General features: G+C 70.0%; 48 protein-coding genes and 2 pseudogenes (1 of these 50 running past the window's edge). 22 read left to right on the top strand and 28 right to left on the bottom strand.

Going from position 1 to position 57,671, the window contains the following annotated elements; genetic code table 11:
- Both ABZ664_RS20455 and ABZ664_RS20450 read right to left on the bottom strand, forming a co-directional pair.
- Positions 1-1,132 carry the 5' end (the start) of an AAA family ATPase gene (locus tag ABZ664_RS20455; protein ID WP_362511817.1) on the bottom strand. Its footprint begins 3,095 nt before the window's first position, so only the first 1,132 of its 4,227 coding nucleotides appear in the window; it begins with the start codon at positions 1,130-1,132; its stop codon lies off the left edge, out of view.
- On the bottom strand, positions 1,133-2,260 hold the full coding sequence (locus tag ABZ664_RS20450) for an exonuclease SbcCD subunit D (RefSeq protein ID WP_362511815.1): 1,128 nt from the start codon (positions 2,258-2,260) through the stop codon (positions 1,133-1,135). It lies immediately after the preceding gene.
- Positions 2,261-2,343: 83 nt separating this feature from the next.
- Here ABZ664_RS20450 and ABZ664_RS20445 point away from each other — a divergent pair, with 83 nt between their 5' ends.
- Positions 2,344-3,921, top strand: a complete 1,578-nt coding sequence (locus tag ABZ664_RS20445) for a prolyl oligopeptidase family serine peptidase (protein ID WP_362511812.1) — start codon at positions 2,344-2,346, stop codon at positions 3,919-3,921.
- 146 nt (positions 3,922-4,067) lie between these two features.
- Here ABZ664_RS20445 and ABZ664_RS20440 read toward each other — a convergent pair whose 3' ends face one another.
- The 3 genes from ABZ664_RS20440 to ABZ664_RS20430 form a co-directional block, all read right to left on the bottom strand.
- Entirely contained in the window at positions 4,068-5,018 is a 951-nt protein-coding gene (locus ABZ664_RS20440) for a hypothetical protein (RefSeq protein ID WP_362511809.1), read from the bottom strand.
- The gene (locus ABZ664_RS20435; protein ID WP_362511806.1) at positions 5,011-5,631 is read right to left on the bottom strand and encodes an RNA polymerase sigma factor; all 621 of its coding nucleotides are present in this window, start codon (positions 5,629-5,631) and stop codon (positions 5,011-5,013) included. Before ABZ664_RS20435 ends, ABZ664_RS20440 begins: the two co-directional genes overlap by 8 nt.
- A 64-nt stretch (positions 5,632-5,695) precedes the next feature.
- Positions 5,696-6,634, bottom strand: coding sequence for an alpha/beta hydrolase (locus ABZ664_RS20430; RefSeq protein ID WP_362511803.1), 939 nt, complete (start codon positions 6,632-6,634; stop codon positions 5,696-5,698).
- 369 nt (positions 6,635-7,003) lie between these two features.
- Between ABZ664_RS20430 and ABZ664_RS20425 the strand changes: the two genes are divergently transcribed.
- Positions 7,004-8,512, top strand: a complete 1,509-nt coding sequence (locus ABZ664_RS20425) for an LCP family protein (RefSeq protein ID WP_362511800.1) — start codon at positions 7,004-7,006, stop codon at positions 8,510-8,512.
- Between the two features lie 181 nt (positions 8,513-8,693).
- Here the strand turns inward: ABZ664_RS20425 and ABZ664_RS20420 are convergent, their stop codons facing one another.
- Positions 8,694-9,707 carry an enolase C-terminal domain-like protein gene (locus ABZ664_RS20420; protein WP_362511797.1) on the bottom strand — a complete coding sequence of 338 codons (1,014 nt, stop codon included), beginning with the start codon at positions 9,705-9,707 and terminating at the stop codon, positions 8,694-8,696.
- 267 nt (positions 9,708-9,974) lie between these two features.
- Entirely contained in the window at positions 9,975-11,522 is a 1,548-nt protein-coding gene (locus ABZ664_RS20415) for an MFS transporter (protein WP_362511795.1), read from the bottom strand.
- Positions 11,523-11,777: 255 nt separating this feature from the next.
- On the opposite strand from ABZ664_RS20415, the gene ABZ664_RS20410 reads away from it, so the two are divergent.
- Together ABZ664_RS20410 and ABZ664_RS20405 are read left to right on the top strand one after the other, a co-directional pair.
- Positions 11,778-12,407: a TetR/AcrR family transcriptional regulator gene (locus ABZ664_RS20410; protein WP_362511792.1), complete on the top strand. Its 630-nt coding sequence runs from the start codon at positions 11,778-11,780 to the stop codon at positions 12,405-12,407.
- Positions 12,408-12,848, top strand: coding sequence for a thioesterase family protein (locus ABZ664_RS20405; RefSeq protein WP_362511789.1), 441 nt, complete (start codon positions 12,408-12,410; stop codon positions 12,846-12,848). It abuts the gene before it with no gap.
- Positions 12,849-13,046: 198 nt separating this feature from the next.
- Here ABZ664_RS20405 and ABZ664_RS20400 read toward each other — a convergent pair whose 3' ends face one another.
- The 5 genes from ABZ664_RS20400 to ABZ664_RS20380 all read right to left on the bottom strand — a co-directional run bounded on the left by ABZ664_RS20400 (position 13,047) and on the right by ABZ664_RS20380 (position 20,839).
- Positions 13,047-14,198, bottom strand: coding sequence for a VWA domain-containing protein (locus tag ABZ664_RS20400; RefSeq protein WP_350944177.1), 1,152 nt, complete (start codon positions 14,196-14,198; stop codon positions 13,047-13,049).
- The gene (locus tag ABZ664_RS20395) at positions 14,191-16,743 is read right to left on the bottom strand and encodes a DUF5682 family protein (RefSeq protein WP_362511785.1); all 2,553 of its coding nucleotides are present in this window, start codon (positions 16,741-16,743) and stop codon (positions 14,191-14,193) included. The genes ABZ664_RS20400 and ABZ664_RS20395 overlap by 8 nt, the downstream gene beginning before the upstream one ends.
- Before the next feature lie 87 nt (positions 16,744-16,830).
- On the bottom strand, positions 16,831-17,898 hold the full coding sequence (locus ABZ664_RS20390; RefSeq protein WP_362511782.1) for an AAA family ATPase: 1,068 nt from the start codon (positions 17,896-17,898) through the stop codon (positions 16,831-16,833).
- A complete protein-coding gene (locus tag ABZ664_RS20385; protein WP_362511779.1) occupies positions 17,898-19,310 on the bottom strand; it encodes a DUF5691 domain-containing protein in 1,413 nt (470 codons plus the stop codon). The genes ABZ664_RS20390 and ABZ664_RS20385 overlap by 1 nt, the downstream gene beginning before the upstream one ends.
- Positions 19,307-20,839, bottom strand: a complete 1,533-nt coding sequence (locus ABZ664_RS20380) for an SWIM zinc finger family protein (protein ID WP_362511776.1) — start codon at positions 20,837-20,839, stop codon at positions 19,307-19,309. The genes ABZ664_RS20385 and ABZ664_RS20380 overlap by 4 nt, the downstream gene beginning before the upstream one ends.
- A gap of 164 nt (positions 20,840-21,003) precedes the next feature.
- On the opposite strand from ABZ664_RS20380, the gene ABZ664_RS20375 reads away from it, so the two are divergent.
- Together ABZ664_RS20375 and ABZ664_RS20370 are read left to right on the top strand one after the other, a co-directional pair.
- Positions 21,004-21,435, top strand: a complete 432-nt coding sequence (locus tag ABZ664_RS20375; RefSeq protein ID WP_362511773.1) for a cupin domain-containing protein — start codon at positions 21,004-21,006, stop codon at positions 21,433-21,435.
- Between the two features lie 225 nt (positions 21,436-21,660).
- Positions 21,661-23,202: an aldehyde dehydrogenase family protein gene (locus ABZ664_RS20370; RefSeq protein ID WP_362511770.1), complete on the top strand. Its 1,542-nt coding sequence runs from the start codon at positions 21,661-21,663 to the stop codon at positions 23,200-23,202.
- 5 nt (positions 23,203-23,207) lie between these two features.
- On the opposite strand, the gene ABZ664_RS20365 is transcribed toward ABZ664_RS20370, so the two are convergent.
- Positions 23,208-23,642, bottom strand: coding sequence for a hypothetical protein (locus tag ABZ664_RS20365; RefSeq protein WP_362511767.1), 435 nt, complete (start codon positions 23,640-23,642; stop codon positions 23,208-23,210).
- Between the two features lie 175 nt (positions 23,643-23,817).
- On the opposite strand from ABZ664_RS20365, the gene ABZ664_RS20360 reads away from it, so the two are divergent.
- Positions 23,818-24,627, top strand: coding sequence for a methyltransferase domain-containing protein (locus ABZ664_RS20360; RefSeq protein ID WP_362511764.1), 810 nt, complete (start codon positions 23,818-23,820; stop codon positions 24,625-24,627).
- Positions 24,628-24,785: 158 nt separating this feature from the next.
- Here the strand turns inward: ABZ664_RS20360 and ABZ664_RS20355 are convergent, their stop codons facing one another.
- The gene (locus ABZ664_RS20355; RefSeq protein WP_362511761.1) at positions 24,786-26,621 is read right to left on the bottom strand and encodes a M14 family zinc carboxypeptidase; all 1,836 of its coding nucleotides are present in this window, start codon (positions 26,619-26,621) and stop codon (positions 24,786-24,788) included.
- A gap of 158 nt (positions 26,622-26,779) precedes the next feature.
- Positions 26,780-27,148, bottom strand: coding sequence for an ATP-binding protein (locus tag ABZ664_RS20350; protein WP_362511758.1), 369 nt, complete (start codon positions 27,146-27,148; stop codon positions 26,780-26,782).
- 231 nt (positions 27,149-27,379) lie between these two features.
- On the opposite strand from ABZ664_RS20350, the gene ABZ664_RS20345 reads away from it, so the two are divergent.
- Entirely contained in the window at positions 27,380-28,204 is an 825-nt protein-coding gene (locus ABZ664_RS20345; protein WP_362511755.1) for a helix-turn-helix transcriptional regulator, read from the top strand.
- 33 nt (positions 28,205-28,237) lie between these two features.
- Positions 28,238-28,468 (top strand): DUF397 domain-containing protein, encoded by a 231-nt coding sequence (locus ABZ664_RS20340; protein WP_362512316.1) that lies wholly within the window; start codon positions 28,238-28,240, stop codon positions 28,466-28,468.
- A gap of 217 nt (positions 28,469-28,685) precedes the next feature.
- Here ABZ664_RS20340 and ABZ664_RS20335 read toward each other — a convergent pair whose 3' ends face one another.
- Positions 28,686-31,652, bottom strand: a complete 2,967-nt coding sequence (locus ABZ664_RS20335; protein WP_362511752.1) for an AAA family ATPase — start codon at positions 31,650-31,652, stop codon at positions 28,686-28,688.
- A gap of 14 nt (positions 31,653-31,666) precedes the next feature.
- A complete protein-coding gene (locus tag ABZ664_RS20330) occupies positions 31,667-32,359 on the bottom strand; it encodes a hypothetical protein (protein ID WP_362511750.1) in 693 nt (230 codons plus the stop codon).
- A 458-nt stretch (positions 32,360-32,817) separates the two neighbouring features.
- On the opposite strand from ABZ664_RS20330, the gene ABZ664_RS20325 reads away from it, so the two are divergent.
- Genes ABZ664_RS20325 through ABZ664_RS20280 form a run of 10 tightly spaced genes read left to right on the top strand, consistent with a single transcriptional unit; the run spans position 32,818 to position 38,793 of the window.
- Complete coding sequence (locus ABZ664_RS20325) at positions 32,818-33,516, top strand: hypothetical protein (RefSeq protein WP_362511747.1); 699 nt, start codon at positions 32,818-32,820, stop codon at positions 33,514-33,516.
- Positions 33,517-33,521: 5 nt separating this feature from the next.
- Positions 33,522-34,721, top strand: coding sequence for an SRPBCC family protein (locus tag ABZ664_RS20320; RefSeq protein ID WP_362511744.1), 1,200 nt, complete (start codon positions 33,522-33,524; stop codon positions 34,719-34,721).
- 36 nt (positions 34,722-34,757) lie between these two features.
- Positions 34,758-35,189 (top strand): gas vesicle protein GvpJ, encoded by a 432-nt coding sequence (gene gvpJ, locus ABZ664_RS20315; protein WP_362511742.1) that lies wholly within the window; start codon positions 34,758-34,760, stop codon positions 35,187-35,189.
- 1 nt (position 35,190) lies between these two features.
- On the top strand, positions 35,191-36,081 hold the full coding sequence (locus tag ABZ664_RS20310) for a GvpL/GvpF family gas vesicle protein (RefSeq protein ID WP_362511739.1): 891 nt from the start codon (positions 35,191-35,193) through the stop codon (positions 36,079-36,081).
- 31 nt (positions 36,082-36,112) lie between these two features.
- Positions 36,113-36,334: a gas vesicle protein GvpG gene (locus ABZ664_RS20305; RefSeq protein WP_362511736.1), complete on the top strand. Its 222-nt coding sequence runs from the start codon at positions 36,113-36,115 to the stop codon at positions 36,332-36,334.
- A gap of 45 nt (positions 36,335-36,379) precedes the next feature.
- A complete protein-coding gene (gvpO, locus tag ABZ664_RS20300) occupies positions 36,380-36,850 on the top strand; it encodes a gas vesicle protein GvpO (protein ID WP_362511733.1) in 471 nt (156 codons plus the stop codon).
- 13 nt (positions 36,851-36,863) lie between these two features.
- A complete protein-coding gene (locus tag ABZ664_RS20295; protein WP_362512314.1) occupies positions 36,864-37,268 on the top strand; it encodes a gas vesicle protein in 405 nt (134 codons plus the stop codon).
- A complete protein-coding gene (locus ABZ664_RS20290; protein WP_362511730.1) occupies positions 37,261-38,055 on the top strand; it encodes a GvpL/GvpF family gas vesicle protein in 795 nt (264 codons plus the stop codon). The genes ABZ664_RS20295 and ABZ664_RS20290 overlap by 8 nt, the downstream gene beginning before the upstream one ends.
- Positions 38,045-38,320, top strand: a complete 276-nt coding sequence (locus ABZ664_RS20285; RefSeq protein ID WP_362511727.1) for a gas vesicle protein — start codon at positions 38,045-38,047, stop codon at positions 38,318-38,320. Before ABZ664_RS20290 ends, ABZ664_RS20285 begins: the two co-directional genes overlap by 11 nt.
- On the top strand, positions 38,317-38,793 hold the full coding sequence (locus tag ABZ664_RS20280; protein ID WP_362511724.1) for a gas vesicle protein K: 477 nt from the start codon (positions 38,317-38,319) through the stop codon (positions 38,791-38,793). Before ABZ664_RS20285 ends, ABZ664_RS20280 begins: the two co-directional genes overlap by 4 nt.
- Positions 38,794-38,920: 127 nt before the next feature.
- Here the strand turns inward: ABZ664_RS20280 and ABZ664_RS20275 are convergent, their stop codons facing one another.
- The 4 genes and pseudogenes from ABZ664_RS20275 to ABZ664_RS20260 all read right to left on the bottom strand — a co-directional run.
- Entirely contained in the window at positions 38,921-41,584 is a 2,664-nt protein-coding gene (locus tag ABZ664_RS20275; RefSeq protein WP_362511721.1) for an exo 1,3/1,4-beta-D-glucan glucohydrolase, read from the bottom strand.
- Positions 41,585-41,935: 351 nt separating this feature from the next.
- The gene (locus tag ABZ664_RS20270; RefSeq protein ID WP_362511718.1) at positions 41,936-42,889 is read right to left on the bottom strand and encodes an MFS transporter; all 954 of its coding nucleotides are present in this window, start codon (positions 42,887-42,889) and stop codon (positions 41,936-41,938) included.
- Between the two features lie 178 nt (positions 42,890-43,067).
- On the bottom strand, positions 43,068-44,309 hold the full coding sequence (locus ABZ664_RS20265) for a transposase (protein ID WP_362511715.1): 1,242 nt from the start codon (positions 44,307-44,309) through the stop codon (positions 43,068-43,070).
- Between the two features lie 595 nt (positions 44,310-44,904).
- Positions 44,905-45,570, bottom strand: a pseudogene (locus ABZ664_RS20260) (BTAD domain-containing putative transcriptional regulator); the annotation flags it as partial.
- 238 nt (positions 45,571-45,808) lie between these two features.
- On the opposite strand from ABZ664_RS20260, the gene ABZ664_RS20255 reads away from it, so the two are divergent.
- On the top strand, positions 45,809-46,135 hold the full coding sequence (locus ABZ664_RS20255) for a carboxymuconolactone decarboxylase family protein (RefSeq protein ID WP_362511712.1): 327 nt from the start codon (positions 45,809-45,811) through the stop codon (positions 46,133-46,135).
- Between the two features lie 189 nt (positions 46,136-46,324).
- Here ABZ664_RS20255 and ABZ664_RS20250 read toward each other — a convergent pair whose 3' ends face one another.
- Positions 46,325-47,584, bottom strand: coding sequence for a nucleotide sugar dehydrogenase (locus ABZ664_RS20250; protein WP_362511709.1), 1,260 nt, complete (start codon positions 47,582-47,584; stop codon positions 46,325-46,327).
- Between the two features lie 645 nt (positions 47,585-48,229).
- On the opposite strand from ABZ664_RS20250, the gene ABZ664_RS20245 reads away from it, so the two are divergent.
- Entirely contained in the window at positions 48,230-50,335 is a 2,106-nt protein-coding gene (locus ABZ664_RS20245) for a DUF4082 domain-containing protein (RefSeq protein ID WP_362511706.1), read from the top strand.
- 44 nt (positions 50,336-50,379) lie between these two features.
- Here the strand turns inward: ABZ664_RS20245 and rfbB are convergent, their stop codons facing one another.
- The 3 genes from rfbB to ABZ664_RS20230 all read right to left on the bottom strand — a co-directional run bounded on the left by rfbB (position 50,380) and on the right by ABZ664_RS20230 (position 53,019).
- Positions 50,380-51,357 carry a dTDP-glucose 4,6-dehydratase gene (rfbB, locus tag ABZ664_RS20240; RefSeq protein ID WP_362511703.1) on the bottom strand — a complete coding sequence of 326 codons (978 nt, stop codon included), beginning with the start codon at positions 51,355-51,357 and terminating at the stop codon, positions 50,380-50,382.
- Positions 51,354-52,421 carry a glucose-1-phosphate thymidylyltransferase gene (locus ABZ664_RS20235; RefSeq protein ID WP_362511700.1) on the bottom strand — a complete coding sequence of 356 codons (1,068 nt, stop codon included), beginning with the start codon at positions 52,419-52,421 and terminating at the stop codon, positions 51,354-51,356. Before ABZ664_RS20235 ends, rfbB begins: the two co-directional genes overlap by 4 nt.
- A gap of 133 nt (positions 52,422-52,554) precedes the next feature.
- Complete coding sequence (locus tag ABZ664_RS20230) at positions 52,555-53,019, bottom strand: GtrA family protein (RefSeq protein WP_362511697.1); 465 nt, start codon at positions 53,017-53,019, stop codon at positions 52,555-52,557.
- Positions 53,020-53,054: 35 nt separating this feature from the next.
- Here ABZ664_RS20230 and ABZ664_RS20225 point away from each other — a divergent pair, with 35 nt between their 5' ends.
- Positions 53,055-54,104 (top strand): glycosyltransferase family 2 protein, encoded by a 1,050-nt coding sequence (locus ABZ664_RS20225; protein WP_362511694.1) that lies wholly within the window; start codon positions 53,055-53,057, stop codon positions 54,102-54,104.
- A 31-nt stretch (positions 54,105-54,135) separates the two neighbouring features.
- Here ABZ664_RS20225 and ABZ664_RS20220 read toward each other — a convergent pair.
- The 3 genes and pseudogenes from ABZ664_RS20220 to ABZ664_RS20210 form a co-directional block, all read right to left on the bottom strand.
- A pseudogene (locus ABZ664_RS20220) lies at positions 54,136-54,846 on the bottom strand (GNAT family N-acetyltransferase); the annotation flags it as partial.
- Positions 54,846-56,000, bottom strand: coding sequence for a dTDP-4-amino-4,6-dideoxygalactose transaminase (gene rffA, locus ABZ664_RS20215; protein ID WP_362511691.1), 1,155 nt, complete (start codon positions 55,998-56,000; stop codon positions 54,846-54,848). The pseudogene ABZ664_RS20220 and the gene rffA, both read right to left, overlap by 1 nt.
- A gap of 79 nt (positions 56,001-56,079) precedes the next feature.
- The coding region (locus ABZ664_RS20210) for a hypothetical protein (protein ID WP_362511688.1) at positions 56,080-57,671 on the bottom strand (1,592 nt) is incomplete at its 5' end.

Raw genomic sequence — 57,671 nt, 5'->3', positions numbered from 1 at the left:
GGTGGGCCTTGGACGCGGCCTCGGCGCGCTGCTCGGCGCTCTGGATCAGCGGCAGCACCCGGTCGGCGGCCGCCGCCTCCTCCAGGATGATCTCCAGGTCCGCGCGTTCCTCGGCCGTCTCCTCCAGCGCCCGGCTCCGGGTCAGCGCCTCGGTGTGACGCCGTCGCCGGTCGGCCAGCGCGGCACCGCGCTCCAGGCTCTCGCGCGCCCGCCGTACGGCGGCCTCACCCTCGGCTCCCTGCCCGTCCAGCCGCGCGGCCTCCAGGCGCGCGAGGTCCTCAAGCGCGCGGGCCCACCCCAGCGGGTCGTCCTCCACGGACTTCGCAGGGATCGCGGAGTCCACGGGGTTCCCGGAGTCCACGAGGTTCGCGGAGTCCGTGAACCCCACCGATCCCGCCGGCTCCATCGACTCCGCGGGGAGCTCCGAGTCGGGGAGGGCGTCCAGCGCGGCCAGCAGGGCGGGACCCGCGGCCTCCTCCAGTCGCTTGACGGCGAAGTCGACCTCCTTGCGGAGGGCCTGCTGCTCGCGGTACGCCTCGGTGCGCTGCTCGGCGAGCCAGGACTCGGCGGTGGCGTAGACCTTCACCGAGAACAGGCGCTCCAGGACCCTGCGGCGTTCCTCACCGTCGGCGCGCAGGAACTTGGCGAAGTCTCCCTGGGGCAGCATCGCGACCTGGAGAAACTGCTCGGCGTTCATGCCGAGCAGGGTGCCGACGAACTCCCCGGCCTCGTCGACCCTGGTCGTGAGCCCCACCCACTCCCCGGATGGCGCGAGCTCCTGGAGCAGTGCCTTCTCGTTCTCCCTGGTCGTGCCGGTGCCCCTGAGCTTGGGGCGCTGCCAGGCCGGTGACCGGGTGATCTTCAGCCTGCGGCCCCGCACCGTGACCTCCAGTGCCACGCTGGGCCCACGCCCGGGGGGCGCGTGGTCGCAGCGCAGGCTCTTGGCGCTGTCGCGCCTGCCGGGCACCCTGCCGTACAGGGCGTAGCAGAGCGCGTCCAGCACGGTGGTCTTACCCGCGCCGGTGGGGCCGTGGATCAGGAACAGCCCCGCCTCGGCGAGAGCGTCGAAGTCGACCTGCTCCTCACCGGGAAAGGAGCCGAAAGCGGTGATCCACAGACGGTGCGGGCGCATCTACGCCTTCGCCTCCTTCATACGGGAGAACTCCACGGCCTCCCGCAGCAGCCGGGTCTCAGCGGGGTCGGCGGCCTCACCGCGCACCTCGCGGACGAAGTCGAGGGCGACGTCGATCTCGGGGCGCCCGGCCGCCCTGACACGGGTCACGATCTCCTCGCCACCGCCCTCGGGCTCGAAGGACAGGGCGAGCGTGTGCGGGAAGCGGGCCCTGAGCCGCTCCATCGCGCCCTTGGGCCTGATCCGGTCGACGAGCGTCACCTGAAGCCAGTGCTCCTCGTGACGGGCGTGCTCGGGAGCGGTCAGCAGGTCGTCGATGCGGCCGGTGAGGCGGCTGACCGGCCGGGGCACCGGGGCCTCGACGAACTCGGCGCCCTCGTACCCGCCGGGGCCGATGTCGACCACCCAGGAGCCCTTCGTCTGACCGGCCTCGGAGAAGGAGTAGGCGATCGGGGAACCGGAGTATCGGGCGGTCTCGCTCATCCGCTGGCGGCCGTGCAGGTGGCCGAGCGCGACATAGTCGACGCCGTCGAAGGCGCGCACCGGGACGTGCGCGACGCCTCCCACGCTGATGTCGCGCTCGCTGTCGCTGCCCCGCCCCCCGGTCACGAACGCGTGGGCGAGGACCACCGACCGGGGACCGCGCCGGGCGAGGTCGGCACGGACCAGGGACATAGCGTGCTCGATCGCGGCGGTGTGGGTGCGCTCGGACAGCTCCCAGGGGGCGCGTACCAGCTCGGGCTCCAGGTAGGGGATGCCGTAGAAGGCGACGTCATCGACGACCACCGGCTCGCCGACCCGCCCCGGGTCGGTGCGCAGGTGAACGCCCGCCGCGTCGATGAGGTCGGCGCCGAAGCCGAGGCGGCGGGCCGAGTCGTGGTTGCCGCTGATCAGCACGGTGCGCACGCGGGCGTCGACCAGCCGTCGCAGCGCCTGGTTGCACAGGTCGACCGCGTCGACCGAGGGCAGGGCCCGGTCGTAGACGTCACCGGAGACCGCGACCACGTCGATCCGCTCCGACCTGACCGTCTCGATCAGGTGGTCGACGAAGACGCCCTGGGCCGCCAGGAGGCTCTCCCGGTGGAACGATCGGCCCAGGTGCCAGTCCGATGTGTGCAACACCCGCATGTCGCACGAAGCTAACAGGACTCAGCGACAAATGTGGCCACTCACGTCACGCCGATCCCCCGCTCTGTTCGAGGCTCCCGGCGATGAGTACGCTTGAAGATCGGAAGGAACGATACCGGAGCCAACGACGAGCACGGAGGCGGATCGCCATCGGGGATCGCGGTGACATCCAGGTGGGCCGCGGCGTCCTGAGCGTCGCATCCGGCCTGATCCTGGTGATTCTCGCGACGGTGGGCTACACGCTGCCGCCGCCGTTCGACCCGACCCCTCTGCACGCCGATCCGGTCTTCCAGACCCTTCCCCCCCAGCCGCCGTCCGAGCTCCGGCCGGTCGCCGCGAACAGGCAGATCACCACGCAGGACATCACCGTCACGGCCGAGGACGGTACGCCGCTGGGGGCGACGATCCGCGCGCCGGTCGCCCCGGGGCGGCACCCTGCGCTGGTCTTCGTACAGGGGGCGGGCCCCGGGGTCAGGGGCGAGTTCACCACCCAGGCCGAGTGGCTGGCCAGGTCCGGGATCGTCACCCTCGTCTACGACAAGCGGACCGTGGGCTACGACTTCCTCAAGCGCGACTTCGGCCTCCTCGCCCGCGATGCCCTGCGCGTGCTGAAGGAGCTGCGCTCGCGCGAGGACGTCGACCCGGCCAGGGTGGGACTCTGGGGGGTGAGCGAGGGCAGCTGGGTGGTGCCCATCGCGGCCAACGAGAGCACCGCCGTCGGGTTCACCGTGCTGGTGTCGTCCCCCAACGTCTCCCCCATGCGACAGGTGACGTGGGCGCTGGGCGAGCAACTCCAGCGGCTGTACGCGCCCAGCGGGGTGCGCGAACTGCTCATCCGCGCGATCGGCGCCGTCGACGCGGACTTCCTGCGCTACGACGGCCTGCCCGCGCTGCGCGAGATGCGGCAGCCGGTCCTGGCCCTGTACGGCACGCGAGATCCCTCGATCCCGTTCGTGGAGAGCAGCAAGGCGCTGACCGACGCCCTCACCGAGGGCGGCAACGACGACTACACGATCCGCTACCTCGACCGCGCCGACCACGGCATGCGTTTCCACGGCGGTCCCCTCGTCCCCGACTACCTGCGGACGCTGTCCAACTGGGTGACGGGCCTGCCGGACACGGCCCAGCCCTCGGTGCACATCGCCGGCGCCACACCGGTCCAGCGCCTGGAGGCGAGCGATGTCCCCGCCGCCCCCTGGTACGCCGGGGGCACGATGATCGGCCTGACGCTCTGCCTCGCCGTGGTCGGCTACGTGGTCGGGCCGGTGGCGGAGATGGCCGCGCGACTGCGGGGCCGCGCCACCGCGGCGCAGGCCGACGCCCTGATCTGGCCGCCGATCCGGCGGCGGTTCCGCCGGATGGCGTGGACCGGGGTGGGGCTGCTCGTCTCGGTGGTGGCGTTCATCACGCTGCTCGTGCTGTTCTCGGTCAACCAGGCCGGGGCGTGGCCCGCGGTGCTCGCCGGGTGGCTGGTCATCAGGATCCTGGCACTGCTGATGCTGCTGCAGGAGGTCACGGGCGTGGCGGCCGTCGTGTCGGGACTGCGCGAGGGCTGGCAGCCCTCGCGCCCGCAGAGCTTCGCGGTCGCCGGGGTGCTGGGCGGCACCGGCCTGCTGCTGGTGGCCGCCGCCTACTACGGCCTGTTCTCCTTCCCCTGGTAGGGCCGCTCACCTTTGAGGCCGGGGATCGCGGTCGGGGGACATCGAGGGAAATCGGGGGACGTCGGGGGACGTCAGGGGACACCGTCACGAAGAACGCCCCGGTGGAAAGGCTCGGTCCGGCATCGGCCGGGCCGAGCGGGGGGCGCCTACGGCCGCTTCGCCGGGGCGATCCGGTAGGCGCGGATGACGGTCTGCTCGACGGTATTGCCCGCGGTGTCGGTGGACGTGGCCCGCAGGGACGCGAAGCCTCCGGCGGCGGGGTGCCGCAGGGTGACCGCGCCGTTGTGGACCTTCGTCCGGCTCCAGGTGGCACCGTCGTCGTAGGAGACCTCGACGGCGAGGTCACGGGGCTTGCCCGCGCCGGAGCCCGCCTGCTGCCGTACAGTGACCGGCACGCTGTAGGTCCGGCCGCCCGGTGCGCTGTTGTGCGCGTCCAGCGCGGGAGAGAACCCGATGACGGAGATCGGCAGAGGCAGCGGGCTCTCGCCTCCGACGTGTTCCGAGCGGAAGGTCCAGGCGGTGGAGGTGCGGGTGGACAGGGTGGCCGGGGCGCCCCGCTCGGACTCCGTGACCAGCCGGTAGTCCGCCGCACCCGCGGGGACGGTGAACTCACCCCACGTCGAGGGCTCCTCACCGACCAGGGCACCGTCGCGGTAGAGGGCGATGCGCGCCTTGGTGGTCGCCTCCGGGTCGGCGGGGATCCAGCTCTCCTCCAAACGGGTCTGCCGCAGCGTGTAGCCACCGCCGGGAGAACGGAACTCCTCGCCGCTGACCAGGGTGCTTCCCCACCACGCGCCGTCGTCGGACATGGAGGCCACCGAGGTCGCGGCGGCCAGCAGGAACCGCTTGCCGTCCTGCGCGGCGATCACGCCACGTGTGGCGGGCGGGCTCGGCGGCGCCGCCGAGGTGACGACCGGGGTCGCCGCCGCCGCGCCGGCCAGCCCGAGTCCCAGCGCGCTCCACCAGGCGGCCCGGAGGGGCCGCCGTGCCCGCTTCGTGGCGAACGCGGCGTTCAGTCGTTCGCGTCCCGCCTGTTCCACCTCGGGCGACAGCGGCTGCACGGGCAACAGCTCCCGCACCGCCTGGTAGTCATCCATTGGAACCTCCATGCAGGGGGTTGACGCCGCCCAGGGCGGCGCGGAGCCTCTTACGCACCCGCGACAACCGGGATCCGACGGTGCCGTACGGGATGCCGAGCGCCTTGGACACCTCTTCGTGGCTCAGTTCGCCCAGCGCGCTCAGCATCAGCACGTCCCTGTCGCCGTCGGGCAGCGCCAGCAACTCCCCGGCGAGGCGCCCCTGGGCGTTCAGCGCGTCGACGCGGGTCGCCACGCGCTCCTCGTGGCCGTGCTCCGCGCTGGGCTGTGCCGCGGCACTGCGCCGTAGCGCCGCGAGCCTCCGGGTCTCGGTACGGCGGTGCAGCCCGATCAGGTTGGTGGCGATGCCGTACAGCCAGGGACGTACCTCGCCGCGCTCGGGGTCGAACCGATCGCGCTTCCTGAACGCCGTGAGAAACACCTCGGCGGCGAGGTCGTCGGCGGCCTGCTGGTCGAGTCGCCTGCCCAGGTAGCCGTGGATCTCGCGGAAATGCCGGTCGTAGATCTCACCGAACCGCTCTGGACTACGGAGCGACAGCTCAGGCAGGGCCGCGTCGCTGATCTCCCCCGGCGGATCGGCTCGGCCGGCCGGACGTGTCACTTTGGCAGTCACGCCTTCTACTCAACCGATGGGGCATTTCGCTTTCACAGCCCTTTTCACCGACAAGCAGACCTGCCTAGAGACAGCCGTCGAGCCAGCGGTCCATCTCAGCGAGGACGCGCCTGCGGACCGGCTCGGGTGACAGGACCAGGTCGTGTATCCCGCCTCGCACCCGGACGCACGTCACGTGTGACCCGATGCTGGTCGACCAGCGGGCGATCTGGCCCGGGTCGAGCACGACGTCCGCCTCCTGGGCCTCGGGCATGAAGGCGCGCAGCCGCAGGCCCTTCTCCGCGCAGAGCACCAGCACCGGCACGTCCACCCGGAGGCCGTCGTGCAGCCTGCGCTGTGCCCGGCGGATCGCCCCCAGCCAGGCCGCGTGCACCGGGAACCCTCCGATGGGCTTCCACTCCAGGTCGAAGTCCCACTCGCCGTGGTGGCTGCGGTGCAGGCTCGTGCCGTACGCGGTCGCGCTCACCAGGGGCAGGACCGCGCGGGCGGGCAGCCTGGACAGCTGCCCGCGCAGCAGGTCCGCGGCGATCCGCACGGGAACGGGGACGTTGAGGTCGAGGAAGGGACTGTTGAGCACCAGCGCCTGGACGAGGCCCCGGCCGCGGACCCGGTCGGCCCAGAGCGGGGCGATCAGGCCGCCGGTGGAGTGGGCGTTGAGGACGACGCGATCGTGCCCGTCGCGCTCGCGGATGACGCGTATCGCCTCGTCGATCTCCGGGAAGTGCTCGGTGACGCTGCGCACGAACCCGCGGGTCTGGTGCGGCAGCAGCGAGCGGCCGTACTTGCGCAGGTCGAGGCCGTAGAAGTCGAAGCCCCTCGCGACGAAGTGGTCGGCCAGATGGGTCTGGAAGAAGTAGTCGGTGAAGCCGTGCACGTAGAGCACGGCGCCGCGGGCGGGCTCGGGAGCCCGTCGCCGCACCAGCGAGGCCACCACCGGGCCCTCGTCGTCGTCGGCCATCGGCAGGACTGTGAGCTCGTAGTCGGGACCGAGAACGTCGGGCATGACGGTCAGGGTAGTTCGTGCGGATCATCCGGCCGCATCGGGACCTCCCGAAGGGCACCGGGATCTCTCGAAGGACGTTGGGGCCTCCCGAAGGACATCGGGGCCTCGCGGGGGAAGAGGGCCGGGGCGGTTCGTCAGGGAAGACCATGGCGTCCTCGGTGGCACCGAGTGTGCGTGAGCGGTCGAGGATCACCGTGGCGACGCCGTGATTCGATCTCAGCGAAACCCTGATCGAAACCTATTGCAGTAGAAATGATGCGATATAGGGGTATTAGCTTCTCGGGTTGTTCACCCGCTTGTCGCCCGCGACCTGGTTTCGCCCCCCTACCATCTCCCTGCGGCGGTCAAGCGCGAGGAAACGGGGAGCAATTGCGGGACAGATCAAAGCCGCCCGGCGTCGGTGCGGTCATCGGCTGGACGGCACTGGCCGCCGTCGCCCCGGGCGCCGCGCACCTGCGCGCCGGATGGCGCAGGACGGGACTGGCGATCCTGTGCGCGTACACGGCACTGCTGCTCGCCCTGCTGTGGGTCGCGCTCACCTCCGACCTCGCCGACCTCGCCGGGCGACTGGTCACCTCCCCCTGGCTGACCGTCGTCACGGTGGCCTCCCTCGCGCTCGGCGTCGCCTGGTTCACGCTGATCGTGCACTCGTTCGTGGTGATGAACCCCGGCACGCTGCCCAGTACGGGGCAGGCGATCGCCGGAGGCGTGGCGGGGACGCTCGCGGTGGCCGTGCTCCTGCCGTTCGGCCTGGTCGGACAGTACGCGGCGGTCTCGCAGTCGGCACTGGACGACGTCTTCAACGCCCCGTCCACACCGCGTCCCGCGCGCGACGGGGACGGCCGCGAGGAGGACCCCTGGGCGGGCCGCGACCGGGTGAACATCCTGCTGCTCGGCGGCGACGCCGACACCCACCGGGTGGGCGTGCGGACCGACAGCATCAACGTGGCCAGCATCGACGTCAAGTCCGGCAACACCGTGCTGCTGAGCCTGCCGCGCAACCTGGAGAACGTCCGCTTCGTCCCCGGCTCCCCCATGGCGAGACGCTTTCCCGACGGGTTCCGGCTCCCGGCCAACCCCGACGGCTCGCGCGAGGACCTGCTCTTCGCGATCTGGGAGTACGCCGACTCGCATCCGGAGATCTTCGGGGGCCGGAAGAACCAGGGCACCAGGACGCTCGTCGACACGGTCGGCTACACGCTCGGTCTGAAGATCGACTGGTACGCCCTGGTCAACATGTGGGGGTTCGCCCGGCTGATCGACGCGATCGGAGGCGTGACGCTCACCGTTCCCCAGGACGTGGTCTTCGGCAAGTACGACGAGGGCCTGGTCAAGGCCGGAACCCGCAAACTGCGCGGCGCCGACGCGATGTGGTTCGCCCGCTCGCGCACCAACAGCGACGACTACACCCGGATGGGACGCCAGCGCTGCGTGCTGGGCGCGCTGCTCTCCCAGTCGGACCCGGCGACCGTACTGTCCAGGTTCAACCAGGTCGCGCTCGCCACCAAGGAACTGCTGCGGACCGACATCCCGCGCCCGATGCTGGAGCACCTCGTCCCGCTGGCGTTGAAGGTCAAGAACGCGAAGGTGACCAGCGTCCAGTTCGTCCCACCGCTGATCAACACCGGCTACCCCGACTGGACCAAGATCCGTACGGTCACCGCCAAGGCCCTGCGCGCCTCGGTCGTCACCCGGCGCCCTCTCACCGCCACCGCGGCCCCCGGCGCCACCCCGAAGGCCACGGCCGAGCGAGAGCCCACCCGCACCCCCCAGGCTGCGGCTGAGCGAGGGCCCACCCGCACCCCCCTCCCGGGAACGAGCGCCACGGCGACACCGGATCCGACCGCTCCCAAGGGCATCACCGAAGGCTGCGGCTGAGCGAGGGCCCACCCGTCTCAGGACACCGGCTCTCCTGGCGACGGCCCTCCGGACGACGGCCGAGGCGCGACCGGGTTCCCCGGACAGGCCGGGGCGCGGTCGACCTCCCGCACGATCCGTCACCGGGCCCTCGGCCACCACATGGCGGGCCGGTGCTCCGGCTTGCACGCCGGGAAGCGCGTCAAGCCAGGTACGACTCCCTGGACAGGCGACGGACCCGGTCCTCGTCGATGCGGTGACCCAGACCCGCCTGGGTGAGCGGCACGGCCACCACGCCGCCCGAGGCGCCGACCGGCGGGTCGACGATCTGCGCGCTGCGCGGCGGCTCGGCCACGTCGCAGGGCAGGTCACAGCCGGGCAGGCTGGCCGCGGCGACGGTGGCCGCGCGGGCCAGCCCGGTGCCCTTTCCTCCCGCGCAGGCGATCTCCCATCCGGCGCGCACCGCGCGGTCGTGCACCCGCCGCACCTCGCGCAGGGAGCCGAGGGCCGCGGGACGGAGCAGCAGTGCCCGGCCCGCCCTCGCGGTGACCGCCTCGTCCAGTTGCTCGGCCGAGGAGACCTCGAGCAGCACCGGGGCGGCGACGCGCTCCTGCAGGTCGGCGTGGTCGCCGAGACTCGCGAGACCGGCGAAGGGGCGTTCGATGACGGAGAGCGTGTAGGCGTCCAGCGCCTCGAGGGCGTCGATGTCGGTGTAGGCGCCGCGGGCGTCCACGCCGATGCCCAGCGCCGGGTACGCCTGACGGACGGCGCGCAGCGGCTCGATGTCCCAGCCTGGGTGAACATCCAGGGTCACGTGGGCGTACCCGGCGCAGACGTGCCGGTTCACCCGCGCGACCAGGCTCTCCAGATTGCGCTCCGCACCGATCCTGACGGTGGCCATGAGCGAGGTGCGGGTGCCGCCCAGCGCGTGGGCGAGCGGCACCCCGCGCATCTTCGTCCACAGATCCCAGCAGGCCATGTCGGCGGCCGAGCCTCCGGGAACCGAACCCAGCTCGTCGGGATGCTCCCAGTCGACGCCGATCAGCGCCTGCGCGAGCCCTTCCTCCAGCGCGACCCAGGTCTTGGGGTCGGCGTCGACGACCTCGCCCCACCCGGTCATCCCGCCATAGTCGGTGAGCCGGACGAGGATGCTCTCCGGCCGCCTGCCGTACGGCAGTATCAGCCGGAACACCTCAAGCTCACGAATACGCGGCATGGACCCCTCGATCTCTCCGAGCCCGAAGAACCTCGGACTCCGGCGACTTTCAGTGCCCGGAGAAGCCGGGCCAGGAAACGCGAATCCCGCCCGAAGGCGGGACTCCCCCTCAACACCACGAAGAACGGCGTTCTTCCCATGGTGCCACGGCGTCTGGTGAACGCCTCCGGCGCGGAAGGGGATTCGGTGGAGGGGTGGAGAGACTCACCCCCTCCACCTGAGGTGTCGGACGCGCAGGGGGCTTCGAAGCGCAGAGACGAGCAGACCTCAAGTCCTGGGCAGGACCCGGCCGGCGACGAATGCCCCGGTGGCCGCCATCAGCGCCGTCAGCCCGAAACAGAGCACGTAGACGGCGACCGAGGCGCCCAGGGCCGCGAGGAGAGCCCCGGTGATCGCTACGGCGACGACCGTGTAGACCGACTCGGCGACACCGAGCGACGCGCTGTTCTCCCCCTCCTCGCCTGGGGGCGACAGCTCCAGGATGAGCACGGAAAGCGTCGGATAGACGATGCCCATACCGAGGCCCAGGATGATCTCGCCGAGGAAGGCGGTGGCGACCGGGACGACGGCGAAGACGGTCAGGCCCATCAGCGCGAGGCCCGTGGCGATCAGCACCGAGCCGGAACGCAGCACCACAACCCGGTCGAACCGCTTACGCCCCACCACCCAGGATCCGAACGACCAGCTCAGCGCGCCGCCGGTCAGGGTGAGCCCGGCCATCGTCAGCGACAGGCCGCGCTCCTGGTTCAGCATCAGCGGCAGGAACGCCTCGCCGCCGATGGCCGCGCCCGCCGCGATCCCTCGCAGGGAGATCACCGAGGGCAGCCCACGGGCCGCGCGCAGGGTTCCCGGCGGGAGCAGCCGGGGCAGTGCCGCGATCAGCATGGCCAGGCCGGCGGCGAGCAGGACGAACCCGGTGCCGCGCGCCGTGCCACCGTCCCCCGTGAGCGCCGACGCCCCGTACTGCATGAGCGCCGCCCCTGCCGCGACGAGCAGCGCCCAGCCCAGTCGGCGCGCGATCGAGGACCGGGCGCCGGACGGCCGCTCCGTCGCCGTCCCCGGCTCCGTCGCCGCTCCTGCGCCCGCCCCAGACACCGCCGCGCCCACGCCGACCCCCGGCACCGGCTCCATCACCGGCCCCGCGCCTGCCCCCGACACCGGCACTGGCCTCGACACCGACACCGACACCGGTTCCGTCTCGGCCTTCTCCGGCCTCGCCATCGGCGCGGAGGCCAGCCCGCGCCAGAGCAGCAGCGCCGCCGGGAGGAGGATTCCCGTCACGCCGATGAAGACCCAGCGCCAGCCCACGTTCTCCACCACGACGCCGGTGATCGCGGGTCCCACCATGGAGGGCACCACCCAGGCGGTCGCGAAGATCGAGAACACCCGGGGATGAAGCTCCGCCGGGTAGGACCGCGAGACCAGCACGTACATCGAGACCTGCAGGATGCCCGCGCCGAATCCCTGCACGAACCGGCCCACGATGAACACGTCCATCGTCGGCGCCGCACCGGCGACGACCAGCCCGACGGCGAAGATCGCCACCCCGGTCCAGAGCGGCGCGACCGGCCCCCTGCGGTCGCCCCACCACCCGCCCAGCACCGTCGCGACCACCCCGGCCGCCAGCGCCCCGCTGAACGCCAGCCCGTACAGCGCGTGACCGTCCAACTCGTCTGCCACGACCGGCATGGCGGTGGCCACCGCGAGATACTCGAAGGCGGCCAGGAAGATGAGGGCCACCATCCCGACCGTGAGAGCGCGGTGGCTCCGGGCGAATATCCCGGCGGGAGGCTTGTCGGTCATCACGGTGGTCATGGGGTCGACGGTACGGCCACCGCGCGGCGGCAGGCATCGGCCCCCGGATCAGCCCTTGGTCGTAGGACCGGCGTCCGCCGACGCGGGAGGCCAGGCTCGGGGCACCCATACCGTTTCACATCGATTCTGGCCGCTGCCCACGACGCGGGAGGCCAGGCCAAGCGGCGAAGCGGCGAAGCGGCGAAGCGGCGAAGCGGCGAAGCGGCGAAGAATATTAACGACCGGTCGGTCATATTGTTTGCTAGAGTTCCGGGCATGATCGACGGACGACTCCAGCGCGGGGAGCGCACTCGCCGGACGGTCCTCGACGCCGCCGTCCGGCTCGCCTCGGTCGAAGGACTCGACGGTCTGTCACTCGCCCGGCTGACCGCGACACTCGACGTGAGCAAGTCCGGACTTTTCACTCATTGGCCCGACAAACAATCGCTTCAACTCGCGATCGTGGAACACGCCAGAAAACAGTGGACCGAGCACATCATCGAGCCCGCCCTGCGCGGCCCCCGGGGGGTGCGCAGGCTGTGGACCCTGCATGAGCGCCGCATCGACTTCTACCGCGCGAGACACCTGCCCGGCGGCTGCTTCTTCGGCGCCGTCGACGGCGAGTTCGACGACCGCCCCGGCCCGGTCCACGACGCCATCGCCGACGCCGTCGGCAGCTGGATGAACCTGCTGACCCGGCTCAGCGAGCTGGCGATCGAGCTGGGCGATCTGCGACCCGGCACCGACCCCGCCCAGCTCGCCTTCGAGATCGAAGCACTCGGCTCGGTCGTGGTCGTCCACACCCACCTGCTCAAACGCGAGCACAGCTACCGGTTCGCGCGCACGGCCGTCCTCGAACGGCTCCGTTCCCTCTCGACCGACCCCTGCGTCCTCCCGGAGACCTGAATGACGACCGTCCTGCGGAGCGGGCACATCCAGCCCGTCCAGATCCACTTCGACGACCTCGACGCGATGGGCGTCGTCCACAACGCCCGCTACGTCCTGCTTCTCGAGCGGGCGCTGTCCGACTACTGGGCCGAGCGGGGATGGCCCTTCGACCCCGCCCGGTCGCACTTCGCCGAGATCTTCTTCGTGGTACGCGAGTTCTCCATCACCTACCACATGCCGATCAACACCGTGGGCGAGGCCGCGGTGCACTTCTGGCTGGAACGCCTGGGCACCACCAGCGTGGTGTACGGCTTCCGCGTGCTGTCGGCCGACCACACGGTCGTGCACGCCGAGGGCCGCCGGGTCCAGGTCAGGCTCGACCCGGCCACGCTGCGGCCGAGCCCGATGAGCGAGCCCTTGCGCGACTCCCTCAAGCAGTTGCTCGCCCCCACGCCCTGACCGCGCCACAAGCCGATCCGCGTCGTTCACGCCACGGACCGCGCCACGAACCGGTCCAGGTCGCTCACATCGCGGATCGCGCCACGGCCCGATCCAGGTTCCTCAGGCCGCGGACCCGCGAACGGCGAGCCGGGGCCGTCCCCTGACGCCCCGGTGAGGGCGGGCCCCCGTGGCCCTACCGCCCTCACCGGGACGGGATCAGGTGGCGGTGCGCTCCAGCCTGCGCTCGGCCCACTGGCCGATGTCGCGGCGCTCGATCGCCGCGGCCATCAGGTCGGGGAAGGCGTCGGGAGTGCAGGCGAAGGCGGGCACCCCCATCGCCGCGAGCGCCGCGGCGTTGTCATGGTCGTAGAAGGGCGCCCCCTCGTCCGAGAGGGCGAGCAGCACGATCACCTGGACACCGGACGCGGTCATCTGGGCGACCCTGCGGAGCATCTCCTCCCGTACGCCCCCCTCGTAGAGGTCGCTGATCAGGATGAAGATCGAGTCATTGGGCCGGGTGATGAGCCCCTGGCTGTAGGCGATGGCCCGGTTGATGTCGGTGCCGCCGCCGAGCTGGGTGCCGAACAGCAGTTCCACCGGGTCGTGGAGCTGGTCGGTGAGATCGACGACCGCCGTGTCGAAGACGACCAGCGAGGTCCTCAGCGAGCTCATCGAGGCGAGCACCGCGCCGAAGACGCTCGAATAGACGACGGAGGCGGCCATCGACCCGCTCTGGTCGATGCAGAGCACGACCTCGCGCTGAACCGCCCGCTGGCGCCTGCCGTAACCGACGAGCCTGGACGGGATCACCGTGTTGCGCTCGGGCAGGTAGTTCTTCAGGTTGGCCCGGATCGTGCGGTCCCAGTCGATGTCGGCGACCCGCTTGGGCCGGTGGGTCCTCGCCGAGCGGTCCAGGGCGCCGGTCACCGCGGCCTTCGTCTTCTGCACCAGTTTCCGCTCCAGCTCGGAGACGACCTTGCGGACCAGCGCCCTGGCCGACTCGCGCGCCTTCTCCGGCATCACCCGGTTGAGTGAGAGGAGCGTGCCGACCATGTGGACATCCGGCTCGACGGCTTCCAACATCTCCGGCTCCATCAGCAGCCGGGTCAGGTTCAGTCGCTCGACGGCGTCCTTCTGCATGACCTGGACGACGGTCGAGGGGAAGTAGGAGCGGATGTCGCCCAGCCAGCGCGCCACCCTGGGTGCGGAGGCGCCCAGGCCACCGCTCCGCTCCGACCCCTCGCCGCCGCCGTTGTACAGGGCGGCCAGCGCGCCGTCCATCTGGGCGTCGGTCCCGGTGAGCGAGCACCCCGTGCCGTCCGCGTCGCCGCCCAAAACCATTCGCCAGCGGCGAAGTCTCTCATCCATCGGCGCTGCCCGTCCTTCCAGAGATCGCCGGTCCCAGAATCGTCAGCACGGTCCGCACGGCCGCCGCCGCGCGCTCCTCGTCGAAGTCCTCCGCGTCCGGCGCGAGGTCGCCGGTGCCCGCGTCCAGGGAGCGGACGCGCGAGCCGATCGAGCGCCGCTCCGGGGCGGCGAAGGCGCCGAACGTCCTGCGGAGCAGGGGGAGCACATCGACGAAGGTCTCGGGGGCGAGCCCGGTGAGCCACTCGTCGATCAGTCCGAGCAGCCGGGGGTCGTGCACGAGCAGCAGCCCGCCTCCCGACAGGAACCCCTCGATCCAGGCGGCCGCCCTGGCCGGCGGGTGTCCCGCCGACATCGCCCGCGACATCCGTCGCCCGACCTCGGCCGTGTCGAGGTCGGCGGCGTCCAGCAGGATCCTGGTGAGCCGTCCCTCGATGAGCCCGTGCAGGTCGGCGCGGCCGCAGGCCCCGCGCAGCGCCACCAGCCACCGCTCTCGCGGCGCTTCCTCCCCGACCTTCCCGGACTCCCCGGAACCCCACTCGGTGGCACGGGCACCGTCCGGATTGGTGGGGCCGGTGTCGAGCAGGGCGACGGCGGCGTGGACGGCGTCGATGTGCCGGATCAGGTCGCGGGCGGCGTCGTCGTCGAGACCGGTGACGGCGCCACCCAGGCCGACGCAGATCCTGGTGAGCATCGCCTCCACGATGGTGGCCAGGCCGGTGGCCGGGGTGCCGCGCACGTCGCCGTAGCGCTGGGCGCGGACCATCGCCGGGAGCGCGTCCATCAGGTGCGTGACGTCGTTGTCGAGAGCGGCCCGCGCCGAGAGGGCGTCGAGCACGTGCGGCAGCGCTTCCGGCAGGTCGGCGACGAGGCAGCGCTCCACCAGGCCGGTGAGCCCGGCCAGCGTCACACCGCCACCGGCGGTGCCCCGCTTTCCGCCTCCCGGACCGGCCGTCCCCGGAGCACCGCCTCCCGGACCGGCCGCGCCGCCGGGTGCTCCTCCCCCGTCGGCGAGGTCTCGGACGCGCGCGGCGGCGGCGGCCGGGACGGTCGTACCCCAGGAGCTCGCCTCGATCAGGTCGATGTCGAACTCGGGCCGCCAGGCGAGCGACCACGACTCGCGGAAGGTGCCCTTGCTCCGGCTCTCCTGGGGGGTGCCCCAGCCGACGCCGAGCAGGCGCAGCCGGTGCAGCAGCCTGCTGCGCTCCAGGTCGAGCGGTTTGCGCAGGTCGAGGTCGTACTCCCGATCGAGCGCCTCGGGCTTGAGCCTCACCCGCCGCTGCTCCTCGCGCAGGTGACGCTGGAGAGGGACCATCGGGGTGTCGTCGGGCACACTGCCGAGCCGCTCCCCCACGACCATACGCCGCTGGATCAGCTCGACCGGCAGGTCGTCGCCCTCGCACAGCACCGCCCTGACCGCCTCGGTGACCTCGGCCAGCCCGGCCAGCGGCCGTCCCCTGAGCACGGCCAGGCTTTCCGCGAGCCGGACCGCCTCGATGACGTGCGCGGAGGAGACCGGCAGGTCCTCCTCGCGGAGCACCCCGGCCGCCCCGGTCAGCCATCGCTCGACCGGCCGGTCGGGGGAGGCGAACAGGTGGTCGTACCAGCCCGGGGAGGTCACTCCCGCGCCGTACCCGCTCCAGGCGGCCAGCCGCCCGTACGTCCACGGCACCCAGGTCATCTCGGCCTTGACCTTGGGCAGCCCTCTGAGCAGCGCGTCGTCGGCCTTCGCCGTGGGCAGCCCGGCTCCCCAGGGCGCGCCCTCGCGCGATGTGCCCGCCAGCGCGGGGACGTGCCAGGCCCCGCAGACCACGGCGATCCGCTCGAACCCGTCTTTCACCGCTCTGCGGATCGTGCGCCGCATGAAGGCTTCGCGCCGCGCCTCGTACGCGTCGGCGACGTGCCCCTCGCGGACGGCCTCCATCGCTTCGGCGATCATGTGGAACGGGGTATCGCCACGGTGCTCGACCGCGTCCTCCCACCACCGCTCCGGGTCGTCGTACCCGGCGGCGCGCGCGAGGGTCCCGATCGGATCGATCCGTACGGACTCCGGAGCGCCGTCCGCCTCGTCCTCCGTGCCGCCGTCCGTGTCGCCGTCCGCCTCGCCGTCGTGGGCCGCTTCGTCCCGGGTGTCGGGGACCTTGTCGTCCGGTCCTCGCGCTCCGGCGTCCTCCGGTGCCTCCCGCTGCCTGCGCTCCCCTGGCCCGGCGTCACCGGGCTCGCCAGGACGGGAGGCGAGGCCGTGCACGGCCGGCAGGTCACAGAAGCGGACCGGGATGTCCGCCGCGACGGCGTGGCGGATCGCCTGCCACTCGGGGGAGAACACCGCGAACGGCCAGAACGCGGCCCTGGACGGCTCACCCGGTACGTGGGCGAGCAACGCGACCGGCGGCCGCAGGTCGGGATCACGGGCCAGCCTGACCAGCTCGTCCGCCTCGGGCGGGCCCTCGATGAGAACGACGTCCGGCTTGAGGCGTTCGAGCTCGTCGCGCAGGGACCGCGCCGACCCCGGGCCGTGGTGCCGGATTCCCAGCACGGAGACGCTCATCGGCGTCCCCCGCCCGGCAGGGAAGGCGCGACCGGCGGCGTCGCCGGCGCGAAGACCGGGAACGCGCCCGTCTCGGGCGCCACCGCCTCAGCCCGCGTCACGGCAGGCCCGGTAGAAGTCGCGCCAGTCCTGGCGCTCGCGCACCACGGTCTCCAGGTATTCGCGCCAGACGACGCGGTCGGAGACCGGGTCCTGGATCACGGCGCCGACGATGCCCGAGGCCACGTCGGAAGCGCGGAGCACCCCGTCGCCGAAGTGCGCGGCCAGGGCGATGCCGTTGGTGAGGACGGAGATGGCCTCCGCGGTGCTGAGCGTTCCGCTGGGGGACTTGACCTTGGTGCGGCCGTCCTCGGTGACACCGGTGCGCAGCTCCCTGAAGACCGTGACGACGCGGCGGATCTCCTCCAGGCCGGTGAGGGTCTCGGGCAGTTCCAGGGAACGACCGAGCTGACCGACCCGCCGGGAGACGATGTCCACCTCCTCCTCCGCGGTGGCGGGCACCGGCAGCACGACGGTGTTGAACCTGCGGCGCAGCGCGCTCGACAGGTCGTTGACGCCCCGGTCGCGGTCGTTCGCGGTGGCGATGATGTTGAAACCACGCGAGGCCTGGACCTCCCGGTTGAGCTCGGGGATCGGCAGCGTCTTCTCCGACAGGACGGTGATCAGCGCGTCCTGGACGTCGGAGGGCATGCGGGTCAGCTCCTCCACGCGGGCGAGCCGCCCCTCGGCCATCGCCCGCATCACCGGACTCGGCGTGAGCGCCTCCATGGACGGGCCCTCGGCGAGCAGCCTGGCGTAGTTCCAGCCGTAGCGGACGGCCTCCTCCGCGGTGCCCGCCGTCCCCTGCACCAGGAGGGTGGAGTCGCCGCTGATCGCGGCGGCCAGGTGCTCGGACAGCCAGGTCTTGGCGGTGCCGGGCACCCCGAGCAGCAGCAACGCGCGGTCGGTGGCGAGCGTCGCCACGGCCACCTCGACGATGCGCCGCGGCCCGATGTACTTGGGGGTGATCTGGTCGCCGTCGCCCAGAACGTAGGTGGTCACCGCCCAGGGCGACAGCTTCCAGCCCGGCGGACGGGTGCGATCGTCGCCCTTGGCCAGAATCGCCAGCTCCTCGGCGTACTGGTCTTCGGCGTGGGCCCGCAGAACCGTTGTCACTATCTGAGCTCCTTCAACATGTCGTCACGGAAACGCAGGAGGGCGGCGACCTCCTGGATGGGGGGCTCCGGCGAGAGGCGCCCGGCCATGTCGTGCAGGGTGGGGTCGATGCGTTCACCGGCGAGCCTGGCCAGCTCCCCGAGGTTCCACGGCTGGGTGCCGGAAACGTCGATGATCTTCTGGAGGACGGCCGTGGCCAGAACGGGTCCCCAGGGGGCCGCGGCCCCGCCGAGGACCATGATCAGCTGACCGTCCAGGCCGTGCCGCCGAACGAAGTCGGCCGCGACGATCTCCTGCCTGTCGCGGGGCAGCGCGGCCAGCAGATCGGCGAGCGGATCCCAGGCGAAGAGCTCCAGCGCCCACTCCGGGTCGCCCTGGATGACGGAGGCCCTCACCCAACCGGCCATGAGCTCCCGACCCCAGTCGACGATCTTCATCCGGACCAGGTCGCGAGGCGGTCGTCCGAGCAGCCGAGGCCAGACACCGAGCGGGGTGCGGGCCACGGCCTGCTGCAGCCACCAGCTCCGCTCACCGGTCCCCCGGGGCGGTTTCGTCCGGATGCCGTCGCGCTCCATGGTGCTGTCGCAGGCCACCGGCGGGGTGACGTGGATCTCGCCGCCGGAGACGGTGACGTAGCGGGCGACCCGCTCGGCCATGCGCAGGGCCAGGCGCGATCCGGGGAGCCGGGTGAGCAGGTCGGCGGCCTGGTTGCGGACCTCACGGCGGCGGTCGTCGAGCGCGGCCTCCAGGAACGGCTCGTCGTCGGGTGAGAGCCCGGTGACGAGAACCTCCAGGAACGCCGCCCTGTCCTCGGCGGTCTCCTTCTCCCAGCCGGCGGCGAGCAGCTCTCGCGCCCTCGCCGGGTCGGTCGCCCGCAGGGCCCCCAGGTGGACGCGGCGGTCACCCGGGGTGCCGAACTCCCAGATCTCGGAGACCTCGTCGGAGCCGGTGGTGGCGACTCCGGTGACCTCCTCCAGCAGGAAGGCCCACGCCGGGTTCAGCCCGGCCAGCCAGCGTCCTCGGTTTCCCGCGAGGACGCCGAGGTGGGGGCGGATCGACCGGTCCTTGGCCGCGTGGTCGAGAAGTTCGGGCAGCAGGTGCGGCGAGAGGCGGTATCCGCGCGCGGCCGCGGTCTCCAGCCACTCGGTGAGCAGCCTCGGCTGCTCACCGCCGAGGATGCGGGAGAGCCGCTCCCCCGCGGCGCGCGAGACCGCGGGCTGCTCCTCGGGCGCCGCGACGGCCGGTGGCTCACCCGCGGCGACCGGCCGCCGTCCCGCGCGCATCCGCAGCGTGTGCACGACCGCGCGCCCGAGCAGCTCCACCTCGCTCGCCTCCTGACCCGGCAGAGGGCGCCGGTCGGTCCCGACGAGCGCGGTGGACACCAGGTCCTCCCATTCGGCGGAGGTGCTCACAGGACGATCACCCTGCCTTCCTCGTCCCAGGTCGTGAGGGGGCGCAGTCCCCTCGGGGTCCATTCGGCGGCGACGGTCAACGGGTGTCCGCCGGAGGTGGCGACCAGCCGCCACGGGGTGCCCGCGGACGGATGGAGAGGCAGCCCGCCGGAGGGCCCGGCCAGGAGGCGCGAACCGCTGCCCGCGGGGGTCACCCCCTCCAGCACGAGCGGCCAGGAGTCCAGCCAGGGGTCGCCCGCGAGGGCCTGGGCCACCTCGTCGAGAGCCTGCTCGACGGTGAGACCCGGCGGCCCCGCCGTGGCGACACGGTCACGGGCGACGGCGTGAGGGGCGGGACCGTCGCGAACGTGGTCGCGAAGACCGGGATCGCGGTGGGCCGGGTCATCGTGAGCAGGTTCGCGGTGGGCGGGGTCATGGTGAACGGAGTCATGACGGGCAAAGTCATGACGGGCGGAGTCATCGCGAACGGACCCGTGACGGGCGGCGACCACCGCGCGCAGCGGAGCGGAGCCGGGATAGAACGCCAGGTCGGCGTCGATGGTCGTGCCGGTGACGAGTGAGGCGTCGAGGGCCTGTCCGACCGGGGCGAACGAGAGCACCAGCGCCGCCCGGCCCGTCGCGCGCCCGCGAAGCCAGACCCGGCGCGCGATCAGCCGGTCGTGCTCCTCGTCGCGCCGTCCCAGCACGTCCCACAGGTCGCGCACGGTGCCGCGGGCGAGCACCTCCTCCTTCGTCATCGGGAAGCCGATCCGGTCGCGCACCCTTTCGAGAAGCCCCACGGGAGCCGCTTCCCCGCGTACCTCCTCGCCGTCCAGCGCGTCGGAACGGGCCTCGGAGCCGTCGCCGGCCTGGAGGGGAAGGCTGCGATGGGCCACGCAGAGCAGGTGCAGCAGCGCGTACTCGCTGAGGAGACGTGCGGGCCAGTCGTCGCCGTCCAGCACGGCACCGAGGCGCGACAGCGAACCCGCGACGGCGGGCGCTTGAGCGTCGATCAGGCGTTTGACCAGGTCGTCCCACTGATCGTGGCGCCGCGACTTCGCGATGCCCTGCCTGACCTGGTCGGCGAGCCAGCGCTCCAGATCCGACAGCCCCGCGGTCACCCGCTGCTCGCGCTGCGCGGCCCGGCGACCGTCCGCAGGACCGGGCTCGGCGGCCCTGGCCGCGCGGGCCGTCCCCGCCTCCGCCGCCTTGGCGGCGCGACCGCGCCGCCCTTCGAGCCACTCGGCCACCCAGTCGGCGGGCTCCTCGGCGGCGGGAACACCGTCTGCCGACCACAGCAGCAGCAGGCCGAGGGCGTGTTTGCACGGAAACTTCCGGCTGGGGCAGCTGCATCGGTAGGCGGGCTCCGACAGGTCGACGCACGCCCGGTAGGGCTTGGAGCCGCTGCCCGCGCACTCGCCCCACACCACGTCGGCGGTCACGCCGCATCCCGACCACTTGCCGGGGGAGGAAACGCCCTGGGCCGCTTTCTTGGATGAGGCGTCGGGCGCGAGCGCCAGCACCTGATCCCGGTTCCACCGTTCGATCACGGACCGAACCTAGCCAACCCCGCCGACAAATCCGGACCCGTCCGCGACGGCAGCCCCACAGCACGCCCGACGGAACCGCCCCCCTCACGGAAGCACGCTCCCGACGGCCGTCCCACAGCACGTCGAGCGGAACCGCGTCCCCGGAAGTCCCTAGAATCGGTGCGATGACGACTCCTTCACGTCCTCCGCTCGCCGAGGCCCTCGACCTGCTGCCGCATCCCGAGGGCGGCTGGTTCCGGGAGACCTGGAAGACCTCCGTCGACCTCACCCCGCCCGGGTACTCCGGTGCGCGAGCCACCGCCACCGGGATCTACTTCCTGCTGGAGCCCGGCGAGGAGTCGCGCCCGCACGTGGTCACCTCCGACGAGGTGTGGTTCTGGCACCGGGGCGGCCCGCTGACACTGATCCTCGGCGGCCACGAGGGCCAACCTTCGGAGAGCGTGACCCTGGGGCCCCGGGTGGAGGATGGGCAGGTCCTCCAGGCCCTGGTGCCCGGCGGCACCTGGCAGGCCGCCCGTCCCACCGGCGACGAGGGCGTGCTGGTGAGCTGCGTCGTGTCACCGGGCTTCGACTTCGCCGACTTCCGAATGCTCTGACGGAATGGTCTGACGGAGAACATGCTCGGCTCCGCCGCACGACCGGAGCCGAGCTCCGCGTGGCCGGACAGTCCGCGTACGGGTTCCGCCGGTCTTCGCATGCTCCGATGGACGACATGGCGGACGGACCGGCGCGAGGAGATGACGCGAACGGCCTCCCGCCGAGGTGACGGGCTCCCGGATCGCGGGGAGAATGCGGTCAAGGTCCACATCGGGAGGTCGAAGATGACCAGCGAGATCGTCTCCGTCATCGGCGGAAAGGAAACGTCCAACGGCACGGCCTACGAGTCGGTCAACCCGGCTCGGGTGGCCGAGGTGGTCGCGCGGGTCCGGCTGGCGGACGCGAGCACGTTCTCCTCCGCGTGCCGCACGGCCGCCGCCGCGCAACGGGAGTGGACGCGGGTCCCCGCGCCCGTGCGGGGACGGGTGATCGCCTCGATCGGACGCCTGGTGGAGGCGAACGCCGAGGAGCTGGCCCGCCTCGTCACCCGCGAGATCGGCAAGCCGTACGCCGAGGCGCTGGGCGAGGTACGCGAGATCGTCGACACGTGCGACTTCTTCCTCGGCGAGGGCAGGCGGCTGTACGGGCAGACGGTCCCCTCGGAGATGCCGGACAAGAATCTGTTCACCTTCCGGGTCCCGGTGGGGGTGGCCGCGGTGATCACGGCGGGCAACTTCCCCGTCGCGGTGCCGTCGTGGTATCTGGTCCCGGCCCTGCTGTGCGGCAACACGGTGGTGTGGAAGCCCGCCGAGTACGCGGCGGCCTCCGCGCACGCGCTCTACCGGCTGTTCGTCGCGGCGGGGCTGCCCGACGGCGTGCTGAACCTGGTTCTCGCCGACGGCGACGCGACGTTCCAGGGATTGGAGGCGGCCCTTGCGGAGGGCACGGTGCACAAGGTCGGGTTCACCGGCTCCACCGAGGTGGGCCGCCGTGTCGGCGAGCTGTGCGGGCGCCACCTGCAGTCCCCGTGCCTGGAGCTGGGCGGCAAGAACCCGATGGTGGTGATGCCCGACGCCGACCTCGACCTGGCCGTGGAGGGCGCCCTGTTCGCGGGCTTCGGCACCGCCGGGCAGCGGTGCACGTCGCTCGGCACGGTGATCGTGCACGAGAGCGTCCACGAGGAGTTCCTCAGCCGGTACTCACGCGCCGTGGCCGGGGCAACGATCGGCGACCCCGCGGGGGACGTGCTGTGCGGGCCGCTGCTCGACCAGAGGTTCGCCGCGCGCTACGAGGAGTATCTGGGCTGGATCCAGCCGCACCACACGGTCGTCTCCGGCCCCACCGGCCGCATCACCCCGGACAACCCGCGCGGCGACTTCACCGGGGAAGGCGGTCTCTACTACCACCCGGTGATCGTGGACGGCGTCCGCCCCGGTGACCGGCTCTTCCTGGAGGAGACCTTCGGCCCCATCGTCGGCGTGACGCCTTTCAGCGCGTTGGACGAAGCCGTCGACCTGGCCAATCTCCCCGGCTACGGGCTCTCCTCCTCCGTCTACACCACCGACCCTGCGTCGGCGTTCCGCTTCCGCGAGGGCATCGGCGCGGGCATGGTCAGTGTCAACAACTCCACCTCGGGCGCGGAGGCCCACCTGCCCTTCGGCGGCAACGGCAAGTCGGGCAACGGCAGCCGCCAGTCGGGCATGTGGGTCCTCGACCAGTTCACCCGCTGGCAGGCGATGAACTGGGACCACTCGGGCAGGCTTCAGAAAGCCCAGATGGACGTCGCCGAGATCGTCCCCGACCTGGACTTCCGCCTGTCGACCTGACTCCTTCAGTGGTGTGTCACCACGTACTCGAAGACCTCGAAGCCGGTGAAGAGCACGAGCGCGACGGTGAGGAGGGCGTACAGCAGGACGGGCTGCGCCAGGAGGCGACGCGGCCGGGGTACGGCGGGCGAGGGTCCGGGCTCGGCGTCGGGAACGGGCGTGAGGCCGGCGGCCACGCCGGAGGACATCGCCGCGGACGGCTCGGCGGTGACGCGGGGGTGCGCGCTCGGAGGGAGGGCTCGGACGCCGTCGCGGCCGCAGACGGGACAGCTCGCCCCCGACCAGGGCGACTGGACCACGACACCCGACCGCAGCCAGAGAACGGCATCGTGTCCGTGCCCGTCGCTCAGATGGCGGACGAGGTATTCCTCCTGCCACCGGTGCCCGCAGTGCGCGCACCCCAGCGGCCAGGTCTCGTGAGCACTGAATTCCTCGTGCACGAGGACCCCCTCAGTCGTGTCAACGAATATCCGTCCTGAGTGTGAACTCACTCCCCCGTCACAACAAGTGATGAAACAGTACGAAAACCGTTACGACCACATAGTGAGACTATTCTTCTTGAAATATGAGACTCCTGCTACGGTCCGAAGAGCGCGACGACAAGGGAGGGTTCCCATGACAGGCAAGGACGCCGTCTACACGCACGGGCATCACGAGTCCGTGCTCAGGTCCCACAGATGGCGTACGGCGGAGAACTCGGCGGCACACCTTCTGCCGCACCTGAGACCGGGCATGAGGCTGCTGGACGTGGGGTGCGGACCGGGCACCATCACGGCCGACCTGGCGGAGCGGGTCGCGCCCGGCGCGGTCACCGCGGTCGACATCACCGAGGAGGCGCTCGGGCCGGCCCGCACGGAGGCTGAGCGGCGAGGCCGCTCCGACATCACGTTCGCCGTGGCGGACGTGCACGCGCTGGAGTTCCCCGACGACACCTTCGACGTCGTTCACGCCCACCAGGTGCTGCAGCACGTCGGCGACCCGGTCCAGGCGCTGCGCGAGATGCGGCGGGTCTGCGCACCGGGCGGGGTCGTCGCGGTACGCGACAGCGACTACGCCACGTTCACCTGGTTCCCCGAGACGCCCGAGCTCGACGAGTGGCTGGACCTGTACCAGAGGGTGGCGAGGGCGAACGGCGGCGAACCCGACGCGGGACGGCGACTGCTGTCGTGGGCGCACGCGGCGGGGTTCACCGACGTCTCGGCCACCTCCTCCGCCTGGTGCTTCGCCACTCCCGACGACCGCGCGTGGTGGGGAGGCATGTGGGCCGATCGGGTCCTGAAATCGGACATGGCCCGCCAGGCGCTCGCCTCGGGCGCCGCCACCCAGGAGGACCTGCGCCGCATTTCAGAGGGCTGGCGGTCCTGGGCCGCGGATCCGGACGGCTGGCTGTCACTGCTCCACGGCGAGCTGATCTGCCGCGTCTGAGCCTCGACGCCTCGCGAATCCCGCCTCCCCGAGGCTCCCCGGCCTCTCCGCTCTCCCACACGCCTGTGCGATCCGGCGTTCCCGAAGTTCCCGGATCTCGGGTGAGGGGAAGGCCGGCGGACTCGGGACGCCCCCGGTGGGGGCGCCCCGAGGAAGGGTCAGGGTTGCTGAGTGATCTTGACGTTGTCGATCCCGGCCTCGACCAGGGAGGCGCCCGAGGCGTCACCGGCCTCGATCAGGATGCGGACCGTCTGCCCCGCGAAGGCGGAGAGGTTGGCCGTCGCCACGGCCCAGGCGCCGTTGCGGTTGGAGGCCGCGCCGAGCTGCTGGAACACCTGGGTGGTGGTGGAGCCGACGACCTTCACGCGCAGGTAGTCGGCGCTTGAGGAGTTGGAACCGTGCGCCAGATACCACGACAGCGACAGGTTCAGCGTCCCGGTCGACGGCAGGGTGATGGCCGGGGAGCGGATGCTGGTGATGCCTCCGTCGATGTCGTAGTCGCCGGCCGCGGCGCCCGCGAGCCTCCCGGTGACCAGGTCGTTGGTGCCGCTCACGGTGGTGCCGAGCTGCTTGGCGCCGCTGGAGTTGGTGGCCTGCGGGACGCCTCGCTCCCACTGGCCCGAGGTGGCGGTGTCGGTCCCTGAGGGGTTGGTCGTCCAGCCGGTCGCCGTCTCGAAATCGTCGGAGTAGACGGTCACCGGTGGGGTGCCGGTCCCGCAGTACTGCGACTCCTTGCCGATGATCCGGTAGACGCAGTCGGCGTACTCCAGGAAGCGCAGCGTGGCCTCCTTGTTGCGGGTCGTCTGCGGACCGATCTGCTCGTCAGGGGGGTAGAAGCCCGGCGAGGAGCTGACCGGGTACATCTCGAAGGTGTAGCTGAAGATCTTGTAGACGCCCCACAGCCAGTCGTCGATCGTGCCGTCGGTGATGTAGAGGTCGCTGGCCTGCTGGGGGGTGTAGTTGTTGGTGGAGGCCATGTTCTGTCCCAGGGTCGCGTGCGCGTCACGGTCGTCCTGGGTGAGGCCGGGGCCGGTGTCGTTGTAGGTGTAGCCGTACGGCCACAGGATCAGCTCGCCGTAGGTGTGCCAGTCGATGTGCGCCTTGATCTGCTGCACGCCGCCGACGACCCGGCTGCGCACCCAGTTGGACACGGCCCTCACCTCGGGGGCCGATTCGGCCGCCGAACCACGGTAGGTGTCGCTGGAGGCGGAGCCCGAGGAGCCTCCACAGCAGCCCCAGTTGTAGCCCCAGTTGCGGTTCAGGTCGGTGCCCACCGCCGATGAGCCCGAGTTGGGCTGGCGGTTCTTGCGCCAGGAGCGGTAGGAGCCCGCGGCGATGTCGTACTCGCCGCCGTCGGGGTTGAGGTCCGGCATGATCCAGATCTCGCGGCCGTTGACCAGGTTGGTGATGCGGCTGTCGGTGCCGTACTCGTCGGTGAACAGGTTGAGCAGATAGATCGCCATCTCGACGGTCAGATGCTCGCGGGCGTGCTGGTGGTGGGTGAACAGCACCTCGGGTTCGTTCTCGTCCGTGTTGACGTTGTCGCTGATCTTGACGGCGATCAGGTCGCGTCCCTCGTACGAGGTGCCGTAGCTGATCTTGCGGGCGATCGTCGGGTGGTCGGCGACGATCTGGTTCACCGCGGCGGTCATCTCGGCGTAGTTGTGGTAGCCGGAGTCCGCCGTCGGGAAGTCGGCGAGCCGCTCCGGCCCGGTCGGGGACAACGACTTGGGGATCTTCGTGACGGTGTAGCCGAGTTTCTTGATCTCGGCGACCTCCGCCTCGCTGGCGGTGATCACGACCGAGTCGGGGTCGACCTGGTCGATCGCGGCGCCGGTGGCGGCCACCGCACTTCGCTGCTGGGCGGTGCTCGGCCCCTGGACCTTGTACTGGCTGTTCGGTTGCGGCTCGGCCGAGGCTCCCGCCCCGGTCACACCGAGACATAACAGCGCCAGGGCGGCGAACACCACGATCAGACGGCGTCTCACCTGCATCCTCCTCAGGCACGCACTCTAGGGTTTTGTCGCATGCCTCCACTGAGAGTCAAACAGCGGCGTTGATTAGCAAAGGCCCAAATTTTTGCGGCAGCGGTAACTTCGCCGCACGGCCGGACAGAACCCGGGGTGAGATCGGGGTGAAACCCGGCCAGGCCTCAGAAGGCGATCTCGAACCAGAGGATCCTGGACCCCTCGGGGGCGTCGTCCTGGATGCCCCAGTCGTCGGCGAGCAGATCCACCAGGAACATGCCCCGCCCGCCCTCCGCCTCCGGCTCGTTGCGCACGTGCGGCACCGACGCCCCCGACCCGGCGTCGCAGACCTCGACCAGCACCGCGGTCGATCCCACCGCCACGGTCATCGCGACCTCGCCACCACCTCCGGAGCCGGAGTGGAGCACCGAGTTCGTCACCACCTCGCTCACCAGGAGGACGACGTCGTCGGACGCGGGATGCCCCTCACCGAGCAGCTCCCTGACCCGGCTCCGCGCCACCGACACCGACTCCGGGACTCCTTTGAGGGTCATCGTCGATCCTGGCGAGGCGGCCCGCCGTCCGGTCGTCATCGTTGACCTCGCTCCCCGACGCGCATATTCCATGCACATCGCCCTCTGAGATGGCACACTCACTCACGGTGAACTGTTCTATCAAGGACTGCAATACCTCATGTTGGGATTCCACAGATTTGCTATCAAAGGACGGAGGGAGGTGGATGCGTGGCCTCTCGACACAGCCCCACGGCCCGTCATCGCCGTCTGATGGCTGAGCTGAGCCGTCTGCGAAAGGACAGTGGGCTGACGCGGGGAGAGGTGGCCGAGCGGATCGGCTCCACCGACACCACCGTCTGGAGGTACGAGACGGGCCAGTCCCGGCCTCGCCCCTCGGACGTGTCAGCCCTCACCGAGGTGTACGGCGTGACCGGGGAGGCGAGAGACTCCCTGATCCAGATGGCCGTCGAAGCCAGAAGACGGAGCTGGTGGCACCCCCACCGTCAGGCTCTCAAGCCCGGCTTCGACTCCTACATCGGGCTTGAGGCCGAAGCGTCGCTCGTGCGCTCGTACGAGCCGCTGGTCGTCCCCGGCCTGATGCAGACCGAACCGTACGCACGCGCGGTGATCGAGGCGACCTCAGTAGTCCAGACCCCCTCCACGGTCGAGGAGACGGTCTCCGTGCGCATCTCGCGTCAGCGGTTGCTGCACGGGCCCGGTGACCCGATCCACCTTGTCGCCGTGCTCGACGAAGCGGTGATCCGGCGTCGGATCGGCGGTGGCGACATCATGTCGGAGCAGCTGGAGCATCTCGTCCATCTCGGCACGCTGCCCAACGTGGAGATACGGGTCGTCCCGTTCTCCGTGGGGGCGCACGCCGCGATGGACGGCAAATTCTGCCTGCTCAGCTTCCCCGAACCCGAAGCCCCCGACCTGCTCTATCTGGAGCAGGCCGCGAGCGGGGACGTGCCGGACAACCCCGAGCAAGTCCGCCGATACGCCTCCATGTTCGAGAGTCTCTGCGAGATGGCTCTCAGCGAGGAGGCCTCGGCAGCCTTCATCGCCCAGATGGCGAGAAGGTTCTCCTCCCCCTAGCAGTAGAAGGAAGAAAAAGTGCGAGGGTCCACGATGGATCTGTCCGGCGCCGAGTGGCGTAAGAGCGTCCGTAGCACCAACGGAGGTGACTGCGTGGAGGTCGCGGTCGTCCCCGGTGAGCAGGCGGCCGCCCGGCACAAGGCGAACGCCGATCGGCTGTATCTCGTCCGCGACTCCAAGGATCCGGGCGGCCCGGCGCTGGCGTTCACCCGGAGCGAGTGGGACGCCTTCGTCGGCGGCGTGAAGGACGGCGAGTTCGACTGACGGAGCTCCGGGGGAACCAGCCTCACGGTTCCCCCGGAACCTCCGGCCACAGCCCGCCCGCGGCCTCGGCCCGGCGGGCTGTGGTCGTCGTCCCTCACTCGCTACCCGTCACTCCTTAACCGTCGCCGTTTCCCACCGCCGTCTCCCGGTCTTCGTCACCCGGGCCCTCACTCGCCGGCCGTCGCTCGCCGGAGATCCCAGGACCGGCCGGGAGTCCTCAGTGCGGAGGCCGCTCTTCGGTGCCGTTGTAGCCGAGGATCCGCATCGCGACCTGCGGGTCCATCGCCGCGGCGAGCAGCTGAGCACGCTCCACGGCACTGTCCCGCTGAGCCTCGGCCCTGGCCTTGGCCGCCTGCGCCCCCCTGGTGACCGCGGCCACGATCGCCGCCCCCACAATCGCCGCCAATACGGCGACGAACACCACCGTGAGCGTGCCGGAGTCCGGCGAGCCCGCGCGGCCCATCGTGACCGCCCCGCCGCTGAGCACGTAGGCGCCCAGCGTCGTGAAGACCGCGAGTGCGGCCAGGCTGGCCACGACCACGAACACCATCCGCGACTTCCCGCCACGCGAGGCGGGAGGGGCGAGCGGTGGCGGGGGTGGCGGTGGCGTGGACGGCGACGGGCGAGGCGCCCGGGTGTCGTCGCCCCAGGGCACGAAGTCGGGCCCGGCCGCGGAGGCCGAAGGCACCGGGGGCGCCAAGGCCGACATCGTGCCCGGCAGCGTCGGCACCGGGCTCGACACCGCGTTCGACACCGGGGAACCGTGACCGTTACCCGTGAGCATCGCCCCCTGGACGACCACGGCCGCGGGTTCGAGCACGGGCACGGCCCGCGGGACGGGCAGGGCCCGTGCCACGTGGCTGTGCTCGCGGTGCGCCCGCGCCGCCTCCAGGTGATACTCCTCGATCTCGGCGTAGAAGTCGTCCGAGGCGTAGACGGAGCCGTCGATCAACGGCCCCCGCCTGCGTTCCAGGATCGCGACCACGTCGTCACCGTTGAGCGTCTTGTGCGCCTCCAGCGCGTGCGCCAGGCACAGGACGTCCCGCCGGTGCTCGCGCAGCAGTCGCTCGGTGCGGTCGAGCAGGCCCACCAGGTTGAACTCGATGCGCTCGCCCAGCACGTCGGGGGCGAGCGGCTGGCCGCCCCCCGGCGTCTTGGTGAAACCGATGCCCCCGCCACCCGGCTTGGGCATCGACTTGCCACCCAGGATCTCCAGCTCCTGCAGCGCGGGCACCGAGGTCACCCCGCGCCCCATGCCCCAGTGCGCCTCCATCAGCGCGGTGAGGTACGTCGCGGAGAACAGGTCACCGGAGACCCCTGAGGAGTTGTCCTCGCCGAAGAACATCCGCTCCCCCGCCAGGGAGGCGAGTGAGACCATGATGTCGGCCTCGTGCTCGGACTTCCAGCGGGTGAACTGGTCTTCCGGCTTGATGCTCGCCACCATGCCGAGGTAGTCGGCGCCCTTCTCGATGGTGGCGATGTCGATCTCCAGGTGGTAGCGGGTGCGGTACGCCGCCACGGCGTGGCAGGCCTCGTGCACGGCTACCGCGTGCCGCTCGCGCTCGATGTACTCCACGTCCTCGGGCGGGCCGAGTTGCTTGAGCCGCTTGGCGCGGGTCACGTCCGACCAGGTGATGGTCTCCCTGCCGTCGCGGATCGCGGTGATGAGCGACTCGTTCACCAGGTCCTTGATCGTGGCACCGGTGGCGTAGGGGGTGATCGTCGCCAGCTTGTCCAGCTGCGCTTCGGTGAGCTCGTGGTCGACCTTGTCGAAGTAGCCCCGGTAGGTGCGCACCCGGCCCGCCTTCGAGGGATAACCCACCTTGTAGATGCGGTCGATGCGGCCAGGCCGCAGCAGAGCCTCGTCCAGTGAGTTGGGCATGTTGGTGGCCATCATGACCAGGATCCGGTACTTCGGCGGCGGCTTGGGACGCATGCCGAAGAGCCTTCGCACGTGCCGGTTGACGATGCCTCTCGGCTTCTTCAGGCCCGACAGCTCGGTGAGCAGCGCCTGCAGCGTGCCCGCGTCGCCGCCGCCCCCGCCCATACCGCCCATCATGAAGCGGCTGCGGCCGGTGTCGGGCTCGTTCGGCTCGGCCGCGCCCTTGCGGGTCAGCAGCCACCGGGTGTCCTCGCTGAGATAGCCGAAGCCGTGGCATCCGGCGGCGTGCGGGGAGAACCCGGGAGCGCCCCTGGGGCCCTGCTGCGCCAGCGAGCCGCGTTTGCCGAGGGAGTCGGCCTCGTCGAAGAAGACGATCACGCCGCCGTAGCGCAGCGAGAGCTTGCGGAGCTTCCTGAACAGCGACTTCACCTTCAGGATGCCGATGCCCATGAACATGTTGACGAACGCGCCGGGGTCGACGAACACGTACGGTTTGCCGGTCTCCCCGGCCACGGCCTCGGCCATCAGGGTCTTGCCGGTGCCCGGCGGCCCCCACAGCAGCAGGCCGCTGGGCACGTAGCCGCCGCGCTCCTCGATCGCGTCCGGCCGCTCCAGGAAGACGATGTTCTCCTTGACCCGCTCGACGACGTGGTCCTGGCCCCAGACGTCGGTGAAGCGGGTCTTGATGTCGTCGGGGAAGTACGTCTCCACACCGCCCCGCGACAACAGCCAGAACAGGCCGATGAACTGGAAGGCGATGAAGAAGAACGCGAAGGCGAGCTGCGCCATGTACGGCAGGGCCTGCCAGAGCAGCGCGGGCGCCTGGAACAGGGCGAGCGCCGGAGAGGTGTCCAGCACCTCCCCGAGGATGAGGGCGAGCACCGTGATCCAGAACACCCACTTGATGGCCCGCGCCATCCTGAAGCGGTTCCAGTCGGAGAAACGGCGATGGCTCCAACGTTCGAAGCCACCGAAAACACCGCGCGTCCAGAACCGGTTGTATCCGGCGGAACGCTCGCTGACGAAGAAGTGGAGTTGCCTCAGGAACTCGGCCCCGAGGAGCCAGAAGATCCACGGTGCCGCGATCGCGGTGATGATCATCGCATCCTGGAACGTGATGATGCCCTCGTACGAGGCCATCTCACTCCACACCAGAACGAAATAGATGATCGTGAGGATGAGCAGGAATTTAATCCGGTCCCAGAACGGCATCTTCTTTCGCCTGTCGGGGTGCGGATCTGTCGGGCCGGAGCCGGGAGCCCGGAGTCCTTCGAAGTTGGGGGGCGGTGGAGGTGACTTCATGGACGGGCTTCTCCTCACCCGGTGAGTCGCTTGACCTTGAAGGATTGCGCGATCTTCTCGAGTTCCCCGGCGCGTTTCCGGTAACAGGCGGCCGAACAGCGGATCAGCAGGGTGGAGATCTGCTTGCCGTCCTCGGCCTGATAGGAGGTGAGGTCGAAGGTCTCGATCCCGGCCCCCTGGATCGCGTAGTTGAACCGCACGTGCACCCCGCGCAGGCCGTCTCCGGGCCGGAGCACCTCGTCGGCGAGCAACTCGAAGTCCTGCAACGGGTAACCGGGGATCTTCGCGTACTCCTTGCGCACCGTCTCGGTGACGGGCAGGACGGAGTTGCGCATGGTGTTCAGGGACAACGAGTCCTGCTCGTCGGGGAGGAGCTTGGCGATCCTGGCGAAGACGAACGGCTCGTCTCCGGTGCCGTAGCCGAGAAGGTGGTCTGGAGAGGGCTGGGAGTGGGCGTCGTAGGCGGCCGACCAGATGAGCTGCCTCTGCAGCCGCGCGGTGGCCGATTCGGGATCGGCCCCGATGGTCGCCTTGTCCAGCGCGGCCTGGTCGACTTTCCGCCAGGTTGCCGGAACCTTGAAGTACGTCTGCCCGTCGTCGTGGCGGACGTAGGTGAACTCAGCACGTGCGCATCCCGTGAGCCCGCCGACCATGGCGGAGACGACCGCCACAGTCACCACGGCGAACCCGGCCCTTGATCTTTTCACCAGGGCTATACCTCCGCTTTACGGGTTAACGAGGTGATTGTGCCCGTTTTTTAAGTGACTCTCTCCTGTCCCGGCTCACCGAACTTCGGAAATCTTGACCAAATCTTTCCGGGAAAACAGCCTCACTTGTTACAAAAAGTCGATGTTGGATTCCCGACATCATTGAACCTCCACCCTCCCTCTCGGTACAGGGGCCAAGCGGACCCACTCCACCTTTTCTGCGGACCGGATCCCCGCAAACCACGGGGATCCGGTCCCATTTGTCGTTTTTTTACCTACATATATGGTTATGCACCTTTTTGGGGGTATAAGGTTCATAATCCCTAAAGTGTGACTCTTTCTGCCTTTGCCGAGAAATGGCATTAAACAGCACCGATGCCTCCTTCTTTAGCGATATATCGGCGAAAACCCCTCAGGGACTGAAACGACGACGAAGCAGCCGACAAGGAGTGATTACTGTGAGGAACGAAGTACGCATAGCCCTCGCCGTGGCCGGCGGCTACCTTCTGGGGCGACGCCAGAAACTGCGACTGGCGATGGCACTGGCCGCCGCCGGAGCAACCGGTCGATTGAGCGGCGGCCAGAGCGACCTCCTGCAGCAGGCGCTGAAGGTGATCAGCTCCTCCCCGGAACTGGCGAAGATCACCGAAAGCGTGCGCGGCGACCTCGTCGACGCGAGCAAGGCCGCCGCCAAGGCCGCGGTAAGCAGACAGGTCGACTCGCTCAGCAACAGACTTCACGACCGGGCCGAATCTCTGCGCAACCCCCTGGAGGACCTGGGAGAGGAACCAGAGGAAGGCGAGGAGGGCGAGAAGCCCAAGCGCGGGCGCATGAAGGGCATCCTGTCCCGCAGGAAGGCACGGCGCCGGGCCGAGGAGGAGGAAGAGTACGAACCGGAGACGGACGAGGAGCAGGAGGAGGACGAGGAAGAAGAAGAGGAGGAGGAGGCTCCGCCCGTCCGCAGGCGTTCCGCCACTTCCGGGCGCCGCAAGCCTGCGGCCAAACCCACCAGGAAGGCGCCTCGGGACTCCGAGGACGAGGAGGAGGACGAGGAAGAAGAAGAGGAGCCACGGGCCAGGTCCAAGCGCCGCCCCCCTTCCCGGAGTGGATCCACCTCTTCTCGCACCAAGCCGACGCCCGCCAGGGCAGGGGGGTGACCTAGATGGCCGAGACCTCGAAGAAGCGTCCTAACAGTGAGGGCGACAAGGAAGCGCCCCCCAACCGACTCAAACAGGAGTTCCAGAACCTCGCCGGAGCCCTTGGGGAGCGGGCTCTGTCATCGGTGAGCGAGAAGGTCCAGGGGGCGACCGGCCGGTTGACCGACTACGCAGAAGGCAGCGGGTCCGGCCTGCTCAGCGCGATGACCGGCTCCAAACACCCCAAAGCGTCTATCGCCGGAAGCATGGTGAAGGGCCTGGGCAAGATGGCGATCGGCGGCCTGACCAAGAAACTGACGGGAGGCGGGGGCAAGGGTGGCCAGAGCGGGAAGCTGAAGATGATCAACATCATCGAGACGATCGACGTCGGCGCCCCCATACGCGTCGTCTACGACCAGTGGACCCAGTTCGGCGACTTCCCGAGCTTCATGAAGAAGGTCGAGGGCGTCGACCAGGAGTCCGACGAGAAGCTCGAATGGACGGCGAAGATCTTCCTGTCCCGCCGGACCTGGGAGTCGACGATCCTCGAACAGCTGCCGGACAAGCGAATCATCTGGCGCTCAAAGGGACAGAAGGGGCACGTCGACGGTGCCGTGACCTTCCACGAGATCACTCCCGATCTCACCCGGGTCCTGCTCGTCCTGGAGTACTACCCGCAGGGCCTCTTCGAGCGCACCGGCAACCTGTGGCGCGCCCAGGGCAGGCGTGCACGCCTGGAGCTCAAGCACTTCCGGCGGCACGTCATGAGCCGGGTGCTCCTGAAGCCCGATGACCTTGAGGGATGGCGCGGCGAGATCCGCGACAGCAAGGTCGTCAAGGACCAGGAGACGGCACTTCGCGAGGAGGAGGAAAGGGAGGAGGCCGAGAAGGGCTCCGAGGAGGAGCCGTCCGACGAGGAACGCACGGAGACCGGCGAGGCCGAGGAGCCGGAAGAGGGCGAGGAGCCGGAAGAGGGCGAGGAGCCGGAAGAGGAGGAAGAGGAGGAAGAAGAGCCCGAGGAGGACGAACTCGAAGAGGAGGAAGAGGAGGAAGAGGAGCCCGAGGAGGAACCGGAAGAGGAGCGCGCGGCCGACGAGGACGAGGAGGAAGAGGAAGAGGAGGAGGAGCCGCCCAGGCGCCCGCAGCGTCGCAGGCCCGCCGCTTCCAAGAGCGCGGAAGAGAAGCCCCAGCGCCCCGCCCGCCGCAGGTCGGCCAGTCGTACGTGACCGGGCAGATCTCAGGGACACCGGGGAGGAGACGCCATGACCATCGTTCAACCTTCGGGCGCCGGTGCGAGCGGCCGCGGGTCCTCGTCAGGACTGGCTGACGTCATCGACACGATCCTCGACAAGGGACTCGTGATCGACGCCTACGTCAGGGTCTCCCTGGTCGGAATCGAACTACTGACGATCGACGCCCGCATCGTGGTGGCCAGCGTGGACACCTATCTGCGCTTCGCCGAGGCCGTCAACCGCCTCGACCTCACCCAGACCGGCAACCAGAAGGGGCTGCCGGAACTGGTGGAGGACATGACGCAGGGCGGTAGCAAGGCGAAGGTCAAGGGCGCGACGCAGGGAGTGCTGGACGCGGCAGGGGAGAAGATCAAAGGCCTGACGACCGGCGAGGACGAGTTCGAGGAGGCCGACGAGGAACGTGAGCCGACGCCCCGCCGCAGACGGCGCAGGGAGGAGTGAGATGCCCGGTTCCACTGGCAAGCGCGGGACGGTCCGGTCGGACAGCCCCAAGACCGACACCCGCAGGACGGCACGGCACGACACCGGTCGCACCGATCAGTCCGCCACGGCTCGATCCGAAGAAAAACCATCCAAGGAACACGGCGCCCCCGGGAGCACGGCCGGCACCTACGTGTACGGGATCATTCCGTCCGACGTCGAGCTGACCCCGGGTACCCGGGGCGTAGGAGATCCACCGAACGTGGTCGAGTTGGTGCGCCACAAGGAGATCGCCGCCCTGGTGAGCGACGTCTTCACCGACCGCCCTCTCGGCAGACCGGACGACCTCATGGCCCACGAGCACCTGCTCGACGCCACCGCCACGCAGGTGCCCGTACTCCCCCTGCGTTTCGGAGCGGTGGTGACGGACGCCCAGGCGGTCGTCGACGAGCTGCTCGCCCCCTACTACGACGAGTTCCTCGCCACGCTGAGCGAACTGGAAGGGCGCGCGGAGTACGTCGTGAAGGGACGCTACGTCGAGCGGGCCATCCTGCGGGAGGTACTCGACGAGGACCCGGAGATCGCGCGGCTGCGTGAGGCGATCCACGGACGCCCCGAGGAGGCGACGTGGGACACGAGGATGCGGCTCGGAGAGCTGATCAACATGTCGATCGCGGCCAAGCGTGAGGCCGACACCGACGCGTTGGTCGAAGCCTTCGACCCGCTCTGCGTCTCCGCCCTCGTCCGCGAGCCCACCCACGAGCGGGACGCCGTCCACGTGGCCCTGCTCGCGGACACCGACCGTGGTCGGGAGATCGAGGAGGCCGTGGACGAGTTCGGGACCCGGTGGGCAGGCCGTGTCGAGCTGCGCCTGCTCGGCCCGCTGGCACCGTACGACTTCGTCAAGACGTAAGGGCCGGGATGTGGAAGGAGGTTGATCGATCGTGGAACCACTGGGGCTCATCTTCGGCCTGCCGCTCGCGCCGCTGCGCGGGCTGATCCGGCTCGCGGAGCTGCTTCAGGAACAGGCCGAGCAGGAACTCCGGAGCCCCGCGGCGGTGAGGCGCCGTCTGGAGGAACTGGAGGAGGCCAGGGCCGCCGGCGAGATCTCCGAAGAGGAGGAGGCCGCGGCCGCGGAGCGGATCCTCGGAGATCTGCTCACCTAGCCGGTAGGACCGCATCGCTGCGGAGACGACGAGGGGAATGATCCCATGCCTGTCAGGCGCGGAACCCGTGAGAAACGCTCCGCCGACGATTCCTACGAGACCGCCGGCGACGAAACCTTCGACGAGGACTTCGACGAGGACGAGGAGTCCCACGAGGACCTCTCTGAGGAGGACCTGGACGAAGAAGAAGAGGACGAAGACGAGGAGGACGAGGACGAGCCCGCGAAGAAGCCGCGGCGGCGTTCCTCCGCCCTGTCCGCGGCGACCGCCGGAGCGGCAGGGTTGCGGCACATCGCCGATCTGACCTCGAAGGAAACGGAAGGGGTGACGTTGGTACGACGGGCCGAGGACGGCTGGCTGGTCGAGGTCGAGGTCGTCGAGAGCCGCCACATCCCCTCCTCCGGCGACATGCTGTCGCTCTACCAGATCGAGCTGGACGCCACCGGCGACCTGCTGTCGTACCGCAGGGTGAAGCGCTACCGGCGCGGCCGGGCGGACAGTGCCGAGGGGGGCTGACGTGGCCGACGTGATGCGATCCGACGGGTCCTTTCCGCGTTCCTCCGGCGGGCGGGAATCCTCCGCCAACCTCGCCGACATCCTGGAGCGGGTGCTCGACAGGGGTGTGGTGATCGTGGGTGACATCCGCGTGAACCTGCTGGACATCGAGCTGCTCACCATCAAGCTGCGCCTGCTCATCGCCTCGGTCGACACGGCGCGGGAGCTGGGGATCGACTGGTGGGAACACGATCCGTGGCTCAGCTCCCGCGACCGCGACCTGATCGAGGAGAACCGCGTCCTGCGCGACCGGCTGTCCGCCGTCGAGGGCGACGAGGAGATGGAGGGCACCCGGCGCCGTTCCCTCCACAGAGGATCCTCCGATGACGCCCGGGAACTTCGATCGACCGGAAGGTTCAGGGAGGAGCGCGATGGCTGAGGCGGGCACATATCTCTACGCGATCGCCCGGGATGTGGGTCACCCTCTCCCGGAGGACGTGGCGGGCGTGACCGGAGCGCCGGTGCGCGCGATCACCCACGAGGGCCTGGTCGCGTACGTGAGCCCGGTGCCTCTGGAGGAGTTCGGCGAGGAGCCGCTGCGGCGTTTCCTGGAGGACCTGGACTGGGTCGGGGGGACGGCCCGCGCTCACGACCGGGTCGTGGAGGCCGTGGCGAAGGAGGCTCCCACGGCCCCGGTCAGGCTGGTGACGGTCTACAGCAGCGAGGATCAGGTCCGTGACCTGCTCCGGCGCAGGCACGACGACCTCGCCGAGGTGCTCGCCCACGTCACCGGATGCAGGGAGTGGGGGGTGAAGGCGTACGCGAAACCGAGCGAGGAGGCCCCTCCCCCCGAGGAGGCCCCCGAGGAGGCCGACAGCCCGGGAACGGCGTACCTGAAGCGCCGCCGGGCGAGCCTGCGCGGCAGGGAGGACGCCTGGCGTCTGGCGGCACGGCGGGCCGAGGACATCCACATCACCCTCGCGTCCATCTCGGTCGCCTGTCACCGCCATCGGCCGCAGGACCCGCGACTGTCCGGCCGCGAGGAGACGATGCTGCTCAACGGCGCCTACCTCGTCTCCGAGGACCGCCGCGAGGAGTTCGTCGCGGCCGTCGACGCGCTGCGGGGCGAGGAGATCGAGATGCAGCTCACCGGCCCTTGGGCGCCGTACTCCTTCACCTCGGTGGACCTCGGCCCGACCCGTGCGGAGACACTCGATGCCCCGTGACCACCAGCCGAGAGGCGCCGAACTCGCCGCCGCCGGATACATCCCCCCCGAGCGCGTGGCGCTGGTGGACCTGCTCGACCGGCTGCTGGCCGGCGGGGTGGTCGTGAGCGGGGACCTCGTGCTGTCCATCGCCGACATCGACCTCGTCCGCATCTCCCTGCGCGCCCTCATCACCTCCGTGCGAGCCTCCGACCCGATCCCGTTCGCCCACCCGCACGGCGCGGTCGCGCTCCCGTGGGACTCCGGCGAGGAGGGAGCGCTGTGACGAACCGCCCCCCTGGCGCCCCTCGGGCGAGCGATGTGAACCGTCTTCCCGGCGTCCCCCGGGCAGAGGACCTCGGCGGCACGGAGGATCCTCGGGCCGCCTGGGAGCGACTCCGCTCTCCCGCGAGGAGACGGTTCAAGGTCACTCGAACCACCCCCGCGGGCAAGGCCGGGACCGCGCGAGGACCGGCGCGGACCGTCCGCTGGAAGGTGAACACCGATCCCGAGGCCGTCGGACGGGACCTGTCCCGCCTCGTGCTCACTCTCGTCGAGCTGATACGGCAGCTGGTGGAACGCCAGTGTGTGCGCCGGATGGACCAGGGGGACCTCTCCGACGAGCAGGTGGAGGTGCTGGGCGTGACGCTGATGCGCCTTGAGGAGGCCATGATCGAGCTGTGCGAGCGCTTCGAGCTCTCACCGTCCGACCTCAACCTCGACCTCGGGCCGCTCGGCACCCTCCTGCCCACCGACTGACACCCGCCGCGTCCGGTGAGCACGGGCGAACGCCTCCCGGACGGAGCCAGCGGATCCCGTCGAAGACAGCGTGGTCGTTCGGAGCGAGAGCCGGTCCACCGGGAGGCGTTCGTCTACATCCCCACTGTCAGGTCAGGTCCTCACATTTCTTCGCGTCGGGATCGTCGGCCGCCTGCGGCACCCAGCGGACGTTCGCGAACGAGGCGGAGAAGGCCCCCTCGGTGTAGACGAGGAACGGGGTGTTGACCACCTCCAGGTCGAGGCCGGCCGCGGCGAAGCAGGCGATGGGGATCTTCACGGTCGACTTCGTGCCGACCGGAAGCCCCTGGAAGAGGGAGGTCGCCACCACCTCGGAAAGGCACGGATAGACACAGTGGACGCTGAGCACGGTCCTCGCGGTCGGGGCCTGGTGGACGATCGTGTCGAAGACCAGCGCCCCCTTCGTGTTGAGGTAGCCCCGCAGGTCCGTACCGCCCGCAGGGTTCTGCAGGTAGATCTGGGCGGGACCGATGCCGGTCCAGGTCGCCTTCAGAGCGTCCTGCTGCACGTTGACGTCGGAGGGCACCACGGCGATCTCGGCGTGCGCCGCCTCGCCGTCGGCGCCGATCTCGGTGCCGCCCCAGTTCTCGGCGGAGCCGATGAAACTCCTGTACGGCGCGATGTCGGTGCGGTTGAAGATCTCCAGGTCCTCGCTCGCCTCGCCACCACCGCCCTGCTCACCGCAGCCGAACGGCGGCGCGGTCTCGTCGAGCTTCCCGACCTGCCCGCTCTGGCCGTCACGCAGGCCGTACCCGAGCGGGAAGAGCGGGTCGTATCCCTCGGCTCCCGGGTTGAGCGGCGACTGGCAGGCGCTCTTCGGCCACGAGTACGGCAGCTTGCCGGTGAAGCCGTCGCGGTGCTTGCCCCGGACGAGTACGTCGGCGACGCCGCCGCCCTCGGTTCCCGGCAGCCACGCGGCGACGAAGGCGTCGGAGCGGTTGAGCTCCTTGTTCATCCAGAGCGGCCGGCCGCCGACGTAGACGGTGACGACGGGCGTGCCCTTACCGGTGACCTTGTCGAGCACCGCGAGGTCGGCGGGGTAGATCTTGGCGGCCTCCAGCGTGCGCCGCGCCAGGTCGCCGATGCCCTCGGCGTACGGGGTCTCACCGATCACCGCGATGACCGCGTCGTACGCCGAGGGGTCGACGCCGTCGCCGGTCTCGCTGAAGGTGACGCGGGCCTGGCCGAGCGTCTCGCGCAGCCCGCCGAGGATCGTCGTGCCCCTGGGGAAGTCGGCGTTGACGTTGTTCGTGCCCTGCCAGGTGAGGGTCCATCCGCCGGTCTGGTTCTGCAGGCTGTCGGCGCTCTTGCCGACCACGAGGACCCTGGAGTTCGCGGCCAGCGGCAGCACCCTGCCGTTGTTCTTGAGCAGGACCTGCGATTTGCGCACGGCCTCCCTCGCGAGCCTCCTCGTCTCCGCCGCGTCGGCGGACCCGGCGAAGGCGCGCTTGGAGGGCTTGGGACCGTCGAGCACCCCGGCGCGCAGTTTCACGCGCAGAATGCGCGTCACCGCGTCGTTGACGCGCGCCATCGGGATCGCGCCGCTCTCGACCTGGGCGATCGTGTTGGTGATGAACGCCTTCCAGTCGTTGGGCACCATCACCACGTCGATACCCGCGTTGATCGCCTGGGGACAGCTCGCGTTGGTGCAGCCGGCGACCTGGCCGATGCCGTTCCAGTCGGAGACGACGACGCCGTCGAAGCCCATCTTCTGCTTGAGGATGTCGTTGACGACGCGCTTGCTGCCGTGCAGCTTGCCCTCGTCGATACCGAGGTCGGCGTTCTTCCAGCTGTTGAACGAGACCATCACGCTCTGGGCCCCGGCCGCGAGGGCGCCGTAGTAACCCTGACCGTGCACGTTGATCATCTCGGCCTCGGACGAGGGGTTGACGCCCTGGTCCACGCCCTTGAGGGTGCCGCCGTCACCGATGAAGTGCTTGGCGGTGGCGATGACGCCGTCCTGGCCGATGCCGCGCGGGTGCTTACCCTGCAGACCCTTGACGGCCTCGTACCCGTACGCCCGGGTGATCCTGGGGTCCTCGGAGAAGCCCTCGTACGTGCGGCCCCACCGGTCGTCGAGGGGGACGGAGACGCTGGGCGCGAACGCCCAGTCCTGGCCGGTGGCGCGCGTCTGCCTGGCGGTCGCCGCCCCGATGTCGCGCACGAGACACGGGTCCTGGGCGGCGCCCAGCCCGATGTTGTGCGGGAAGACGGTGGTGTCGTAGACGTTGTTGTTGCCGTGGACGGCGTCGGTGCCCCAGATGACGGGGATCTTCGCGCGGGTGGCGACGGAGGCGTTCCAGTAGGCGTCGGCGAGGTCGAGCCAGGCCTTCCGCGCGGCGTGCTTGTCGCGGCCGGGCCAGGAGCCGCCGCCGTTGAGCACCGAGCCGATGAAGTATCGCCCGACCTCTTCCGGGGTGATCGCGGCGATCTCCGGCTGGGTCATCTGGCCAACCTTCTCGGCGAGCGTCATGCCCGCGAGGATCTTCGCCACCCGCTTCTCGTCGGACCGGTTCTGCTCGATCCTGCTCTTGACCTTGGGCCACTCGGAGAGGGCGGGCAGCTTCTTCTCGATGCGGGCGCAGCCGTGTGAGTCCAGGGCGGGCTTGCCGATCACCGGCTGCCGGCCGCCCGTCGCGGTCTCGGCGCCCGCGCTCGGAATCCCGGTGACGCCCGCTGACAGGACGGCGAGACTCGCCAGCACCGCGAGTCCGCTCCGGCGGGCGCCCTGTCGGGCGAAGGGTCTGATCATCGAGGATCCGTTCTCCAGGTACTGCGATGGACCGGCGGATCCCCCGAGTCCGCACTTCGCAGATCCTGACGCTGTGACACAGCCGAGTCAATACTCTTGCGAGAGCGCTCTCTCAAACAAACACGTGATCCACGAGTGGTTTACGGCTCGCGAACCGCTGCCACCAGGCACATCACAACGCACATGCCTTCGGCGCGACATTTAAGTGAGAGCGCTCTCAGCAAACGGAACCCTCTCGCGACGAGACTTCGCGAGAGGGTCGACGGTCAGGTCGCGGTGTCGCCGCCGTTGACGGCGAGGCTCCGCCCCGCGACGAAACGGGCACCCGAGAAAGGAGATCGCCTCGGAGCCCTATTTGGCCGCGCACCTCGGGAAGAAGCTCCCCGGAGTCCGGTAGCCGTGCGCTTCGGGAAGAAGCTCCTCGGGGATCACGTCGGGGACACCGCGCAGGCCGGCGAGCGAGACCACCGCGAGTACGGCGATCATCACCGCGGCGGTGATCGCGGTCACCTGGACCCCGGCGACGAAGGCGAGCCTCGCGGCCTCGGCGACGGTCTCCCCCAGCCGCCCGGGAAGTGCCGCGGCCGCCTCCAGCGCGGTGGGCAGCGACTCCACGACGGGGGCGGCCACCTCGCCGGGCAGCCCTTCGGGGAGCCGGAGTTCCCCCCGGTAGACACCGGTCAGGACGCTGCCCAGCACGGCGATACCCAGCGCGCCGCCCAGCTCGAAGGACGTCTCGGAGATCGCCGCCGCGGCACCGGCCCGTTCCCTGGGCACGCTCGCGAGCACGGTGTCGTTGGTGACCGCGAACGTCAGCCCGATGCCCACCCCGCAGACGATCATGGGGCCGAGGAAGTACAGGTAGGAGGTGTCCGGCGTGATCCGGCCGTAGCAGGCGAAGGCCACGGCGGCCATCGCCAGGCCGAGCGCCACCGTCCTCGCCCGGCCCCACCGGGCGATCAGACCCGCGGCCAGGACCCCGCCGGCCGCCGCCGACAGACCTCCGGGCAGTCCCGCGAGACCGGCCTGAAGGGGTGACCAGCCCAGGACGAGCTGGAAGTACCAGGCGAAGATCAACGACAGCGCGGACATGCCGAAGATGGCGATGAGGTTCGCGCCGACCGAGGCGGAGAAGGCCCTGCGCCGGAAGAGGCGGACGTCGATCAGCGGCTCGGCCAGCCGGGTCTGCCGCCGGGCGAACAGCGTCAGCGTGGCGATCCCGACCGCGCCCCACCAGGACACCGGTGTCGAGCAGGTCGTCGCGTTCCTCGTCCAGCCTCCGCAGCCACTCCAGCTGCCCGGCACCGCGCAGATGGGAGTCCGCCGGGACCGCCAGGTCCGCGTAGTACGCGGTGTACGCCTCGCGGCGCGTCTTGGTCTCACCGGTCTCGGCCAGCCGTTCGGCGCAGTACGCGCGGATGGTCTCCAGCATCCGTTGACGCGCTCCCCGGCCTGAAGGGCCGGGGATTCAGTCCGTGCCGCGTCACGCGGCACCTCTGTGGCTACCTGCTTCATCGGCGTCGGCCACCGCGAGCGGTGGTCTTACGTCACCTCCACAGGCGTTTAACGTCTCCGCCTCCCGCCGCCTGTCGGCGGCGGGTTTCCGTCCAGCGGCGACGGCCCGTCGACCCTCGATCAAAATGTTGCGTGCGGCGTTGACGTCACGGTCATGGACCGCCCCACACGGGCACATCCACGATCGGACGTTCAGCGGCAGAGCGGTGGCCACAGCCGCGCACTGCGAGCACCGCTTGGAGGAGGGGAACCACCGGCCGACCTTGGCGAAGGTCCGCCCGTACCGCTTCGCCTTGTACTCCAGCATGTTCACGAACTGCGACCAGCCCACGTCGTGCACCGACCTGGCCAGCCGGGTGCGGGCCAGTCCCTTGACCGACAGATCCTCCACGTAGACGGCTTGGTTGTCACCGATCAACTGGGTGGAGAGCTTGTGGGCGAAGTCCCGGCGCGCATCGGCCACCCGGACATGCGCACGGGCGACCTTGACAACGGCCTTGGCGCGGTTGGCCGACCCCTTCACCGTACGACTCAGGGCCTTTTGCGCCTTACGGAGCCTCTTGGCCGCCCGGCGCAGGAGACGCGGGTTGTCGATCTTCCGGCCGTCCGGCAACACCGCGAAATGAGTGAGACCCAAATCCACGCCGACCTCGGACGTCGTCTCGGGCAGCGGCTCATCACCGGTCTCGACCGCGAACGAGGCGAAGTACCGCCCGGCCGCATCCTTGATCACCGTCACCGACGACGGCTCGGCGGGCAGCGGGCGCGACCAGCGCACCACCACCTCACCGATCTTCGGCAGGCGCAACCTCCCGCCCGCCGTGACGGCGAAGCGGGCGTTGCGGGTGAACCGGATCGCCTGGCGGGCATCCTTGCGTGATCGGAACCGGGGCGGGCCGACCTTCGGCCCCTGGCGCTTACCGGTGATGGAGGCGAAGAAGTTGCGGTAGGCGGCGTTCAGGTCGGCCAAAGCCTGCTGAAGAACCACGCTGGACACCTCGCCCAGCCACGCCCGCTCCGGCGTCGCCTTCGCGACGCTCAGACGCCGGGACAACTCCGCGTCGCAGACATAAGCCAACCCCGCCCGGTGGGCGTCCTGACGGGCGCGCAGCCCGTCGTTGAACACCACCGGCGCGCACCCGAACGCCCGCGCCAGCGCCTGGCACTGAACGGCGTCCGGATAGAGCCGATACCGGTAACGAAGCTGCACGGCCCTCATGGTTCCATGAGCTCTGGCCGAACGCATGAGTGTTCGACAACTCCGCGAGGGAACTCAGCAGGTCGACGGCCTCCTCCTCGCTCGGCCCGCACACCCGGGCGGCCGCCTCCAGCGTGGCGCCGCCCGCGAAGACGGTGAGCCGCCCCGCGAGCGACCGCTCGTCGTCGTCGAGCAGGTCCCAACTCCAGGCGACCACGGCGCGCAGCGTCTGGTGCCGGGGCAGCGCGGTGCGGCTGCCGCGCGACAGCAGCCGGAACCGGTCGCCCAGCCGGGAGGCCACCTCGGCCACCGGCAGGGAGCGCAGGCGCGCCGCGGCGAGTTCCAGCGCGAGCGGCAGGCCGTCCAGGGCACGGCAGATGCCCAGCACCTGCTCGACGTTGGCGTCGTCGACGCGGAAACCGGGACGCACGGCCGCCGCCCTGTCGGCGAAGAGCCGCACGGCGGGGTAGGCGAGGGCCTCTTCGGCACCGGTGCCCGCCCTCGGCACCGGCAGCGGCGCGACGGGGTGGAGCACCTCCCCGGTGATACCGAGCGCCTCCCTGCCGGTCGCCAGGACACGCAGCCCCGGGCAGGCGGCGAGCAGGTGGCCGGCGAGCTCGGCGACCTCCGCGACCAGGTGCTCGCAGTTGTCCAGCACGAGCAGCACGGGCCGGTCGGCCAGCACCGCGACCAGCCTGTCCAGGGGTGCCGGAACCGGGCGTCCGGGGAGCAGACCGGCGTCGCGGACACCCAGCGCGCCGAGTACGGCCTGGACCGCCTCTCCCGCGCCGAAGACGGCGGCCAGTTCCACGAAGCACACGTCGCCGGGCTCCTTCGCGGCGACCTCGCCGGCCAGCCGGGTCTTGCCCGCGCCACCGGGACCGACGAGGGTGACCAGTCTCGCCTCGCCGAGCAGCGCGTGGAGCCTGGACATCTCCTCCTTTCTGCCGAAAAAACTAGTCAGCGGGGCCCGCAGGCCCGACCTGACGGGCGCGGCGCCTCCGCCCGCGTCGGCGGCACCGGCTGCGGGGACGCCGATGAGGGCGGGGTCGGCCCTGAGCACCGCCAGGTGCACGGCGGCCAGCTCCGCCGACGGGTCCACCCCGAACTCCTCACCGAGAACCCGCCTGGCCCCCTCGTACACCCCCAGGGCCTCGGCCTGCCTGCCCGAGCCGTACAGGGCGCGCATCAACTGCCCGTACAACCGTTCCCTGAAGGGGTGGGCGGCGGTCAGCCCCTGCAACTCGGCGACGAGCTCGCGGTGGCGGCCCAGCTCCAGCTCCGGTCGAACCGCATATCCCGATTATCGTGGCATCCCGCCCACCGCCGATCGGAACCCGCGCGTGTAACGCGGGATGGCCACCGATACGAAATACATCTACATGTCTGGACTTTAGGGAAAAAAGATCTTTCCTTGAGACCGGAAGCGGCGGGGGCAGGCGGGGTAGGGACTCCACTGGCCGCTCCCGCCGGGGAACGGCTGCCGGGGGGCTTCCACATGGAGGTATTCGATGAGACAGGTCTACGGCTGGGAACACGGTGAGAACGAACCCGGCGACCTCTTCGGGGTGACCATCGAGAACCTCTTCGCCGAGGTGTGGTCCCGGCAGGGAATCTCGAACCGCGACCGGCGCATGCTGCTGATCGGCCTGCTCGTCGGCCAGGGCATGAACGAGGACGTCGGCCTCCAGCTGGACACGGCGCTGCGGACCGGCGACCTCACCCCCGAGGAGCTCCGCGAGATCGTCGTCTTCCTCACCCACTACGCGGGATGGCCCCGGGGCGGCAGGCTCAACGACCAGGTCGAGGAGCTGATCGCCCGCGTCATGAGGTCCTGACTCGTGCTCCGCGTCGGCGATGGCGCTCGAAACCCGATCGCCCGCGTCATGAGGTCCCGCCCCTCCGGCGCAACCGCCCCCGGCCGGGCCCACCGCTCCCCCACCCCGTCGGATCGCGGCCACCCGGCGCGGGGCGTCCCCGCGGCCGCCGGGACGCCCCGCGGCGCGAGGTCACCGTCTCTCCCGAGGTCACAACCTCTCGACGTTCGGTCCCCGGCAGCGGTTGCGGGTGTCGAAGACGAGGGCGCTCGCCCGCTGGACGAGCTCGTAGTCGAAGCAGTCGTGGTCGGTGAGGACCACCACCGCGTCCGCCGCCGCCAGCTCCCGCTCGGAGAACGCGACGACCTCGATGCCCTGCGGCAGCAAAAAGCAGTCCACGTGCGGGTCGGCGGCTCGCACGTCCGCGCCCAGCTTGCGAAGACCCCTGACCACGTCGATCGCGGGTGACTCGCGGCAGTCTCCGGCGTTCTTCTTGTACGCGAGGCCGAGCGCGAGCACCCGGCTGCCGTTGACCGGCTTGCGCAACCGGTTCAGCGCGAGTCCGATCCGGCGCACGACATGGTCCGGCATGTGGTCGTTGATGTCGTTGGCCAGCTCCACGAACTGGAAGTTGTGCCCCAGGCTGCGCTTGACCTTCCACGACAGGTATGAGGGGTCGATCGGCAGGCAGTGCCCGCCGACGCCGGGCCCGGGGGTGAAGCGCATATATCCGAACGGCTTGGTGGAGGCGGCGTCGATGGCCTCCCAGACGTCGATGCCGAGTTGCTCGGCGAAGATCGAGAGTTCGTTCACGAGGGCGATGTTGACGTGCCTGAAGGTGTTCTCCAGGAGCTTGCACAGCTCGGCCACCTGCGGCGAGGAGACCGGGACCACCTCGTCCACTATCCTCGCGTAGAACGCCTCGACCCTCTCCAGGGACGTCCCGTCGATCCCGGAGACGACCTTCGGCGTGTTCTTCAGGCGCCAGCGCGCGTTGCCCGGGTCGATTCGCTCGGGGCTGTAGCCCAGATGGAAGTCCTGTGGTGCCCGCAGCCCTGAGCCCTCCTCCAGCAGCGGCAGTAGATACTCCTCGGTGGTCCCCGGATAGGTGGTGGACTCCAGAACCACCGTGGCGCCCCGCCGCAGCAGCGGGGCGAGCGACTCCCCCGCCGCGCCGATGTGGCGCAGGTCGGGAACGCCCTCGCGCAAAGGCGTCGGCACGGTTATCACGCAGACGTCGAACCCCTCGGCGGCGGCGTAGTCGGCGCCGGCCAGGTATCGGCCGGACCGGTGGGCCAGGGCCAGCGTCTCGTCGTCGACGTCCTCGACGTATGACTCGGCGGCGTTGAGGCGCTTGACCCGCCACTCGTCCAGATCGATTCCCACGACGTCGAAGCCCGCCGTGACGGCCCCCATCGCAAGTGGCAGGCCGACATACCCCTGGCCGATCACAACCAATTTCTCTTTCACGGCAGAACCCCCGTCGATTCGGGACAAGACACAACCTCGACTGTAAGAGTCCCGCTTTCCCGCACCGCCGATCCCACCATCTTCCGGGCGTGTCGCCCAGAGTCCGGGGCCGCTCAAACCCCGCGCACCAGGCCGGGTCGGCCGCCGATAACAGCACCAAAACCTTGAAAAACTACACAATCATTTCAAACATAATTTTATATATTTTATGCCCATACTGTGGAGTGCCGACGGGAGGGACGAGCGGGTACGGGGACGAAACCGGACCACCTCCACCCGCTCTCGGAGACTCCTTCAAACAGGACTGATGCCATTTTAACGTTGAAAATAGGCAATATTCGGAAGTATTAGTGAGTAAATTTTCCATCAGCCGCACACCAACATGCGCTTTTCCCTGCCGCACGCGAGCCCGCGCACGCCAACCGCCACGGCAGAGTCGTCAGCGTGTTACGTGACACCTTTTCAGTGACGTGACGATAATCCGACAATTTCTCTCAACATCCACCTCTAGTCGCCTCTCGCGATTAATGCAATAAATCACAAGGGGCTCGACAAAAAGCTCAATTTTTCATTCATGACAGATCACAGGCGACGGGCAACACCGGACGTCTGACGCATCACGAGATCAGTGAGGAGTTGTGTCGCATGTCCAAAACCGTTCGCGACGCGCTCGACCAGACGGCCGGCACGACCGCGACCATGATCGACACCGGAGGGGCCCGGAGCCGGCCGCTCCTCCGGCTCCGCCCGCCCCGCCCGCGGGGTTCCGCCGGCCGCGTCCTTTTGAAGGCGGCCGTGGCAGCCGTCCTCGCGATGGGCGCGGTCGCCGGCACCCCCGGCGGCGCGAGCGCGGCCGATCCGGTGAACATCGGCAGCGCCGCGCCGTTCGGGGTGCTGGCGGCCGCGGTCACCAACGTGAACTCCACGACGGTCACCGGCAACCTGGGGGTGAGCCCGGGAACCGCGGTGACCGGCTTCCCGCCCGGCACGGTCTCGGGGACCAAACAGATAGGAAACGCCACCGCGGCGCAGGCCAAGGCCGACGCGACCGGCGCCTACAACGACGCCGCCGGGCGCACGCCCGACGCCACGGTGGCCGCCCAGCTGGGCGGGACGACCAAGGGGCCGGGTGTCTACAACTCCGTCACCGGGAGTTTCTCGATCAGCGGGACGCTCGCCCTCGACGCGCAGGGCGACCCGAACGCCGTCTTCATCTTCCAGGCCTCCAGCCTCGACGCGGCGAACATCAGCAACATCAGCCTCCAGCGCGGAGCCCAGGCCGACAACCTCTTCTGGCAGATCAGCGGCTCGGCGACGCTGGGCACGTACTGCACCTTCCGCGGCAACATCCTGGCGCAGGGCACGGTCGCGATCGGCAGCGGGGCCAACGTCAACGGCCGCGTCTTCGCGCTCAACGGCACGGCCGCCATTCAGGGCACCGGTAGCCTGCCGTTCACCCGCGTCACCGTACCGAACGACCCGCCGACCACCACGACCCTGACCTCCTCGGCCGACCCCGCCTGGAGAGGGGACCCGGTCACCCTGACGGCGGCGGTGCACCAGGTCAGCGGTACGGTCGTCCCCGCCGGCGAAGTGGTCTTCAAGGACGGCTCGACGGTCCTCGGTTCGGCCTTTCAGACCGATGGCATCCCCGCCAGGATCACGGTCTCCGATCTCTCCGGGGGAGATCACAGCATCGTCGCCGTCTATCTCGGAGGGGACACCTTCGACAACGAGGCTTTGATCCACTTCGCGCCGAGCACGTCACCACCCGTCATCCAGACCATCTCGGACAGCCTGTGGAACAGCGCCGGGGTGCCCGCGGTCCCCGCGTACCCCGACGCGCAAGGGGTCACCCTCGGCGTCAAGTTCAGGGCGGCGACGAGCGGGACCGTGACCGGCATCCGGTTCTACAAGGGCCCGCAGAACACCGGCACCCACATCGGCAGCCTGTGGACGAGTGGCGGCACCCTCCTGGCCAGCGCCACCTTCACCGGCGAGACCGCCACCGGCTGGCAGGAGGTCAGCTTCTCGACACCGGTGGCGATCACCGCCAACACCACCTACATCGCCTCGTACTACGCTCCGGTCGGCCGCTACGCGACGACCCGCCCCTACTTCACCTCCGCGTACGTCAACGGCCTGCTCACCGCCCTCGCCAACGGCACGGGAGGCGGCAACGGCGTCTACACCTACGGGGCGGCGAACGCCTTTCCGGCCAGCAGCTACCAGCTGACGAACTACTGGGTGGACGTCGTGTTCATCCCGACGGACAGCCTGTGGGACAGGGTGGCGGTGCCCAGCGTCCCGTCGCAACCCGATCCGCAGGGGATCGCCCTCGGTGTCAAGTTCAAGGCGGCGACGAACGGGAAGGTGAGCGGGATCCGGTTCTACAAGGGCCCGCAGAACACCGGCGTCCACACCGCCAGCCTGTGGGGGATCGACGGCACACTCCTGGCCAGCGCCGTGTTCTCAGGCGAGAGCGCCACCGGCTGGCAGCAGGTGAACTTCTCACAGCCCGTCGACGTCACCGGCGGCACCACCTACGTCGCGTCCTACCACACCACATCCGGCAACTACTCGACGGACCGCCCGTACTTCACCTCTCAGTACGTCAACGGCGCCCTCACCGCCCTGGCCGACGGCGCCGTGGGCGGCAACGGTGTCTTCACCTACAACGCGAACAACATCTTCCCGACGAGCAACTACCAGGCGACGAACTACTGGGTCGACCCGATCTTCCACAGCTGACACGATGCTCGCGTGACCGGTGCCCCCGTGGCACGGGTCCGGTGTCAGGGCGTCCGCTCCTTGAGCGGACGCCACCACCGCGGGTTGTCCCGATACCACCGGATCACCTCGGCCAGGCCGTCGCCGAAGTCCTTGCGAGGCTCGTAGCCGATGGCCCGGATCTTCGTCCAGTCGACGGAGTAGCGGCGGTCGTGCCCGAGCCGGTCGGCCACCGGCTCGACCGCCTCCCAGCCCGTGCCGAGCGCGGCCAGCAGCCGCCCGGTCAGCTCCCGGTTGGTCAACTCGACGCCGCCGCCGATGTTGTAGACCTCGCCGGGCGCCCCCTTCTCCAGCACCGTCTGGATGCCCCTGCAGTGGTCGTCGACGTGCAGCCAGTCGCGCACGTTGAGCCCGTCACCGTAGAGCGGGACCTTCTCGCCGCCGAGGAGGTTGGTGACGAAGAGCGGGATCATCTTCTCGGGATGCTGGTAGGGGCCGTAGTTGTTGGAACAGCGGGTCACCCGGACGTCAAGCCCGTGGGTGCGGTGGTAGGCGCGGCAAAGCATGTCGCCGCCCGCCTTCGCCGCCGAGTAGGGCGAGTTCGGCAGCGGCGGTTCGCTCTCGCTCCAGGACCCCTCCTCGATCGAGCCGTACACCTCGTCGGTGGAGACCTGAAGGAACGTGCGGACTTCGCCCTCCAGCGCGGCCTGGAGAAGTCGCTGTGTCCCCAGCACGTTCGTCGTCACGAAGTCGCCCGCGCCGGCGATGGACCGGTCGACGTGGCTCTCCGCCGCGAAGTTCACGACCACGTCGTGGCCGGGGACGACGTCCGCGAGGAGCCGCGCGTCGGTGATGTCGCCCCGCACGAACGCGTAACCGGGGTGGCCGTCGAGGGGGGCGAGGTTGGCGAGGTTGCCCGCGTAGGTGAGCTTGTCCAGAACGGTGACCCGTGTGCCCTCGCAGCCGGGCCAGGAGCCGAGCAGCAGGGACCTGACGTAGTGGGACCCGATGAACCCGGCTCCGCCGGTGACGAGGACTCTCACGCGCGCACCTGGATCCTGCTGTGGTCGCCCACCATGAGCTCGTGGGTGTTGGAGACGCCGGCCGCGCGGCTGACCTCGACGCTGCGCCCGATCAGGGAGTGCGCGATGCGCGAGACGCCCTGCACGGAGGAGCCGTCGAGCACGATGGAGTATTCGATCTCGGCGCTGCCGACCAGGCAGCCGGAGCCGATCGAGGTGAAGGGGCCGACATAGGAGGAGAAGATCTTGGTGTCCGCGCCGATCACGATCGGACCGCGAAGGATCGAGTTCTCCACCACCGCGCCCGGCTCGACGACGACCCGCCCGGTGATCTCACTCAGGTCGTCCACGACGCCCCTGATGTCGGGCTCGACGCGTTCGAGGACGATGCGGTTGCACTCCAGCATGTCCTGGAGGCGCCCGGTGTCCTTCCAGTAACCACTCACAAGATGCGAGTGGACGCGGAAGCCGTTGTCGAGGAGCCACGCGACGGCGTCCGTGATCTCCAGCTCGCCGCGCGCCGACGGGGTGATCGCCCGGACCGCCTCGTGGATCGCCGGGGAGAAGATGTAGACCCCGACGATCGCGAGGTCGCTGCGCGGGTGCTCCGGCTTCTCCTCCAGCCCGAGGATCTCGCCTTCCGGCCCTATCTCGGCCACTCCGTAGAACTGCGGTTCGGCGACCCTGGTGAGCAGGATCTGCGCGTCGTGGTCGGCCAGGCGGAAGGCGTCCACCAGATCGGTGATGCCGTCCACCAGGAAGTTGTCCCCCAGATACATCACGAACGGTTCGTCGGCGAGGAACTCCCTGGCGATCAGGACGCAGTGCGCCAGCCCGAGGGGAGCCTCCTGGGGGATGTACGTGACGTCCAGCCCGAACCGCGAGCCGTCGCCCACGGCGTCCCGGATCTCGTGGCCCGTGTCGCCGACGACGATGCCCACGTCGGTGATGCCGGCCTGCCGGATCGCCTCAAGCCCGTAATAGAGCACCGGTTTGTTGGCGACCGGGACCAGTTGTTTCGCCGAGGTATGGGTCAGCGGGCGTAACCTCGTTCCCTTACCGCCCGCCAGAACGAGTGCCTTCAACGCTCTTCGAGTCCTTCCGCGAAGAACACATGACCGTGTGGCCACATGTCCGCCCGATTTTACAGGAACCCGAAATCGACGCCTCTTCACCGGCTCACACCTTTACTGAAGAGCGTACGGCGTATTGCCGATTTCACACTTTTCCTCGGTCACGGAACACCCACGCCCGGTTTATCGCGTAGCTCAGCGGCGGACTCGTCACTATCACCATCCCCTGGGCCACCATGATCGGGACCCCGGCGAGTTCCACCAGAAGCGGGACCCCGATGACGGACGCCGCGAGGAAGCTCAGCCCGACCACGTAGAACCGCAGGTAGCCCGCCGGCCAGGAGTACCCGGAGTCGCGGAAGACCACCAGCCTGTACCAGGGGTAGACGATCGCCACGGTCATCAGGTGACTGACCACGACCAGGAAAAGATAGGGAACGCCATCTTCAAAGGCCAGCAATCCTAAGCCGAGGAGAACGTAATAGACCATAGCCGTCATGGCGCCGGCGAACAGATATGTGATGCGGTGGCCACCAAAGGCCGAGATCACAGCCGGCCGCCCGAAATGCGGGTTATTGTCACGGACGGTTCCACCTTCGACTTCAACCATGTGACGGCCGCTCCGGATCGTGGTCAGACATTGGGATGAAACAGGATTGTAGTGGGCGACAAGAAATAATCGGGGGATCAATGTCGGTGTCGGTGATTATTCCGTGTTACCGCTCAGCGCGGACCCTTCCGGCGCTGGTGGACAGGCTCATGCCGGTCCTTCACGGCCTGGCCGTCCGGCACGAGGTGATCCTCGTCGTCGACGGAAGCCCGGACGACACGTGGGAGACCGCCGCGGAGCTGGCCCGCCGGGTCGACGCCGTCCGGGCGATCCGCCTGTCCCGGAACTACGGGCAGCACAACGCGCTGGTCGCCGGCATCAGGGAGGCGGCGTTCGAGGTCGTCGTCACCATGGACGACGACCTGCAACATCCCCCCGAGCAGATTCCCCTCCTCCTGGCCGCGCTCGAAGGCGACCGCCTCGACCTGGTGTACGGCGTCCCGCACGACGAGGAGCACGGGTTCCTGCGAAGTCTCGCGTCCCGGTCGGTCAAGGCCGCCATGGCCGGCGCGCTGGGCATCCGCACCGCGCGTACGATCAGCGCCTTCCGGGCCCTGCGCACGCACATGCGCGACGGGTTCGAGGGCCTGTCGGGACCGCACGCGTCGGTCGACGTGGCCCTGTCATGGGCCACCACGCAGGTGGGCTCCGTCGGCGTGCGCATGAACGAGCGCGACCACGGGCGATCGAACTACACGCCGCGCCTGCTGGTCGGGCACGCGATGAACATGCTTCTCGGTTACAGCACCGCTCCGCTCCGCGCGGCGAGCTATCTCGGATTCCTCGTCGGTATGATCGGCCTGCTGCTGGGGGGCGCCGTCCTGTGGCGTTTCGCCGCGGGCGACACCACGGTGGCCGGGTTCACCACCGTCGCCTCGATGGTCGCACTCTTCTCCTCCGCCCAGCTGGTGTCCATCGGAGTCCTCGGTGAGTACATCGGCCGCATTCACGGAAACGGCATGGGCCGTCCGACGTACGTGGTGCGCGAGCGCGTCGGGTCGTCCGCCGCCGATCTTCCCCAGCGGCCCGGCGGCCCTGGCGTTCCCGCACGCGCAGGAGCCGGCTCCGGACCAGATGAACGGTGAGGAGGGTCTGAACGGGCTCGAATCCGTACCTCGCCCATGCCCTCTGCACCCGCGTGTTGTGTCCCTGGGTGGAGATGACGACCTCCGCCGCGCCACGCGCCAGCGCGCGCTCCTCGACGGCCCTGAGCAGGTGGGCGTAGAGACCACGCCCCTGTGAGCCGGAGACCACTCCGGCCAGGAGGATCTCCGTCCGGGGACCGTCCTGCTCCAACGTGGCCAGCCCGAGCAGGCGGGGCCCCTCCACTCCCGCGCCTCGATCCTCCAGTGTCAGGCACTCCCCCTCCGCGGACGACCTCAGTGCCCATTCCCGGTAGCCCGCCAGGGCCTCGGCCGCGTCGAACAGCGGATTGGCCAGATAGTGGTTCCCGTACACGCCGAAGATGTCGGAGACCAGCGCCTCCACCGCGGCGGGACCGGCCGGCTCCGACGTCCGCAGCCCGGGCGACGGAGCAGGCCCGCGTCCCTCTCCCGCACGCAGGCGCCAGTACACGAGGGAGTCCGCGAACACCGCGGTCCGGCCGAACGCGGTCAGCTTCGCGAACCAGCCGACGTGTTCCGCCGGATACCGGAGCACGACGACGTCCGCGACCGACCCCAGGAGCGCCTCGCGGACCGCGGAGAACGGCGCCCCGGACTCCACGGGGACGGTGAGGCGCTCCACGGAACATCCGAACCTGGCCGATTCCAGCGGCGACTCCACTGCCCGTACGGCCCGCGCCTCGATCACGTCGCGCCAGGCCATCAGCTCACCTCGTAGGACCGGACGGCGTCGATCACTCGCGCCACGCCCGTCTCGTCCAGGTCGGCGTAGAGCGGCAGCCGCACGAGGCGGTCGGCGACCCTGTCCGCGACCGGGCAGCCCCCCGGGGCCACGCGACCGAACCTCACCCCTGCGGGCGCGGCGTGCAGGGGCTGGTAGTGGAACGTCGCCTGCACGCCTTCCCCCCGGAGATGGTCGATGAAGGCCCGGCGGTTCTCCAGATCCGGGAACAGCAGGTAGTACAGGTGCGCCGGATGCGCGCAGCCGTCGGGGATCGTCGGCCGGGAGATCCCGTTCCCCCTCGCCCAGTCCGCCAACTCCTCGTGGTACCGGTACCAGACGGCGTGGCGCCGGGACTGGATCTCGTGGAACGACTCCAGCTGCGAGGTCAGCTGTGAGGCCAGGACGTCGGACAGCAGGTAGCTGGAGCCGATGTCGACCCATCGGTACTTGTCGACCTGACCGCGGAAGAACCGGCTGCGGTCGCTGCCCTTCTCCCGGATGACCTCGGCGCGCGCGACGAGACCGGCGTCGTTCAGCAGCAGCGCGCCGCCCTCCCCGCACTGCACGTTCTTCGTCTCGTGGAAGCTCTGCGCGGCCATGCTGCCGAACGATCCGAGCGGCCGGCCTCGATAGGACCCGCCCAGGCCGTGGGCGTTGTCCTCGATGAGGGTGAGGCCGTGCCGGTCGCAGAGTTCGGCGATCTCCTCCATCGCGCACGCGATGCCCGCGTAGTGGACGACCACGACGGCCCGCGTGCGATCGGTGATCGCCGCTTCGATCAGCCGCTCGTCCACGTTGAGGGTGTCGGGCCTGCAGTCGACGAAGACCGGGACCGCCCCGCGCAGCGCATAGGCGTTGGCCGTCGACGTGAAGGTGAACGACGGCATGATCACCTCATCGCCAGCCCGGAGATCCAGGAGGATCGCCGACATCTCCAGCGCGTGCGTGCAGGAGGTGGTCAGCAGCACCTGGCCCGCCCCGGTGATCTTTCCGAGGATCTCCGCGGCCCGCCGGGTGAACGGCCCGTCTCCGCAGGTGGATCGCCGGCGCACGGCCTCCCCCAGGTAGTCCAGCTCGTTCACCGAGATGTGCGTCCTGTTGAAGGGGATCGTCTTCAGGTCGGTTGCGTTCACGGCCGAAGTGAACAACGAAAGTACCGGCCGACACGCGTCGCGCCGTCGTTACTTGGCGATCCATTACGCAAGTCTTAGGTCACGCCGATCCGTCCGGGATCCGGTAGACGGCGCAGTCGCCGGAGCGGAACCGGAGTTCGGCGAAGTCCTCGATCCCGGAGGCCGGTCCGGTGCGGCGCTCGTCGACGAAGAGCCAGCGCACCCCGTAGCGCTCGCGCAGCCGCCCGATCGTGGCCGCCGAGGGGGTCCGGAAGGCGGCGTCGTTGAGGGCGAGCCGCTCACCGTCCCAGAACGGCAGGTACTCCGGCAGGGACCCCGGTCGCCAGCGGCTCATGTTCGCCGCGGTGTAGGTCCATCCCTCGACCAGCACCCGCCGCTCCGACAGGGCGGCCACCCAGAACTGACGGCTGTCGCACGGGTTCTCGTACCCCCAGCGGCAGTGCGCGTTCGTGGCGACCAGGTCGTCCGGATCCGAGTGGTCGCGCAGCCACCGACCGGCCTCCAGGGCACCCTCGGGAACCGCCTGAACCGCCACCGGCGGGACCTCCCCGAACGTCCGGGCCACCGGGACGCTCTCCGCGCCCGGGAGAACACGTGTGAACCAGGCGGCGGGCGGCCCGACCGCCGCGAACGCGACAAGCATGAAGGCCCAGGCCCGCAGGCCGCCGCGCCCGGTCGCCATCAGGGCGACGGCCACCAGCACGACGACGGCCAGTAGCGCGGCGTAGGGCAGGTACAGCACGGTGTCCGGCCGGCCAGGAGGCAGGGGGGTCCTGACGTCGCACAGCATGCGGATCAGGTAGGCCGTCATCACACCGGCGCCGACCGCGTACGCGATCGTCCTGAGCGGCATCCGTGCCCGTCGCACGATGACGGAGAGCCCGTAGGCCGCGACGATCATCATGTAGGGATAGCAGGCCCCGAAGAAGTAGAGCTGGCCGAGGTGAGGGTGCCCGAGCAGGAGCACGGCGGCGACACACGCGGCGCCCATGCCGAGCAGGAGGACCACCGCCGGTCGCAGGAGCAGTTTTGGCCTGCACAGCAGCCCGAGGATCCCGCACCACGCGACGGCCAGGCACAGCGCGTACAGCCCCGTGACACCGAGCACCGAGAGCGGCGGCGGCTCGGCCGCGCCGACGTGGCCGGTCAGCTCTCCCCAGGCCCGGCGCAGCAGGGAGAGGGGGTCGACCATCGTCCCCTGACTCGCACCGCCGAACAGTACTACCTGCGCGAAGAGAGAGCACGCCGCGGTCATCCCGAGCGTGACGAGCGCGGGCCACGGCACCCGGCGCCGCCTGATCACCTCGACCCCGACGACGGCGGCCAGTCCCGCGGCGAGCGGGGGAAGGTGGGTGGCCTTGGCTCCCATGACCGCCACCATGAACACGCCGAGCAGGAGCCATCTGCCGACGTCACGTCTCCGTCCTTCAAGAAGGTCGACGAGCAGCAGGACGACCGGGGCGAACAGGAGGGCCCCGAAGGTCTGGGTGGGGCCTGTCCAGGACTGGAAACCTCTCCAGGTGAACATCCCGAGGTTCACCCCCAGGTAGAGGTTCGGGGCGGTCATGAACACGGTGCCCGTGATGGCGAGGAGTGTGGCGGGGCGGGAGCGGGTGAGGCGGTGGGCGATCATGGCCAGGAGGATGGTCAGGGTGAACATCATGGGGAGCA

The organism is Streptosporangium sp. NPDC006930, from assembly GCF_040635605.1.
GTDB lineage: Bacteria > Actinomycetota > Actinomycetes > Streptosporangiales > Streptosporangiaceae > Streptosporangium.
The sequence above is the reverse complement of the archived record's forward strand: the minus strand, read 5'-3'. Positions and strand labels throughout refer to the sequence as shown.

Excerpts from the sequence above, each read along its gene's own strand:
- ABZ664_RS20450 (WP_362511815.1), bottom strand. The coding sequence starts at position 2,260 with ATGCGGGTGTTGCACACATCGGACTGGCACCTGGGCCGATCGTTCCAC.
- ABZ664_RS20445 (WP_362511812.1), top strand. The coding sequence starts at position 2,344 with ATGAGTACGCTTGAAGATCGGAAGGAACGATACCGGAGCCAACGACGA.
- ABZ664_RS20440 (WP_362511809.1), bottom strand. The coding sequence starts at position 5,018 with ATGGATGACTACCAGGCGGTGCGGGAGCTGTTGCCCGTGCAGCCGCTG.
- ABZ664_RS20430 (WP_362511803.1), bottom strand. The coding sequence starts at position 6,634 with ATGCCCGACGTTCTCGGTCCCGACTACGAGCTCACAGTCCTGCCGATG.
- ABZ664_RS20420 (WP_362511797.1), bottom strand. The coding sequence starts at position 9,707 with ATGCCGCGTATTCGTGAGCTTGAGGTGTTCCGGCTGATACTGCCGTAC.
- ABZ664_RS20415 (WP_362511795.1), bottom strand. The coding sequence starts at position 11,522 with ATGACCACCGTGATGACCGACAAGCCTCCCGCCGGGATATTCGCCCGG.
- ABZ664_RS20410 (WP_362511792.1), top strand. The coding sequence starts at position 11,778 with ATGATCGACGGACGACTCCAGCGCGGGGAGCGCACTCGCCGGACGGTC.
- ABZ664_RS20405 (WP_362511789.1), top strand. The coding sequence starts at position 12,408 with ATGACGACCGTCCTGCGGAGCGGGCACATCCAGCCCGTCCAGATCCAC.
- ABZ664_RS20400 (WP_350944177.1), bottom strand. The coding sequence starts at position 14,198 with ATGGATGAGAGACTTCGCCGCTGGCGAATGGTTTTGGGCGGCGACGCG.
- ABZ664_RS20395 (WP_362511785.1), bottom strand. The coding sequence starts at position 16,743 with ATGAGCGTCTCCGTGCTGGGAATCCGGCACCACGGCCCGGGGTCGGCG.
- ABZ664_RS20375 (WP_362511773.1), top strand. The coding sequence starts at position 21,004 with ATGACGACTCCTTCACGTCCTCCGCTCGCCGAGGCCCTCGACCTGCTG.
- ABZ664_RS20370 (WP_362511770.1), top strand. The coding sequence starts at position 21,661 with ATGACCAGCGAGATCGTCTCCGTCATCGGCGGAAAGGAAACGTCCAAC.
- ABZ664_RS20360 (WP_362511764.1), top strand. The coding sequence starts at position 23,818 with ATGACAGGCAAGGACGCCGTCTACACGCACGGGCATCACGAGTCCGTG.
- ABZ664_RS20355 (WP_362511761.1), bottom strand. The coding sequence starts at position 26,621 with ATGCAGGTGAGACGCCGTCTGATCGTGGTGTTCGCCGCCCTGGCGCTG.
- ABZ664_RS20350 (WP_362511758.1), bottom strand. The coding sequence starts at position 27,148 with ATGACCCTCAAAGGAGTCCCGGAGTCGGTGTCGGTGGCGCGGAGCCGG.
- ABZ664_RS20345 (WP_362511755.1), top strand. The coding sequence starts at position 27,380 with ATGGCTGAGCTGAGCCGTCTGCGAAAGGACAGTGGGCTGACGCGGGGA.
- ABZ664_RS20340 (WP_362512316.1), top strand. The coding sequence starts at position 28,238 with ATGGATCTGTCCGGCGCCGAGTGGCGTAAGAGCGTCCGTAGCACCAAC.
- ABZ664_RS20335 (WP_362511752.1), bottom strand. The coding sequence starts at position 31,652 with ATGAAGTCACCTCCACCGCCCCCCAACTTCGAAGGACTCCGGGCTCCC.
- ABZ664_RS20320 (WP_362511744.1), top strand. The coding sequence starts at position 33,522 with ATGGCCGAGACCTCGAAGAAGCGTCCTAACAGTGAGGGCGACAAGGAA.
- gvpJ (WP_362511742.1), top strand. The coding sequence starts at position 34,758 with ATGACCATCGTTCAACCTTCGGGCGCCGGTGCGAGCGGCCGCGGGTCC.
- ABZ664_RS20310 (WP_362511739.1), top strand. The coding sequence starts at position 35,191 with ATGCCCGGTTCCACTGGCAAGCGCGGGACGGTCCGGTCGGACAGCCCC.
- gvpO (WP_362511733.1), top strand. The coding sequence starts at position 36,380 with ATGCCTGTCAGGCGCGGAACCCGTGAGAAACGCTCCGCCGACGATTCC.
- ABZ664_RS20295 (WP_362512314.1), top strand. The coding sequence starts at position 36,864 with ATGCGATCCGACGGGTCCTTTCCGCGTTCCTCCGGCGGGCGGGAATCC.
- ABZ664_RS20290 (WP_362511730.1), top strand. The coding sequence starts at position 37,261 with ATGGCTGAGGCGGGCACATATCTCTACGCGATCGCCCGGGATGTGGGT.
- ABZ664_RS20285 (WP_362511727.1), top strand. The coding sequence starts at position 38,045 with ATGCCCCGTGACCACCAGCCGAGAGGCGCCGAACTCGCCGCCGCCGGA.
- ABZ664_RS20275 (WP_362511721.1), bottom strand. The coding sequence starts at position 41,584 with ATGATCAGACCCTTCGCCCGACAGGGCGCCCGCCGGAGCGGACTCGCG.
- ABZ664_RS20255 (WP_362511712.1), top strand. The coding sequence starts at position 45,809 with ATGAGACAGGTCTACGGCTGGGAACACGGTGAGAACGAACCCGGCGAC.
- ABZ664_RS20245 (WP_362511706.1), top strand. The coding sequence starts at position 48,230 with ATGTCCAAAACCGTTCGCGACGCGCTCGACCAGACGGCCGGCACGACC.
- ABZ664_RS20230 (WP_362511697.1), bottom strand. The coding sequence starts at position 53,019 with ATGGTTGAAGTCGAAGGTGGAACCGTCCGTGACAATAACCCGCATTTC.
- ABZ664_RS20225 (WP_362511694.1), top strand. The coding sequence starts at position 53,055 with ATGAAACAGGATTGTAGTGGGCGACAAGAAATAATCGGGGGATCAATG.